The following is a 56,345-nucleotide window of genomic DNA, read 5'->3' as shown; positions in this document are numbered from 1 at the left end:
TAATTGACAAGGTACGCAAACCCAGGAAATCCATTTTGAGCAGTCCAACACTCTCCAAATGCTCCATGGAATACTGCGTTAATGCCGTACTTTCGTTCCCCTCCTGCAGCGGTACTGCATCAGTTAAGGGGCCTTTTGAGATCACCACACCAGCAGCATGTGTCGAAGCATGTCGGGGCATTCCTTCGACTTTCATCGCCATGTCGAGTAGTGCTCTAGTCTTGGGATATCCATCATACAAGGCCTTTAGTTCCGGTGTGCTCTCCAGCGCACGGGCGATACTGATGCCTAATTGACCTGGAATAAGCTTGGCGGCTTTATCGACCTCGCCGTAAGGCAGATTCATTGCCCGTCCAACGTCCCGTACGGCAGCCCTCGCCGCCAAGGTCCCAAACGTGATAATCTGCGCCACATGCTCAACGCCGTACTTATTAACAACATACGCGATAACTTCCTCACGCCGTTCGTCACTGAAATCGATATCGATATCGGGCATGGTAATCCGCTGTGGGTTGAGAAAGCGCTCGAACAAAAGATTATATTTAAGCGGATCTACATCAGTGATCCGAAGTGAATAAGCGGTAAGACTTCCTGCTGAGGAACCCCGCCCAGGCCCGGTAGCAATGCCCTGGCGGTGGCAGTAGGCAATAAAGTCCCACACAATTAGAAAATAATCGCTGAAGCCCATATTTTCGATAACGTCCAGCTCATAAGCCAGACGTTTCTCGGCATCCTGCTTCTGCTCCGGCGAAGCCCATCGCGGAGTATCACTGTAACGTTCCTCCAGCCCCTGCTGGCATAGCTCCCTCAGATAAGCGGAAGAATCCATGCCTTCCGGCAGCGGTGCATAGGCAGGCAGGATATGCTTACCAAACTCCAGCTCCAGATTGCATTTCTCCGCGATTATCAGACTATTCTCAAGTGCTTGAGGGACATGCGGAAATAAGGCCGCCATCTCCTGACCGCTTTTCATAAACAACTGGTCGGTCCCAATCTTGAAGCGTTCCTCATCATCCACCGTCTTGCCGGTTCCGATACAGATCAGCACATCCTGTACTTCCGCATCTTCCCTGGCTAGATAATGGACGTCATTGGTTGCTACCAGCGGGATGCCACAATCCGCAGACAGAGCAATCAGTTTCGGATTTACTCTTTTTTGCTCCGGCATTCCATGGTCCTGCAGCTCCAGATAAAAGTCATCCCTGAAGATTGCCTTGTAACGAAGCGCTGCCTTACGCGCCTCTTCATCACGTCCGTGCAGCAAATGCTGCGGCACTTCCCCACCCAGGCATGCACTTAGGCAGATGATTCCCTCGGAATGTGAGGTAAGGACCTCCATATCAATTCGTGGCTTATAATGCTGTCCTTCCAAATGTCCGATGGAGATCAGTTTCATCAGGTTCTTGTAGCCTGTCTCATTCTTAACAAGAAGAATTAAATGATAAATCGGTTGATCCTTGCGGCTACCCCGCTCACGCCTTGAACCTGCAGTTAAATAGGCTTCACAGCCGATGATCGGTTTGATGCCTTTCTCTTTACATGCTTTATAAAAAGGGATTGCCCCGTACATCACTCCATGATCCGTCAATGCCAGCGACTTCATGCCATATTCGTCCGCCCGGCGCACTAGATCCGTGATACGTGCCGCCCCATCCAGTAAACTGTATTCGCTGTGTACATGCAGATGCACGAAAGGGCTCATGATCCCACTTCCTTTCCTTCAAAACATAAACATAAGATGAAACTATTTTATCATATTAGGGGGGGAAGCGCCCATAGAATGGAGAGAGAGCATAGGGACAGGCAGACTTGCTAACTTCAGCCGCGTCCAGAAAGGAGCAATGACTTTATGAATCTATTTTTAAGCAAAGCTGTTCTGGATTTCTTCATCGCCTTTGGTATCGTCCTCGGTGGTGCCTTGCTCGGCGGTGTCGGCGCTGTAGTCTCTTTGCAGCCGCCTACCCAAACCATGCTCGACGTGGCTGACCGAATCAAAATTTGGGCATTGGCTGCTGCCGTCGGCGGAACAATTGATCCTATGCGAGTCATTGAGAGCAACATGCTAGGCGGAAATCTATCGCCCGCAATCAAACAAATTATGTATCTCGTATTTGCCTTTCTAGGAGCGCATATGGGTAGTGAGCTCGTCAAATGGGTATGCGGCAGGGGGTAAGATCATGAGGATGCCACCCTTTCAACGCTTTCGCCGCTTCTCTCAAATTTCGGCGGTATTCGTGCTCGGTATGGTCGTGGGAACCATAGTCTACAATGCCATTTACCACATGGGGTACAACGTATTATGGCTGAGCAATCAGGCTTTACGGGTGCAGATTGAGGAGTACGAGAAGGATATTTTGACACTCAAAAAATATAATAATACCTCCACTGTGATTCGGCAGATTAAGATCCGATCTGAAGAAGGTAAAGTGAAAGAAGGAGCGGCCTCCCTTGATCCGGTAACGATTAAAGAAATTATCAGAAAAATGAGTTCCGACCTAGAACCGATGCGCGGTCGCAGCATATTCGATATCGATACCGATAGTAAATTGGCCCGCCTGTTGCTGGATGGTAAACTATACATTGTGCGGGATAGGGAATATGCCGTAACGATTCGCACTATGCTCGTTATGGAGGGTGTTTTGCAAATATGGGTAGAAATTAATCCCTACCGACGCAGTTGAGAACAATCATGTTACAATACGGGTAGGTTGGTTTTATACACAGACATCATATCTTAAAGGAGCGGCCCCTCCATGATCATCATTATTAAGTATCTTTTGTTTATTCTGCTGGCCGTATTTTCCATCAATGCTGCCATCTTCAGCATTGCCTCCCGCCGAGCCGTTGATCCCCTTGTTAAAGGGCAGAAGCGTTCGATTATGAATGTACTGATGGGTGCTATGCTGGTCGACCTTGCGCTTATGGCCATGTTTCTTTTTCACGGCTCTACCCTTGGCATTGTTGTGGAAGCGATTTTTATCATTATCGGCCTATTTAATATTTTCTCCGGGTTGCGGAGCAACGGCTACTACAACCGAATCAAATCAGGTTCTTCAGCTAATAGAAGCTAAAAATAGACTATCCTCTACAAAAAACGAGGATAGTCTATTTTATTGAATACGATTATTGATGATCTATCGATTGCAGCATCATAACGGACTTGGCGACTAAGGTATCCATATAGGTGATCTCAATCTCAAGCTTGCAAGTACGGCGGCTACTCTCCAGAAGTCTTGGCATTACGATGACCGGTTCCTCGATCTGTACCGGACGTACAAAATACGTAGACATATTATCCAGTACATAATCATTGCCTGTAAGATCCTTTGCCGCTTTGAACGCTGAGAGAGTCATTAAGGTGGACAGAACCCCCTCCGAGATCGTTCCAAGATCGGTAGCCATTTGCGGTGTGATGAACCCATGAAAGAACAGCTTGCCCTCATCATCCCTCTCCTCCGCAAAGCCGTTCCACATGAGGTGGTCAAAGGTCTCGCCCAGTTGAGGCTGGTTGCGTACATCGCGCAGGCTTTGAAGGACTTCCTTACGGGTTAAAGAGCCAACCAGTTTACGATTGCGGTCAACGATAGGCAAAAAGTCTATACTTTCCCACATCATAATCTGAGCTGCCGAAGCTAATGAGGTCTGCAGCCCAGCAGTAATAGGATTACGAATCATAGCTTTTTCTATACTCTGATCCTCTAGCATGGACTCCACATCACGACGGCCAATGATGCCAATTACACGGTTCCATTCATCGGTTACGGGAAATCTCAGGTCTCCACTATCGAGAGATAGCTGCCGAAGCTCTTGCACAGTACTTGAGATTTTCAGCGTATTCAGGCGCGGTTTGTTCTCCACGATATCCTCAACGAGCATAATTTTCTTCTTAATCAGCCGATCAAAAATGGCCCGGTTAATCATAGAAGCCACTGTAAAGGTATCATGGCGCGATGAGATCACAGGCAGATCCAGTTGATCTGCCAGCGCTTTTACCTCACGGCTTGTCCCAAATCCGCCTGTAACAAGCACACCCGCTCCCTGCTCCAGCGCAAGCGAGTGCACATCATCACGGTTACCTACTATCAGCAGGCTGTCGGCATCAATATAACGGATCATAGCATCGACTTTCATAGCTCCAATTACATATTTATGGAGATGCTTGCTCAGACCGTTTACGCCTCCCAGCACATGCCCTTCAACGATGTCTACGACATCCCCAAAGGTAAGCTGTTCGGAAATGTTTCGCGGCTTCTTCTCCACGCGTACGGTCCCGATCCGCTCTTTTGTAATGACGATTCCCAGATTCTCGGCTTCCTTAACAGCCCTATAAGCGGTCCCTTCACTCACAGACATTTCCTTGGCCAGCTTACGGACTGAAATCTTCGTCCCTACCTTTAAACTTTCTATATGCTGCAGCAATTGCTCGTGTTTTGTTATTGCATCCACTTGCCCTTCCATCTGTAACACCCCCATACCCCCAGCTGTACTATACTGTACTTATCTTAACTGCTTTTGAGGGTATTCGCAATCGTTCGATGAACAGTGGAGGCAAGAATTTAGGACCGCTGTGTTACGCTTTCCTCTTCCTTCCATTTACCCTGCCAGCGATCCAGCTTGGCCTTGCGGACAGCTTCCAATCGCTTGGTTTTCTCCTCATCAACACCAAGTATAAAATGCAAATGTGCCGCAATAACCAGAAAAGCAAAAGCACACCAAGCAATGCCAAAACCGAATACAAAACCCGACTCCGCTCCGAGGGACAGCTTAGGCAGCGCATAGAGCAGCATCGCGAGCGCCAGTAGAAGATAGACGAAATGCTTGAACTTGTTTCTTTTTTTCATTTAAATGGACAGCTCCTTTATAAAGCAGAATCTATATATCTACTCTATGACTGCACCGTCGGAATTATGAGACAAGTCTTCGTAAAGTTCGCTGCGATTTCGGAATATACAACGTCTTAAGGGTATAAGCTTTATATGGTAAATAGAATTTTTTTGTGAGATGATGGCATCATTCTAGGGAGGCGATTTCCAAGTGACTCAAGCATTTAATCAAACCCAATATATTATTCGAAAAAAGGTATTTTCCATCTTGGGTGCAAAGCTTCATATTTATGATCATTCTGAAAATCTAGTCCTGTACTCTCAAATGAAAGCCTTCAAATTAAAAGAGGATATTTCTTTATACACCGATGAGAATATGGATAAGGAGCTTTTGCGAATTAAGGCCCGCAGTGCAATTGACTTCTCCGCTACATATGATGTCGATGATTCAATTACAGGTGAGCATGTGGGTGCCCTTCGCCGTAAAGGCCTCAAGTCCATCCTTAAGGATGAATGGGTTATTCTGGATAGACATGATTCTGAGATTGGAACCATCAAGGAAGACAGCACACTGATGGCACTGCTTCGGCGTGTTATTAATCTGATACCGCAAAGCTACAATGTTGAGTTGGATGGACATACGATAACAACCTTCAAACAAAACTTCAATCCGTTTGTAACCAAAATCAATGTCGATTTCTCCAATGATCCGAAGCTGCATTTTGACCGGCGATTGGGACTTGCCGCAGGCATACTGTTGTGCGCCGTTGAGGGTAAACAGGATTCATAAGAGGGGTTATACATGGCGACTCTTTGAAAATACTCTGAAGAGGCTTTCTGAGTGGACGCTCCGCGAACGGAACGTTGTTACAATCGCTGTTGTGTCCAGATTTTTTTCATTCCCCTTAGCGGTGAAAATCCGGAGACAAAGGCGAACGCTCACGCTTTTCCACAATCGTTCCGTTCTCTCCGCTGCATGCAGCGGGAACCATTAAAAACATAAAACTATTTTAAGAATGCGGCAGTTTTGCAATTCGATTCTTTAAAACAGGCTAAAAACAAGCCAGTCTCCCGGTTATTGGAGACTGGCTTGTTTTTGTTTGTGATCCGTGGGTGCCTGTTTCAGCAGCAGGGCACTTAACTATTGACCCTCAGCACCATACAAATGCTGGAGACTTTCGGAAATAATTTTGTTCACATCCTCAATGACCACACTGAGACGGCGCTCGGCTTCAAACAGACGGCGAATGCCAAGATTAAGATTCAGCACCTCGAACAGCTTCTCCATTTTTTGCATTTCCTCTTGCGGAGGCATCTCTCCACTCATCATCCGCTGCTGCAGCTCCATTTGACTATTACGGAAGTTTTCCAGCATACGCTTGCTTTCTGGATCGGATTCTACCACCTTCATCGCACTGGTTATATCTTCAACTTCACTGCTGCCTTTGATGGCCTTGGCTAATTCATGTGCTTTGTCATAAACATTCATGCTAATTCCTCCTAGAAGCGATTTGGTGAACATTGCTTTTTCTTTTGCAAATTTCAGGCATAACAGCGCCCTTTTAGAAACTGGGTCAATCACCAAGGGTCAGATGTCTCCATATGATAAATGATATGTAACCCTTAAGTTTATCAAATTGCCGGCATCATGCTGCCTACCGGAAGGAGATCCACGATGTCTAAGCTTAAGATCCCGGTCCAAGCGGTTCAATCGGGCATCCTGCAGGAAAATGTAGTAATGCTTGGAGACCGGACCATGAAAAGACTCAAAATTCCGGCACACGTACCGATCCATCTAGCCTTCGGTTCTTTCCGGCAGGAGGTTACTGTCATTCCGGCCCCCAAATCTGACAGCCTTCGTGTCAGCGAAGGGTTGGCACGGCGTACGGGATGGAAAGCCCGTCATACGCTGAACGTCTCTTACAGCACCGGAAGCCGTTTATTACGGCTAGGTCCGCTAATTGGAGTTCTCGTCAGCCGTGACCATTCGGATACACCCGACAGGGTATTCGGTCCCATTACTATGTTCTGCCGGGAACTGACCCATGCCTGCCGCACACAGGGCGCATATGTATATTTCTTTACACCAGAAGCTATGGAGTCCCGCAGCTCTTCCATCCAGGGCTGGGTATACGATGAAGGCTGGCGGAAGCTCAACCTTCCGATTGCCGATGTGATCAATAATCGGCTAACCTCGCGAAAAGTGGAGAATAAACCTAGCGTACAGCATTTTTTGGCCGATGTAAAATCACGGTTTGGCACTCATTTCTTCAATGAGAAATTTCTGGATAAAACAGAGGTATTCGATGCCCTGAGGCAGGATGCCACACTTCAACGGTATTTACCCGAATCCCATCTACTTAGTGGATACGCTGTATTAAAAAGGATGTGCGGTCAACATCCAGTGGTGTTCCTGAAGCCAATTCGGGGCAGTCTTGGCAAGGGGATTTTGCGCATCTCCCGTGAGGAAGGAGGCGCCTTTCGACTTCTCTCCACCACACCTCTCGGGACACGTAAGCAGAGTTACCCTAATCTGACGAAGCTGTTCCAATCCCTCACTGGGAAGATGAAAAGCACACGATATCAGATCCAACAGGGTTTGCCCCTAATGGAATTGGGAAAACGACCGGTGGACTTTCGGGCACTTGTACAAAAAAATAACACTGGCAAATGGGGCGTAACCTCCATAGTCGCCCGTACTGCCGGAAATAACCATTTCGTCTCGAATCTGGCTCGGGGCGGCAGCCTCAGTACAGTTCGTGAAGCCGTCGGTAAGAGTAGTCTTCCACCTGCCGTGAAGCAAAGTGTACATCTGGGACTTCCACGGGCGGCACTTTCCATCGCTCGCGGTATCGAAACCTACATTCCCGCGCATTTCGGTGAACTGGGCATTGATCTGGCGTTGGACCAATCTGGCCGAATTTGGCTGCTCGAAGTGAACTCCAAGCCATCCAAGAATGACAATACTCCGCTTAATGATCAAAAAATAAGGCCGTCCGTCAAGCAAATGGTCCTGTATTGCCGTTATCTAGCCGGGTTATAAGGAGGACATCATGACTGAAGCCGCACTGGGATTGCTAGGCATCATGACGTGCCGAAGAAGTGGGACTCCCCCATTTACAGAGTCAAGCTTTTACAGCCATTTATGCCGTGTTGCACCGCTTTATGATTTAAAGGTTATTGTTTTTTTCCCAGATCAAATAAATACAGCTAGTAAAACGGTAACCGGAATGAACTGGAGAAACGGGGAGTGGGTATCGTTAGAAACCGCCCTCCCGGATATTATTTATAATCGATGCTTTTACGGAAGTCAAAACGATAGAAACGAAGCCGCGGCCGCCTTAGCCGCTCTCCCCCAAGCTCTATCCTGGTCTCGTGGAGTTCCCGACAAATGGGGGGTGTATGAAATACTGAAACGGAGCCGCAGAGCAGCGGTGTTACTGCCCGAAACCTTGCTATATACCGGCCGCCGCCGACTCAGCAACATGCTGGCAGAGAGGGAATACGGCGTGTTCTTGAAGCCTTCGGCGGGAACACACGGCAAACGCACTTTGCATGCCTTGAAACAAAGAAAAGGCGGATTAAGCGTACGCGGGCGGGACGGAGAAAATGCTGTGTTTTACCACAATTTTCAAAATCAAAACGACGGTTTCGATTGGATCGACCGATTCATCGGCTCTCGCCGCTATATCATGCAACCTTATCTTCAATTGACAAACCAGAGCGGACAGCCGTTTGATGTTCGAGTCCTGATCCAGAAAAACGGCCGGGGCCTATGGGAACTCACCGGAATGGCCGTTCGCCTGGGTAACCGCGGTTCGCTTACCTCTAACCTACATGGCGGTGGGACGGCGATTCCTATACTGCCCTTCCTACAGGAGGAATACGGTTCGGCAGGTCAATATATTAAGGAACAACTTACAGAGGAAGCCGCTATTTTGCCACCTCTTTTAGAAGCAGCTTGCGGCAGGCTCGGGGAGTTAGGTCTTGATTTCGGTATTGACGGAGGCGGCAGAATTACTCTGCTGGAGGCTAATTCCAAGCCTGGTCGCACAGTCTTCCAGCGCACCGGCGATAAAAGGGCAGAACGGCACGCGCTTGAGAATCCGTTACGATATGCACGCCATCTACTGCTGACCAACCGGCGTGTTCCAACAATGTCTGGAGGCAACTCCAGTGCACCCGGGAGAATGATATCAATGGTTCCTAAGGAGGATTCATAAATGAGTCTCACTTTTTGCAATTTGCATTTCACCAAGCAGCCCCAAAGAGTGGTGTATGTTTCGGGTGCGCTAATGAAAAGCTTGAAGCTGTCCGGGAAGAAAAACATAAGGCTGCGGCTTGGGAGGGATACCATTCCAGCGCTGATTAAGCCGATCAAACGTGCGGGAAAGCATATGTTCCTTGCCTCAGGTGTGAAAACGGCTATAAAGGTACCCAAAACAGGGGGAATCTATTTACGAAATCTGCAAAATGACGAAGTACAGCTCGGGCCGCTGGTAGGCGTACTGTCAGATGGACCAGGTTCCTCTACCCAACCCTTTGGTTCCCGTACTGGCTTCATTAAGCAACTGCTGCGTGAAGGCAGCAACAAATGCTATATATTCGCGTTTATGCCGCGTGACATTAACTGGCAGCAAGAACAGGTATATGGATATTTTCTGACGGAAGGCGGGAAATTCGAGCGTAAAATGATTCCGTTGCCCGATGTTGTCTATAATCGTCTGCCCAGCCGCCGTGCGGAGACTTCACCGTATATAAGTCAGCTGCGTGAACGGTTTGCACGCAAGAAGATCCCTTTTTTCAACTGGAGCTTCTTTAATAAATCGGATATCTATCGGTTGCTGGAGAATGATAGCAGTGCGAACCGATATGTACCTGAAACGCACAGTAATCCTACATCTGATCAAATGAGAGATATGCTGGATCGGCATCATTTCGTATATTACAAACCTTCAGCAGGAAGTCTGGGCCACGGTATTTACCGGCTTACCTATTTACCGAAAAAAGGCTATTTCGCCCGTTACCGCCGGAGTGGTAAAAATGTCCTACTTCGCTTTGCCAGTTTCGACAGCCTGATGCGAATGCTGCAGTCCCGCCATGGTCGGAGCCTGCATAATTATATCGTGCAGCAAGGTATCCGTCTGATTGAAATAGACAGCTGCCCTATCGATTTCCGCTTCCATATGCATAAGAACGGCAACAACCAATGGGTTGTTGTTGGAATAGGCGCCAAGCAAGCCGGGCGCGGCAGCGTGACGACTCACCTTAAAAACGGAGGCTCGCTGCTGACACCACAACAAGCATTAGGGCGTGTATTCGGTGCCAGAGCCGATGAAGTCCTGCTTCGCGCCAAAGGAACAGCTGTCAAGCTAGCAGAATCTCTGGAGATTCAGCACAGACATTTACTCGGTGAAATCGGCTTCGATCTCGGTATCGATCAGGATGAGGATATTTGGATGTTCGAAGCCAATGCCAAACCGGGAAGATCCATCTTCCGTCACCCTTCTCTGCGTGCAGAGGGCAAGGCTTCTGTCGAGCACATTCTCGAGCATTGCCTCTATCTCAGCAAATTCCGGAGGAGGGATGAGACGTGAGCACCCGTATCCCTGACGAGAACAAACCAGTCATTGCGATTCTAACGACAAGTGATAAAGAACGGAAGTTTTGCGGAAATCGCAATAACTTCCGGGATATTATCAAGACCGGCAGGGATCTGGGATATCTTGTCTACGTAGTTACCGTCCGCGATCTGAAACTAGAATCGCGGGTGGTGGCCGGCTACATTCCACTCCCTGGCAGTAAGCTGTGGTCCAGTATAGCCGTCCCCTTGCCGCAAATTATCTATAACCGGATTCCTACCCGCGAATTGGAAGAAAGACCCGCAGTCGCACGCAAAATCGCACAATGTCTGGAGCATCCGGACATTGTGCTCTACAATCCGTATTTTTTTAACAAATGGCATTTATTTGAATGGCTCAAGGGCTCGCGTGCAACCTCTAAGCATGTGCCGCAAACGAGACGGTTGAAAAGTTCTAGAACTCTCAGCGTCATGCTGAAGAATCATAACAGTCTGTATCTGAAACCCGAGAACGGCAAGGCTGGAAAAGGCATTATGAGGCTCCAATATCTTGGCGATTCCTTGCTCCCATATCGTCTGCAAATCCAGGGCGGCAAAAGGAATCTAACCTATAAATCGGCCTCTTTGGAACGGATGTGGGCAAGGATCGGCAGGGAAAAGGCACCGGAATTGTATATCGTACAGCAGGCTATTGAGCTGACGACTCACCGGGGGCGCCCATTTGATCTACGTGTACTGCTGCAAAAGAACGGCCGGGGAAGCTGGGCAGTAACCGGTGTTGGAGCCCGCCTGGCCGGAGCGCGAAGTATCACCACCCATGTACCGAGGGGCGGCAGTATAGAAGAACCTTTCAGCATGCTGGAAGGAACATTCGGTAATGATCGGGCGGCGGCTATTCTGAAAAGTGTCCCAACCACTGCATTATTAATCGCTCGCCAAATTGAACGGGCTTGCGAATACACCCTGGGAGAAATGTCAATGGATCTCGGGGTAGATGAGAATGGGGGGTTATGGTTTTTTGAAGCCAATTCCCGTCCAATGAAATTCGATGAGCCAGCCATACGCAAGCTTTCACTGGAACGAATCTTTCAGTACAGTCAATATTTGAATCACCAAATGACCAGAAATACTGAATTAAGGAAGTGACGATGCATGCAAATCTCCTCCCTCTACGATGCAGAGTCCGGACCGTGGAACCGACAACTGGCGAGTCTGGTGCAATTTGTACGGCAGTACGGTGAACGGAGAATCACAAGCGACAGCTGCAGAAGACTAGCCCGTCTAACACCAGAGCAATTGCGCGTTCCCGGTGTATCTCTGCTCGTTGCGACCGTACGAGGACAGAATGGCCGCCAATTATCAGGCATCTGCTTCGTATCGGGATATGGCAAGGAGTCATGCCTTGTTGCCGTTCATCCGTACCATCGCAATAAACATACTGGAACTGCCTTGCTGACAGCCCAACTACAGCGTCTGGGAAGTCTGGAATGTTACGTTGCCAGCGACAACTCAGCCAGTCTTAAAATGTGTTTCAACGCGGGTCTTGTCGCCGTGTCACTAAGAAACGGACCCACCGGTAAGCCTACTCTGCTGCTTCGTTCACCGCAAATTGCTGGCTGCGACAACCTTCTGCCAGTAGATGACGAAGCACAGAGTGATAAACCCATTACTACACAAGAAGGTGAACTCCTGTGCCGGAACCCGTCTTAGGCATTCTTACATTGTATTTGAACGAGGCCAAGCAGTTGGAAGAAAAAGGTGTGTACCAAAGGATGATCACCCAAGGTAAGCGGATAGGACTCGATGTCTTTGTGTTTACACCCATGGATGTTCACAGCAGCAAGGAGCTTATTCATGCGCTTGTCTATGATCCACAGACAGGGAAATGGTCACGGAAATGGCGGCCGTTTCCCCAAATGATCTATGACCGATGCCGTATTCAGCGCAGCGCCCGGTTCCAGCAGCTGCTGCGGTTTCGTTCAAAATATAATCATATGACCTTTCTGAATCGTCCACTTCGCAATAAATGGACCATTCATCAGACCTTCTCACAGAAAAGCCGGTTTCGGCAGCACCTGCCGGAAACTCTGCTCTATCACTCCTCAGCCGATCTGCTGCGGATACTGAAGAGTAGTCCCGTCATCTATATAAAACCAGCAAGCGGAACAGGTGGACGCGGCATCTTGCGTATCGAAAAGCTTAAGGATTCACGGGGGATGTTCGATATTCAAGGTCGACGTCAGGACCGCCGTATCATTACTCCCCGTAAGGTTTCGCTTTCCCGGTTGAATTCGATTGTAAGGCAATGGTGTATTGGCGGACGTTTTCTCGTTCAACAGGGAATTCCCCTTCGCTTGCCTGGAGGACGCTTCCATGATTACCGCATGCTCATACAAAAAAACGGGCAAGGGAAATGGGAAATGACCGGAATGGCAGGCCGTATCGGGGCTGCCCGTAGTGTAACCTCCAATCTGCATGGGGGCGGCCATGCTGTACGGGCAGAGACACTGCTCAGGGATTGGCTTGGCAGTGCAGATAAAGCCGATAAGGCTATGAAGGCATCGGAGAAGCTTGGACTTGAGGCGGCAGCCTTTCTCGAAGATAGCTTCGGTGCACTCTGCGAGCTGGCTTTGGATCTCGCGATTGATCATGAGGGACGCATATACGTACTTGAGGTGAATCCAAAACCGGCACGGGAGGTATTTGCCCGTTCAGGAGATAGTGAAACCTATCGCAAAGCACTGCTCAGACCCCTCGAATATGCTCTTTGGGTCTATAAGAATAAGAACACTGCTCCTCCCGTCTCTTCTAAAACAGAAGAATAAGTCAAAGAGCCTCATTCCGCATGATGGAATGAGGCTCTTTTTACATAACAACTATATACTCCAGTATATACTCCAGATGCTTACTTCGAGTTGTCGTATAAATCCAGCAACTCTTCGAAGGAAGAAATAATAACATCCGAGCCTTTTAATTCATCCTGACGGCCAAAACCTGCATAAGCGCAGCCTATCACAGTCTGCCCATTACCTTTTCCTGCCTCTACATCCGACGAACGGTCGCCTACCATCCAGGCTTCGGTGATTCCATGATCCTTCAGTAATATGCTTAGCAGTTCTACCTTTGTTGCTGTACCTTGCCCGCCTGCACTATACAATCCGTCGAACAAATCATGCATTTTATGTACAACAACGATGCTTTGAATATAATCCTTCAAGCCGTTACTCGCTACGAATAGACGCACGCCCCGCTCCTTAAGTGCTGTCAATGTCTCAACAACTTTTGGATACAGCATTGTACCGCCTGCTTCAAGTCCCTCTATTTCGAGCTGCAAAAGCAGTTCATCCGCACGCCGATGTACAGCCTCATCTGCCTCAGGCATCACGTTCTTCCAAATCTGCTCCAGGAGCATACCTAGACTTCCCAGAATTCTTTCCTCCGGGGGAGTAGGACCTGTATACAATCCTTCCTCGCGAAGAATGTCGAACATTTTGTGATAGGCAGGCAAAAGCAGACTCTCTGTTTGAAACAATGTACCGTCCATGTCAAATATTACGGCTTCCGGTTTATTTAACTGTGGTGCACTACTCATCTGTAACCCTTCCCTTCCTGAATCGTATGCTGGGATTTCCTTCTTTAGGCAATAAGGTTGTTACATGCCCTATGATATAGAAAGCAGTGTTCATTGTCCAGATTGGGATCCCTACCCAAGTTAGATTTAACTCTGACCTTTCTTGATATGGTCCGTTTCTATAAAAAAAGGACTATTCCTTTCAGCGTATTTCTTGCCGAAGGAACAGTCCCTTATTTCTGTTTATTTACAGTCTGTCAAAGCTTGCAGTCAGTTCTTCAAGAATATCTTTGCTGATCATTTTACCCTTGAAATTAATCAAGTTTTCTGCGCTTCCGGAAAAGACACAAGTAGGCTCGTATTTTCTGAGAATGATTTTTTCCCCGTCCACAAAAATTTCTAGTGGATCTTTTATGTCAATCCCCATCGTTCTGCGTAATTCGATCGGAATAACGATACGTCCCAATTCATCAACTTTTCTTACAATACCTGTTGCTTTCATCATTATACATCCTCCCCTGAAATAACACTTATATAATCATTCATGTTAAAAGCTTACAAAGCCACTATGTAGTAGTAATGATTACGTCTTACTTGCATTTTAAAGTGCTATTTCTTTCCTGTCAATTTTTTTCTACAACTTTTGATATATATCGACAAAATATTCAATAAAGTTTAGGCGTGTTTCGACAAATTATACGATTTTCATGAAATTTTAATTTATATAGATTGAACTTAAGATTTTTAGAATAAAGGATTGGTCGCACTGCGGTGAATGTTTGGACTTCCGGCCGCTGTTGTCTACAGATTTCTTTGAATCATACCGCTCTTCGCGGTAGAAATCCGCAGACTGCCTATGCTTTCGAAGCTAGCTTTCCTACGGAAAGCTTTCGGGCGAACGCTCTCGCTCCTCCAGTTCCAAAATCCCCCTTCGTCACTCCGTTCCCTTTTCTCTAATTTTAAAGTTCAATTTATATAGTTTAAAATATGTAAAAAAACCTTCGCGTATTTTGCGAAGGTCTTTTCCATTGTTTACGTGGCCATACTGAGCGCTCTAGGTCAATTCAAATGTACTTTTACCTATGAATCCGTCCAATCCAGCTTTCGGGAGCAATTCAAATGTATTTCTACACTTGAATCCGTCCAATCCAGCTACCGGGGACAATTCAAGTGCACTTTTACACTTGGATCCGCCCATTCCAGTATCCGTTCTATGAACGAATCTCAAACAGACGGGCAATCTTACCGCTAGGAAGGGATACCGTCAGTTGCCCTTCTTCCTTGCTCCATTGCCAGTCCGTGTCCGGCTCTTGCGGATAAGCGCAGGTAATGTCCGGTTCCTGTCCCTTCAGACTCTCAAGAGGTAGAGTGATTGACTCCGCATCTCCCGCAATCCGCCATACTGCCAGATAACGGCGGTTACCGCGCTTCAGGCCGAAGCTTACCCAATCCGCCTGTGAATCCGGAAGACCCAACGGCCAGAAAGGAGTCGAATGCGGGATGTCGCTGCGGATCACTTTATAGTAATCCAACGCCTCCTTTACCAGCTCCCTGCGCCGCGGGCTAAGTTCCGCCAAATGCCCGCTCTGATGAACACGGAGCAGAAGCGCATTAATCATATTGAAGATGACTTCCTCGTCATCCCCTTCCCGCAGCGGGTAAGACCATACCGCCGACTGCTCGGGTGTAAGGGCAGCAGGTGAGGCTGCAGCAATCGCCGCATATTGCACATAATCCTCCTGATCACTCGTGGACTGTATGCTGTGACGGCTGAGCATCGCATAATCCATACGCATACCGCCGCTGGAACAGTTCTCAATAACGAGGTTAGGATACCGCACGAATATACGGTCAAGCCAAGCCAGATAAGCACGGTTATGCTCAAGCAATCCATCCCCAAAGCTATCCGCAGCCGTCTCCGTGCCGATACCCGCATTAATGTTATAATCCATTTTGATATAGCCCACACCGTATTCTTCAACCAATCTCTTGATTACACCATCGGCATGTTGTATAACCTTTGGATTGCGGTAATCCAGGTGATACCGGCTTCGATCCTTAATTCTTTTTCCGTGCCGCATAAAGAACCAGCTGTCATCTGTTTCCGTAAGCTTCGGACTATTGATACCCATAACCTCCAACTCCAGCCAGAGACCCGGAATCAGTCCTTTTTCCCGAATATAGTCGAGAACGTACTTGATACCCTCTGGAAATCGCTCCTCCGAAGGCAGCCACTGCCCAACTCCATCCCACCACTCGCCCGGTGCGTACCAGCCTGCATCTATACAGAAATATTCGCAGCCTACATCAGCCGCGGCATCAATTAACGGTAGCAGCTTCTCCGTTGTGGGGCTTCCCCAAAGACAATTCATATAATCATTGAAAATAATCCGCAGCAGCTCGTTATCCTCATTTGGACGGCGAATGGCTCTGCGATAAGCAGTAAGCTGTTCTATAGCTGTCTCGAATCCGCCCTGAACAGAGCCGACAGCCACCGGTACAGAAGTGAATTCTTCACCTGGCTGCAGTTTTTTCCACCAATGATTATCACTTTCGTTAGGTCCGCTTATCAATAGACTCAATTGGTCATATTGATCCGTCATTTCCCAGTGCCATGAACCGTTATGTTCAATCTGCCAAAAGAGGCTTGTCCCGCTCTCCTTATTGTGTAGAACCGCCATAGGGATAAGCTCCGCTGCCGACCATGAACCTGTGTTACTGCAGGCTATCCGCTTAGAACCACGGTCTGATAGATGCGACATGCCCAGCTCCGGCAAACTGTAGGTCCGCCATTGGATCTCACTCTGCCAACCGCTATGTGCCAAAGATACCTCAATCTTATCGCTCCGGTCGCTTGATCCTTCTTTATCAACACCTGTGAGGGCAAAGGAGGAGACGTATTCGACAGATACCTCTGCATCGCCTGCATTCTCAAGTACGGTCCAGCAGCGCATGATTCCAATCTCTTTATAGAATTGAAAATGCTGGACTGCACGGAGTCCGGTTATTCCGTCAACCAGATGTATGTCAAGCTTGCGCCCCAGCTCATTTGTAGAATCCGTATAATGATCAAAGGTCATTCTAAGTCCGGGATAGGAGGCCCGGTGTGTACGGCCGTGATATTCAGCGCGATCTTCTCCCGACAACTGCAGCTCCATTAACCGGAAGCCTGGCTTGTTTTTTTCGGAGATATCCACACTTAGCGGTTCTGCACCAAAATGAAGCAGACGTACGTCTTGCTCAACCGTAATTTCTAATACAAGATAAAGTCCATTTTCTGCTATATCAATGATCTTGCTCATGAATAAATCCAGCCTCCTGTCAGTTCTCGAATACATGTATTCGCTTACCTATTATAAACAAGAAAGGGGCATCCCTCCAGTAAATGAAGCTTACTGTGGAGACACCCCCGACCCTTATTATCGCTTACTGTGCAGCAGATCCAAATTGAATCCATGCTTTTTGAATTTCGGTGATTGCTTGATCTTTAGTTTTGCTGCCGCCAATATAAGCCTGCATCAATTCACCAAACTTCTGGTGGAAGGTATCCAGTGAATAGTTAACGGACAGGTCACCGGATTTTTCAGTTTTAAGAATCTCATCCATTTGCTTAGGCATGTCCAGAGCTGGAAGCGGAGCATCCTTGATCGGCGGAATAACCTTGGCTACAGTAGAGAACCAGTTCTTGCCGTACTCGGAAGTATACAACCAGTTGAAGAATTCAATGGTTTCTGCTGCAACAGCGGAATCCTTGTTAATGCGTAGCGCCTGATCGGCACCCGTGATAATCATGGATTGCTCAGCTTTTTCGCTTACAGGATAGCCCATAATTCCAAGCTGGAAGTCCGGTGTAATCTTCTTAATGGCTTCTTCATCCCATGCGCCCTTACCTGTCATGAATGCTGCCTTACCGAGTGCAAAGTCGCTGACTTCAGCATTGCTATCCCGTTCAAGCGGTTTGTCTGTTCCGTATTTAACTGTGGTATCCACAAACTTAAAGAAGTTATCATTCAATACCGGATGATCCTTGAATGTTGTTTTTCCGGCAATGAAATCAGCTACGAGTGTTTTGGCGTCAGTACCTGCATCTATAGCAGCTGCATCTACAAAGTGTTGGAAGACGTGCTTCCATACCCACCACTCTTTATAAGCGTTGGCGAAAGGAGTAATTCCTTTGGCTTCGAGCTTTGTGATTGCCTCATCCAATTGTGCAGTAGTCTTAGGAACTTCAGTAATTCCTGCATCAGCTATAAGTTTTTTATTATACATCAGCACGAACAGGTTTCCTTTTACAGGTAACCCAAGTACCTTGCCATCTTTTGAGCTCATGTTAGCACGTACAGCATCCGTCATGGCAGCTGCAAGCGGCTCATTGGTAAGATCAGCGCTATATTCAGCAAAGGTATCAATATCTCCGCCAGCCGTAGTTTGGAACACATCAGGTGTGCTTCCAGCGGCAATTTTGGATTTCAAAACGGTATTATAATCGGCTTGCATAATTTCAAGGTTAATCGAAACATTAGGTTTTACCTTTTTGTACTCAGCAATATAAGCGTTAAAAGCCTCCGTATATTCAGGTGAAGCTGTGAACATGTTGATCTTAACTTCTTTAGCAGTGCCTGCATTTCCGTTACCGGCCCCCGTATTACCTGCTGTGTTGTTCTCCGCGGCATTGTTGTTTCCTCCGCAGCCTGCAAGCAATCCGCCTACGAGCAGTAAGCTGGCAGATAGCGTCCATAACTTTTTGAACATGTTGTGTTGCCCCCTTTTCCTATACATCTTGTGGTCTTGATGTCATTCTAATGAAAAAGAGAAAGGATAAGAATGTACATAAGTGAACTTATGAGGGTAAAAAAGTGTGCTGATGAAACCGCTTCACTTTTCTCCCCCTCCCAGAACGATTCTATATTCAGTAGGTGAGCACTCGTAATAATTACGAAAGGCTTTACTGAAATAGTTCTTGTCCTTGTAGCCCAGCATCTCGGAAATATCCTGAATTTTGAGGTTTGGATCGCCAAGCAAATCCTTCGCTTTGTCCATTCTTACCTTCTGCACATACTCGTGAATGCCATAGCCATATTGCCCCTTGAACAGCTTCATCAAGTATTCTCTGCTTAGGAAATACTTATCCGTAAACAGCGATATTTTAATATTCTCAAAATAATGATTATCAATGTATGCTTTAATATTTCCCAGTACACTGGATCGATCCCCAGCCAGAACCTTGCTGATCTCAGCACTGTATCGGTCCAGTATTTCATTCAGCAGCGCTTCAAATTGCTCAAAGGAGGCAAAATCACCCAGGATTCCTAAGCCTCCAAGGCCCTTTTCTTCCTCACTCCGTAAACGTTCCAGAGGAACATTCAGTTCTGAGGCAACATCATTCAATAAAATAATGAATTCTTGAAGAGTGCGGTCTGCCTCTCCGATACTAAAGCCTTCCGAATCCCTCCACTTTTTCGTGAACTCGCTTAGAATACTTTTGGCGTGATTCATACTCCCGCTCTCTAATGCATTACGAATTAATGGCATCCGGCTTGTCAGGGATGGATTGTCTTTGGATGTGATTTTATCCGAATGATTCGCTACTATGGATCCCTTAAGCTTCAGAAGGTCAACACTATTTAACACGGTCTTAGCGGTATCATAGGACTTAGCAATATCCATAATATCTCCGTAGGGATGGCCCAGACCCGCAGCTACTACGAATCCAAATAGCTCCTTCAAGGAAGAAGCCACCTTCTTCATATGATAGAGGGTACGGTAAGCCGCATCTTCCTTATAACCGCCCTTCATCGTAAAAATGGCGATATATTCACGTTCCCCTTTAGGACTCAGGAAGCTAAAAGCCTGCAGCTGGTCATCACTGATCTCATTAATAACATTGGTTACTGCAAAATGAAGCAAATCGCTGTCTTTGTGGAAACGTTCTTTTCTAACCTGCTCCAGATTGAGTACTCTCATATGCCCTGCTACAAAATGATTCCCTGCAGTATCCGCGCCGATTAAAGGAAGAAAGGCCTCATTAGACTGGTTCTTAAAGCTTCGCTCAATGATGGAAAAGTACATTTTTTCCTTCAGCTTCGGCAGCGACATATTTAGGGTTATATTTTTATTAATAAACTCACTTTCTTTCTTACGTTTAGCCTCCAGGATGTCTATCGCTTTCTGCAGTGCAGCATTCAGATCTATCCGATTGACCGGCTTCAGCAAATAATCCACAACCTTAGAGCGAATCGCCTGCCGGGTATATTCGAAATCATTATATCCGCTAATTACTATGGTCAAAAGATCCGGGTAGTCCTGCTCCACAATCTGTAGAAATTCAGAACCATTAAGCTCAGGCATCTTCATATCCACGATGGCAAGGTCAATTTTGTGCTGACGCAGCATATCCAAACCCATGTTACCGTTCGTAGCTTCTAACAGTTGTTCTACACCCAGGCCTTGCCAATCTCCCAGAATTGTAATCGCTTCGCGTAAAGGCTCTTCATCATCGATAATTAAAACTTTATACATGGTTTATGCCTCCCCTCGGCAACAGCATGTCCATCTCTGTACCGTTCTCGTCACTTCGTATCACTAATCCAGCTTCATCCCCATATAAAAGCTTAAGTCGGGCATTCAAGTTTTTCAGCCCAATGCTTTCATTGTTTCCCTCATCCGACTCTTCACGGTCATCCCAATCCATAAGCAATGTACTCATTACCTGCTCCAGCCTTCCTTCGTTAAATCCAGGTCCATTATCGGCTACGGTAATAACAAAGAAACTTGGTGTCATCCGTGCCATAATCGTAATGGTGATTGTGCTCGATACCTTTTCCAAAGCGTGTTTGATACAATTCTCTACCAACGTTTGTATGGAGAGCTTTGGAATTTTCAACTCCATTAGATGTTCATCCCACTCATATTCAACCTGCATTCTACCTCCGAAACGGGCTTTTTGCAGGGCTAAATAGCGTTCTATATGTTTCAGCTCTTCTCTTGCATGTACAACGTCCTTGCCACTTATACAATATCTCAGCGTCATTGCCAGATTATCGACCATATCGACAATGTCATCATTGTTATTCTTTAACGCTTTGGTAGAAATGGCCTGAAGTGCATTGTATAGGAAATGAGGATTGATCTCCGCTTCCAGCGCTTTTAAAACTGCGTTTTTTTCAACAATTTTCATTTTGTAGCGCTCATTAATCAATTCATTGGTGTTCTCAACCATTTTGTTGAAGTGACGTGATAAATAGGCGATTTCATCTTTTCCCTCAACCTGGGCCGTCACATCGAAGCTCCCTGTACTGAAACGTTTCATTTGCAACGACAGATTTTTGAGCGGTTTTGTAATTTTGTTGGAGGTAAAGCTGACAAGAATAACAGAGACAATCAGGAAGATCAAACCGATAAGATAATTCAGATCTCGTGTGGTGTTAGCTGCTTCATAGATCTCTTTGTAGGGAATCGGCTTGATCAGCTTCCAACCCTCTTTTTGACTGTTGTTATAAATCACTAAATATTTCTGCTCATCGTCTGACCATGTGAACCGACCGCTGACTGTCGTTAGCTTTTTCAACAGCCCTGCTTGTTCACTTTTCGCATAAAACTTTGGATCATCTACATAAAAAGGCTGCTGATCCGGACTAACGTACATCAGATGCTGCCCGCTGCTGAACGGAATATCCTTCATTATCTCGTCCTTCACGGAGGAGTTGAAATAGAGGGACAATACAGCCTGCGGCTCCCTAGAGATAATGGAGCGGAACAATCTGTGATAGCCCATAAAGCTATTGTCCTTGTTGACAGGATAATCAACACTGCCCGACATCTGTTCCGACTCTTCTTTCACAAATGACTGATAGGAGCGGTTATTGGGACTTTCTAAGGCTTGCTGATACCACGTCAGATTATCTATCGGTGGATGCTCTACAATTCGGACTGCAATATTGTAATTCTCCTTGGTTACAGAGTAGTACTTATTTTCCTTAATGACATACAGATAAATAGCCTCCAGATCGTTACGCGAAAAGTAAATATTCTTCAAATAATCCTGTACATACATTTTCGAAGCATAGTCTGTGGATTCGTGCAAAATAGCATAGATAATTTCGTCATATGAAATCTGCGGCAGAGATAATTGTTCAATACCGTCCAGGTAGCTTTCTAAATTACGCCCGACTAATAATAAATTGTTACTGGTACTGTCAATACTATTGTTCACAGACTCCTTCTGGAGCATCCCGTAAGAAATAAAAGTCAGGGAGGTCACAACCAGAATAATAATCAGAGTAAATAGCAAAATAAGCTTGTTCACGAGCCTACGCGACACGGACTCAAACAGATTTTGAAACGGTTTCAATATCGTTTTTCTAATCATGACAGACATCCTCCCAGCTTCAGATTCAGTTCACCTTTTTACCCCTATCTGTACTCTTAAATCCATTCTTGAGTGGGGGGCACTGCTCTATAATACTCAATATAGACTAACCTGAAAGACTAGGAGTGGCAAGCATTACAACTACTACCCCAATATAAGAAGAGGTGCAACCATGTTAAAAACTTTGGGCAGAAAATGGCGTGAAAAGATGGAGTTCGGTATTTTCACTCTGCCGGTTCTCATCTGTATAGCTGTAGCATTCTACATTCCATTTGCCATGACTATTCAATACTCCATGACCAAATGGAACGGAATAGCTAAGAATCCCGTGTTCGTTGGACTTGATAATTTCAAGCAAATTTTTATGAGCGATACCAATTTTGCAGATTCGGCTTGGTTTACCATAAAGTACGCGGTTCTGTACATTATTCTCGTCAACGTGCTGGCTATTCTGCTGGCGGTTGTTCTGGATATGAAGCTGAGAACAACATCGTGGCTTAGAGCCGCATTCTTTGTCCCTTATATTCTCAGCCTTGTGATCGTCGGTTTTATCTGGAAATTCATCTTTATGCAAGGCTTCAGTTCCTTAAGTGCAAGTACAGGATGGGCAATATTCGATCTCAGCTGGCTCGGGACCCCTGAACTTGCCTTCATCTCCATCCTTGCGGTTTCGATATGGCAGTCTATCGGATTCTATCTGGTTATTTACATCGCAGGTCTGCAATCCGTACCTGAAGATCTTAAGGAAGCTGCTACCGTTGATGGTGCGGGCCCTTTTAGAAAATTCTTCAGTATCACATTGCCGCTGCTCGCTCCATCGATCACCATTTCCGTGTTCATGGCGCTGACCAATTCCATTAAGGTATTTGATGTAATTCTTTCCCTGACTGGCGGTGGACCCGGCGGTACGACATATAGTGTTGCCTACGATATTTACCGGGATACCTTCCAGAACAACCTCTACGGCTACGGTACAGCTAAAGCGCTCATTCTATTCCTAGCGGTTCTGGTCGTCACCATTATTCAGTTGTCCATCTTTAAGAGAAGAGAGGTTGAGGCCTAATGAAAACTCAGAGCAAAACAAGTCGTATCATCATAGAAGTAGTTATGGTTATCCTCTCTCTTCTATTTCTTTATCCGCTGTTCCTGACGATTATTAACTCCTTCAAAAGCTTTGGCGAGGTCATGACAGATGTAATCGCTCTACCGAAGCAATTGGTGTTCAGCAACTATTCATATGTATGGCAGTTTATCAATTATCCGAAGCTGTTCATGAATAATATGGTTATCACCACTGTTGGTTTGCTAGGTATCGTCTTCGTGTCCTCCATAGCTGCTTATAAACTGGCACGGACGAAATCTAAACTAAGTGGAATTCTTTATTTCCTGTGTATTATGCCGATGCTTATTCCTTTCCAATCGATCATGTTAACGGTGCTCCAAATCGCTAAAAGCCTTGGCTTATCCGAAAGCACATGGGGACTTGGAATCTTATACTGGGGCTTCGGAGCTCCACTGGCCGTATTTATCTACCACGGCTTCGTAAAGGGAATCCCCTTGGAAATTGACGAGAGTGCAACCATAGACGGTGCATCAGGCTTCCGCTTATTCTTCAGTGTAATCTTCCCGCTGTTGAAATCAGTAACGACAACTATCGTCATTATTGATGTAATGTGGATCTGGAATGACTTCCTGCTTCCACTGCTTATGGTAAACGGTTCACCGGATACGAAGACACTTACTCTTGCTGCCTATACCTTCGTTGGGCAATATACATCCGATTGGCAATATGCCATGACGGCTATGGTTATGGCTGTACTTCCATCCATCGTAGTGTTTATCTTCCTGCAGAAATACATTGTTAAAGGTGTAGTTGCTGGAGCGGTTAAGGGCTAATGTTATAGCACATGTAAAATAAGAGGGTATCCCGCAAGCCATATATGGCTGTTGGGATACCCTCTTTACCTATCAGTGGACGGACTATAAAGATCCCCGTCGATCTGCTTCCAGAATCGCTTCAAGAACCTCTTTTGGATGTATCGGGAATGGCATATTATGCATCGGACTGTCTTCACTGCAGCTGGCCTCCGATGCTAGCATCAGCCGGCTTTTTTCGATACCGGAGAGACCTAGCTCCTTCAATGTTACAGGCAGGCCAACCTCGCGACAGAAGTCAATTACACGATCTAGTTCCTGGTCAGATACCCCCTCCAGCATAAGCTGTGCTATCGTGGCGAACGCTACCTTCTCACCATGCAGCATCCCCCGACACTCCTCAAGCAGCGATAAGCCATTATGTATGGCATGCGCCGCGGCTAATCCTCCACTTTCAAAACCAATGCCGCTTAAGTAGATATTCGCCTCAATAATATGCTCAACAGCCGGAGAGCATTCCCCCAGCTTAACATCTAACATAGCCGCCTTACCCTCAGACAAAATAGTATCGAGACAAGCTTGGGCTAATGAGAATGCGGCGATGGAGCCCGTTCCTCCAGCGTAAGTCCGTGCACCTGAGGAACGGCAGGCCCGTGCTTCGTAGTAGGTTGATAGCGCATCTCCCATCCCTGCAGCGAGCAATCGGGCGGGAGCCTTAGCAATGATTTCAACGTCGGCAATGACTACATCGGGATTTCTTAATAACGGGAGATAGCTGTCGAAATCACCATCATCCGTATACAGCACCGCTAGAGCGCTACAAGGGGCATCCGTAGAAGCCACAGTTGGCACGATGATTACAGGAAGCGCAGCAAAGTGACTGACCGCTTTAGCCGTATCCAAAGTTTTGCCGCCCCCTATTCCAAGAATAACATCAACCGTTTGCGGATCGAAGCTTTGGATGATACGCTCCACCTGATTTCGGCTGCATTCTCCCTGAAACTCTATTAGAACGAGAGGAACAGAGTGGGTAGCAAAGCTATGCGAGATCTCTTCCTTGTATCGATTGAGAATAAAGGGATCGACGATTGCCAGAGCTCCCTTCGCACCTAGCTGTACACAATAATCCCCCAGCTTTCGTATTTCACCTGCGCCCTGGATGTATCTGGACGGAGAACACAACACTTGAGTCATATGATCGGCCTCCCTGAATTTGGTTATCCTTTTATTCTAAGGAAGACCGCTTGGTTTCCGCAGTGAAAAAAGTTTTTTTTACATATTAACGGAAACCTAATTATTCCTCACTTACTACGCCTTGGGCATCTATCTTCGCATTATAGGATAACTTGTTCAGGGTCTTTATAGTTTCTTTATTATAGATATCATCCATGAAGCTGGGCTGACCTCTTATTATTTTTACCGGGGTAATCTGTCCCGTAACTTCTGAGCCTTTAATTTCGATATTCACCAACATGGATATTAATGTTTTATCTCCACCGCGAGTGGACCGGTTAAATACAAAGTTGCCCAATGAATAGTAGATCGGCTTATGCTTATAAAATTCAACCCCCATGAGGCAATGGCTGTGAGCACCTACAATCATATCTGCACCGCTATCAATGATTTTTTTAGCCATAGTACGTGCATAGTTCTCAGGATAGTCCTTAAATTCTTGATTCCAGTGGATATAAACAACTGTAAAGTCATTCACCTTAGAGGATTTCTTGATTTCGCTTAGCATTGGTTCCATAGTATAGGCTGAAGCTGCACCCGCATGATTACTGCCGGCATACCAAGAGGAATCCGAAAGTACACGGCTGACCCCAAGCACAGCGATTTTTTTCCCTTGTATCGTCTTTACGTACGGAGCGAATGCCTGAATACTGTTCTTTCCGGCTCCGGTATGTCCAATTTTGTATGTATCCAAATGCAGTAGAGTATCAAGCATCGCCGTCTTACCATAATCGAGAATATGATTATTCGCCAGGGATACACCATCTATTCCGGCATACACCAAACCCTTTAATGTCTTAGGCTCTGAGCGAAAAACAAACGATTTATTGGACGGATTCCCACGAGTGGACACTGGGGTCTCAAGATTTGCAAAGGACATATCAGCCTTTTTTAGCATGGGAGCTACTTTCACAAAAGGATAATTGACCCCGAATTGAGCAATCTGATCTCCGACAAATCCATCTAACAGAATGTCTCCGGCAAAAATTAGATGAATAGGAGTTGAAAGTGACTCCTCCGCACTCACAGGAGTGGAAGCTGGAAAAATCCAAATAAGAATAAGTGCACATACTATTAATCTCCGCAATCTCTTTGCCCCTTTTTTTCTCGTATTCCTCCATTCTACTCTATTGAATTCAAGACTCCAAATTTTGATAGATTTATACTATATCTGTTTGACTCGGAGACGTCCCGCTTGAGGGAAATCAAAGTCTGCCCGTATGAGCCGAATCTATTGTATAAATACACTGGTTTCACTCATACCGTCCGTGCTTCACGCTTCCTACCTCAGAGATCCGCAGGTAGGTTATATTTATTTAAGCTCCGGCTCAATACGTCACCTTTTTCAAGACTGCACGGAAGCAATGACGCCCACCCCACAAGTCGGTTCTTACCGCATCTACCGGGAGATTAAAGTCCGTCTCCCCCCAGTAGACAAATCCAGACTGTAGAAGTAGTTCATTCATTTGAGAAAGATTTACGGAGGGGTAATCAAAGGTCAGGATCAGCAATCCCTCACCATTTAAAGTTCTATGGAACTCACGTAAGGCGTAAATCGTATCTTCTGACGTTAAATGCTCAAGCACAGAGATACAAAAAATAGTGTCAAAACTCTCGTCATCATAAGGTAGGTTTGTTAAATTAGCATGCGCCAGATGGAGTCTATCTGTTCTGCTATGCAGGACCTCCCTCGCGGCCTTTTCCCCAACATCTTGGATAATTCCATCCATAATTGCTTTTTCTGATAATATCCGTTCATCCGCATCGCAGGCGTAGGCCTCCTCACAGGTCTCTGCAAGGTGGAACTTCAAGGGATGTGATATACCGCAAGCGGCATCGAGAACTGTATCATGGGGGGAAATAAAGTTCATACACCACTCGTACTCATAGGGTCTGCTCCACCAGGAATCCGGCAAATCATATACCAATTTTTCTCGCCTTGCATCGGAATTCACAAAAAAACGGGAAACATAAGGATGTGTCGGCATGGCCAGGGCTCCTTTTTCGGGGAATTCGGTAGTGAGAGTATATTCAAAATTTTTTGTTTCATTCCTCACGTGGAACACAGGAAAAAGGCAGGTCGAATGTGCTTCATTCGCCTGCCCAGCCTATATTTATACTATTTATACGTTAACCTTTAGACAAATGTCGAAAGCGGCTTCGCCTCGGTACCATGAGTCTTGATTAAGAGATCCAATAATGTCGACCACTCCGGGTCTGTCGTGCACTGTTCAGGGTGTGATTCAAACCAAGCCAAGGTCTGCTTTATCCCTTCGGAAAAAGGGACCGTTGCCTGATAGTCCGGTACTAGACCTTTGATTTTACGGTTGTCGAAAACGATACTCACCGCTTGGTCGCCAATCAGTCCATCTGCTGTGCCCGGAGGTGAATTAGTTGCGATGAAATCTGTCGAAATGTGTACAATCATCGGATCTACACCAGCGGCCGCGCCAATTTTACTGTAAATCTGGTTCCAGTTCAATACCTCATCGGAGGTGATATGAATCGCCTCGCCAATCGATTCCGGGTGCCCCAGCAATCCTACAAAGGCTTTGGCAAAATCCGAGTTATGCGTTAACGTCCAAAGCGAAGTTCCGTCTCCATGGATAACAATAGGAAGTCCCTTACGGATTCGGTCTATCAACGACCATGGATGCTGCCAACTGGTTAGAGAAGCCGGAATTGCGGTATCCCCGTAGGTATGTGAAGGCCGAACGATCGTCACAGGGAACCCGGTGTTACGATGAGCTTCAAGCAACAGTTGTTCACAGGCGATCTTGTCGCGTGAATACTGCCAGTAGGGATTCGTAAGCGGGGTTTCTTCGGTTACTAAGTAATGCTGCAGCGGCTTCTGATACGCGGATGCAGAACTTATAAAGATGTATTGTTTTGTTTTATTGGCAAATAGATCTAGGTCTGTCTGCACATGGTCCGGAGTAAAAGCAATCCAGTCCACAACCACATCGAATTCATAATCCTTAAGCGCGGCGGCAGCCTCCGTCTGGTTACGAATATCGCCCAGAATGACCTTCGCTCCTTCAGGCACGAATTCATCCCGTTGTCCTCTATTAAATAAGTATAATTCTACTCCCCGTTCTACCGCCAGCTTGGACACCGCCTGACTGATCAGACCCGTCCCGCCAATGAACAATACCTTCATCTTGAACTACCCCTTTATGATTAGTTATTCACTTTTAACATAATCCCGCCAAGCATGTTTCGGCTGCCAATTCAGCAGGCTTTTGGCTTTCTCATTGCTGAGGAGCGTTTCATGACCGGTTAGCGGTTGGCGGAATTCAGTCACTTCCGGGAAACGGGCCTCCAGCAACGCCCGGCTTGATACGTCCATGCTAGTATCGTCAGCGGCAATATTCAACTGTACTGCACCCAGTCCTTCAGCCTCAACCGCCTTCTGACAGGCCTCCGCAACGTCCCTAGTATCAATATAACTCCATAAAATCCGGTCACGTTGTTCAGGATCATGAATGAACGATGGGAATTGCTCATATGCCGATGGGTCAATCACATTTCCGATCCGAAGAGAGACAATCTGCATCCCTGTTCTGCGATGGAACATATCCGCTGTCAGTTCATTGACAACTTTAGATAAACCATAGCTGTCTTGGGGCAGTTGGGGATGCTCCTCGTCCACTGGAACATACTGCGGCCCAAAACGGTTAACTGCAAATACAATTCCATAGGAAGATTCACTGGAGGCGATAACCGCTTTACGGATTCCAAGTCCAGCCGCAGCCTCTAGAATATTGTAGGTCGACATCACATTATTTTGAAAAGTGACTTCATTCGTCTTAATATGAGCAGCAGGGATAGCCGCCAAATGCACTACCGCATCTGCCCCTGCCAGTACACTATATACTTCACCTAAGTTATTCAAATCTGCGATTAGAGTATGGCCTAAGGAATCGGCAGGCTTATGCGTATCTACGTTGACAACCTCATAGCCTTGTTCTATAAAATGACGAACCACCCATTTACCAAGCATGCCGCTGCCCCCGGTAACTACAACCTTTGCCATTCTAATTCCTCCATTTATAAGTACATTAAATTTGATTAGTCTATGAAATTAGACTAAAATATCTTCAACCCGCTTCAGAACCTCTTCCGTAAGCTCGATTCCTGAGGCTTTCACATTCTCCTCAACCTGTGACGGACGACTCGCTCCGACCAGTGCACTGGAAACGTTTGGTTGTCGAAGGATCCAGGCTAAAGCAAGCTGACCTACTGTAAGGTCGAGCTCAGAAGCGACCTTCCCAAGCTGCTGTACTTTCGCTATCTTTTCTTCCGTAATTCCATTTCGCATCCAATCCAGCTTAGCCGCGCGGCTTTCCGCCGGAACATCGGTTACCGAGGCATATTTTCCGGTCAGCAAGCCCTGAGCCAGTGGGGAAAATACAACCTGACCTATCCCTTTGCGTTCACCTAGAGGAATAACTTCCTTCTCAATATATCGTTCGAACATGTTGTAGATAGGCTGATTTACAACAATCTTGTCGAGTAAATATCGGTCGGCTATAGACAATGCCTCTGTCATCTGCGCAGCTGTCCATTCACTGACACCGATATAGAACACCTTGCCCTGACGAACCAAATCATCAAGCGCACGTAATGTTTCTTCAAGAGGAGTTTCTGGATCGAAACGGTGGCAGTATAAAATATCTACATATTCCGTTCCCAACCGCTTCAAGCTTGCATGACACTGCTCAGTAATATGCTTGCGGGAGAGACCTCGGTCATTAGGCCCTTCACCCATAACCCCGAACACTTTCGTCGCAAGTACATAAGATTCACGGGAGTATGCTTTTAACGTCTCACCCAAAACCTTCTCCGCTGCACCCTTTTCATACACATTTGCTGTGTCAAAGAAATTGACACCTAGGTCGTAAGCGGTTTCAATCGCCTTAACTGCATTTTCATTTTCTACATAACCACCGTATGTCAACCAGCTGCCCAGACTAATCTCACTAACTTTAACTCCACTTTGGCCTAATCTTCTAAACTTCATTCTTTTTTCCTCCTCATTAGATAGCTTCTCTATCCTCTTACCACGGATCCCTTTTCATTCTAGAGTAGTTTGTATATAATTTAAAGAAGTGAAAAAATGTTCATTATATTATATAAAATATACTTACTATACAAGAGTATAGTGGAATAGAGCAGGAGGAGATCATGTGGAAGCAGCTAATGCGTCAAGAAATTATGTCCCGAAAGTCCCTGTTAATATTGATTGTAATGTTGAAAAAACACTCGATGTTCTCGGAGGAAAATGGGCTTTTCTAGTCCTACGAGAGTTGTTCGACGGCACCAAACGTTTTGGTGAGCTGCAACGAAATATCAAATGCATCAGTCCTCGCGCATTAACGAATACACTTCGCCATTTGGAAGATCAAGGTGTGCTTGAACGTCATGCTTTTCCGACGGTTCCCGTAACGGTAGAATATACTTTAACCCCCAAAGGTGTAGATTTGCACCAGATTTTGAAGGAAATGAAGCTTTGGGCGGCGAAGTGGACATAGGACAGCCGATCAATGAAATCTGATCGAAATCACATCCGCGCAAATTATTAACAAGAAGACTATGATGAGTTTCAGTTGGAGTACTGGTTCACCTGAGGTGAACCTTTTTGATTTGTAATCGAAAACTTGCCGCTTCATTCATCGCGCTGAACCGTATCACATGCTGGAGAATTCTCCTTGGGAGATCCACAAAAGCTGTTGGAATGGTACTTTTACATCATCAATTGTCTTATTTTAGAGGAAGTTGATAAGGAAAAGTACGGGTTACCGGATGTGGACTTCTTAATGCGATTATTGACAAACGGGAAACGCTAGTTCAATCTTTCAAATGATAGAGCCCTTTTATAACAGCCCGACCATACGTAATCCCTCAATAATGCCGTTATCGTCCACGTTCCTGGTTACATAAGTCGCCGCTGCTTTTACCTCATCCCTTGCGTTGCCCATTGCGATACCGTGTCCGACGAATCCCAACATTTCAATATCGTTAAGCCCGTCACCAAAGGCATAGACATCGCTCTTTTTCACACCAAGAATATTCATCATTTGAGCGATACCATTGGCTTTCGAGCCGTTCCCCGGCAATACATCCATACAGACCGGATGCCAGCGGATGAAGTTCAACTCCGGATACTCATTCACATACATGGCTTCAACTCTGTCCACAGGACAGAATATCATGGCTTGGTATATATCGTGATTTAGGAAATATTCAGGATCATGCTGCGGCAGGGCCAGCTTCAATGAGCCGATACTCGTCTCAATATCAACATGGCTAGCAACGTTCACCTTCATTCCATTGGGGTCCATATAAGCAATGGGATGATCATGTTTCTCTGCGAACAAGGTAAGAGACTTAAGAGAGTCCATGGCGATCGGGTTCCGGTAAATTGTTTTTCCCTTATAAACCACGCACTGCCCGTTAAGGGATACGTAGCTGTCTATCTCAAACTCTTTGCGTAAATTTTCAAACATATAAGGCGCTCTTCCCGTGGCAATTGCGACGTTGTGGCCAAGCCTTTTCAGTTCGGTAATCGCTTCTCTGGTGGATGCAGCAACCTGCATATTCTCGTCATAAATCGTTCCGTCGATGTCAAAAAAAATAGTTTTTATAGTCATAATTCTCCCATGCTCCTCGGCTATCCCCGTCTAAGGGCTTTTATCCAAAAGTGTAGCCTGTTATTGGAGAGGGCGCAAGTTATCCGGTCTCTTACCCTCAAAAAAAAAGCAGCTCCGGATTCCTGACGGAACCAGTCGCCGCTTGATGATTAATACACCCGCTTATACTCCATATCCTCTTTAACAATCTCAACCGCTTCCTTAAACCTCAGGGCATGCACAATTTCCCGTTCCCGCAAGAATTTCAAGCTGTCCTGTAAATCCACATCATCCGTCATGTCGATCAGCCACTGGTATGTAGCCCGGGCTTTTTCCTCAGCGGCAATATCCTCGTAAAGATCAGCCAATGGGTCGCCTTATGTATGATGAGGCACAACTTTATTTGCTTCAATTCCAAGTAATCATGCTAGTTGGCATGTTATAAAATCTTGCTAACTTTGCCGCCAATTGAATTGAAACTTCGGACGGTTTTTCTTCGATATCCACCATTCCTTTTTCTGTAATTCCTAACATTATCGACACATCCTTTATGCTGTACCCGCGATTCTTTCTTAACTCGCATAGTCTGCTTTTATTTATAACATTTATTTTCATCAGTATACCGCTCCCCTTAATTCGTAATGTAATATTACAAAAACTCAAAAGTACTTTTTTGGCATCACATGGTATGCTATTCATGTAAATTTATCTAAACGTTTTTGAATGGGTTCGTCTGCCAGGGCGAACCTATTCCTTATGTAGTGCAGCAAGTTTTTCAGTATGATATAATTCGATCAATCACCGATCCTTTCTATTTACCATAGGAGGTAATTATGGCACTCAGCTTAGGGGAGTGCCGGCTACGCAATCTGAGGGAAGCTAAGGGATTGAGCCAATTAGCTCTTTCTGAAGCGTTGATGCAAAGATATGGCTTGTCAATTTCTGATACATCCATATCTGCTTACGAGAGGGGCAAGAAAAAACTCAACCCTCTAGTTAGTAGAGCAATATGTCTTACTCTTGGATGTGTAGAAGCCGATCTTTATGTATTCGTTGAAGCGTAGCAGGCTGGAGTAGATTTACTACTCCCCGACAGCTCGACCCGATTGAAGGAGAGGAATGCCTTTTTGTCAACGATTTTTCACCCGACGAATATATATCTATTAAATCATCTAATTATTGTAAACTCAACAGAGTTCATTTCCCCGAAAAAATCTAGTTCTTGAAAATTTTATGCCACGTTTCGACAACATCTTGCAAAGCAACAATGTTATAATATGCAAAAAAAAATGAGTCACCATATTGGCGACTCAAGAAACTTAACATTGTATGCTTCTTTCATTATCTTGGCTTTAACTTTCGCATATCCCTTTTCTGATAAAAAGCAGCCTGCGTCGTTTTCTGTTGAAAAATACGCTTTGTTATAGCCCTTGTCCATTTCACGTATATTCGAAACGTTAATCAGAACATTGCGGTCCGCTTTAATAAAATCATACCCTGTGTCGGTTAACGATGAAAACCAATATGTTAGCGATCCAATTGTATAAAAAACTCCATCAGGCGTGTGAATCGCAATACGCTTTATCGTTTTGTCTGATTCCATAAAATTTATACTGTCGATTGCTATTGAAGTAAGTTTTTTATTGCCTTTCAACGCATCGTCCACTGTTATTGTCCTAGCTACTTCATTCATTTTCCCCACTCCAGTTTTTATTTCAACAATTCTTCTGGCGTTTCAGGCTGGTGAACATAAAATACACTTGCAGTGCTCACCAGAATAACAGCCATAAGCGATAGGAGACTAGCTGCTCCAGTCCACACCTTAAACATGTTTTTGTACTTATAGATTTTCATTTGTCTATCACCTCCTCAAATTAATCAAGCTAAACGATTGTACAAAGAACGTTAGTGTTAATGTTGGATTTGATATTAAAAAACTACTGATAATAATTATTGAAGATATTACCTTTAACAATGGATAATACTTTCTCGAAATTCTGCTTTGTTTCTCAATGCGAGAAGGTGCATAAACCAATACTAAAATTAAACTTAGAATGTTTAAGGTTAGTTGCCAGAAAGTGTTTATATTCACAAATGTTATTGCTGTGAACATAGTTGTCGTTATTAAGATACACGAAACACTTGAATTTAAATGTTTCCCACCAGACACTTGTCTGAGAACAGCGAATGAAATCAGAGCAATTGCTGCCTCTTTCGTGTTACCCGTAAATATTGAAACGAGTAAAGTAAAAAAGATTATCGAAACTGTATTAATAACTATCTCCAGTGAGAATTTCATTACAGCAACGCTTGCCTGATGATCTGGCACTTTTTCTTTAATCTTCGTTGCTATCAATAGCGCGGCCCTATCAATCATCTTCTTTTTCCTTTCTACTCGAATACGCCAGCAAAAACATTGACAAGCCCATAAACAATACAATGTTTAAGTAAAGCTCTTTGAAATAAAACAATAAAGAAACTCCTGGTAAAAAGAGAACAACCAACGTAGTTAAAACAACATCCTCCAGCTTAAATCTCAACTTTTCATAATCGTATGTGAATCCCTTACCTTTTACGTAGGAAAGCCAGCATACCGGTATGATTATTATTGATGTTATAAATTGAAGCAAGTACCCATTTGAGGCATTATTATCAATACTGCTAATTGACCCAAAATAGCCGAGAAGTATAATGGTTTGTACCAATGTAAAAATAACGAATCCTGATATGGTTGCAATCACACTAAGAACCAATGGCATTTTTACTTTTAAAGCAAAGAACAATATAAAAACAATCACTAAAACCAGCGGCGCGAAACTCGGCATATCAAGTTCATTACGCAAAAGATAACTTTGCAAATTCAGAAAAAGGATAATAAACAACGCTTCCCACACATGACGCGCCCACTTAAATCGGAATAATGTCATTATGAGGAAATATAAAGCGAATGTTTCCAAGGTTGAAAAAATCATAAACAATACTGGAGTCCACGACATAAAACAACACCGCCTGACAATTTATTCAATAGCTTAAGTATATCTATCAATGTTCAACCCGTATAGTAAATTTCGCTTTTAAATACGCCGCCAGACGATGTTTTTTACCATTTACACATCGAATTCACCCCACCCTTTTTTCCTCGGTTTTTCCTTTAACGGGCTCAAATCTTTAGCAGCAACCTGGACAAGCAAAGGCTCTCCTATATCAACCTTAGCTCCTGTAATGCTCCCCGATCCATTAAGTAGTTTGAAGGTACCGACATCAATCACTACTCCCGACCTCCCACCATGGCCGCTACCGTGACCTTCTGCGATCCGTACTTGCAGGCCCTTAGACAATTCTTCTATTTTCATGGTATCACCCTTCAAATATCCAAAGTGTTATTTATGTTAAGGCCGGGCCATGCATAGCCAAGCTCTTGGCGGATATCCGCGACGGACACGCTTCCCAGCGGTACCGTTTCGGCCCCTATCCCTTGGGCCATCATCAGGCGGTCAATAAAATGATTTGTTATAAATCTGCCGAGCCTCTTCAACAGTTTTAAAATCAAACTCTGTGTACACTGCCCCCACCACCTGCCGGATCTGATCTTCGCTCCAGCCCTTTCTCTCCAACGCCGCGATAATATATCCAAGACATGCGTTATTACTCCAGATATCCATATCCGCTTATCCTCCCTAACATTTCATTGTGTTTTACTTCCTAAACATAATATAACCTTTATTAAACATTATGTCAAATGTTTTGTTTGCCTTTCTAAATATTATCTTTTATAATTTACACATATTAATAAGAAAGGAGCATGTTTATGGGCTTCTCATTCAAACCACTATGGCGGCTGCTCGTGGACAGAGATATGTCCAAAACGGAATATCGGGTATCACTTGGTATCTCTTCGGCGACCTTGGCTAAAATGGGGAAAGGCGAATATGTATCTATGGAGGTATTGGATAAGACCTGCAATCATTTTGGAGTACCATTACATGAAGTTGTTGAACACACAAAAGACGAAACCCCGCCGGCTTAAACAGCTGACGGGGTTTTGTCATTGTATCGGCTTGGGCAAGGTAGTAATAAATCGAGCATATCCGGTTTTGTTCTTAATCAAATTCATACTCCGAAATCGGGGCAGCTTAAGCAGATCCTCCAGCTCAAAGGGAGCCAGTTCATCCTTCAATTCTGCATAATTCTTTTTATCACAGCCACTTATGAGCATATAGGAGGCATTAGCACTTCTGAGCTCTTCCCGGATATACCTTAACTGATTCAAATAGTGGCAGCTTATGATGGGTTTCGCTCCGAATTTAGCCAGGCGGCTAAGGATGCCCGTCAAAAACTTTTCAGTGTTTTGGACTTGGTAAAGCTCATCAAATACGATATTTACTTTGGTCAGTTTATTGCGGTCTGGAACCTGCTGCCCTCTCGCCTGTAATGCAAGCCAGAGCTTAGTTATCCAATAGGTCGTGTATACATCGCGTTCACCGTCTGTGCTAAACATCGTTTCCGGCATTCGGATTGTAATTAGTTGATTCTTCTGCAGTTTCTTCGCCAGGTCAATGTTCCCTACAGTGGACTTTTTAAGCATCATCTCCATATAAGTATTGGCCTTGAGTTTGTTTAACCGATCTATGACCCCGGTGATAAGATGTTCCTTCGTGCCAATCAGCTCCGGGTATGACTTCGTTACGCCGTCCTCTTTGACCTTAACCTCTTTGTATTCATCCAACTCCCGCAGGCTACCAATATACTCCGCCAGGTTTTCAACCTGGGAAGCCGGTACTATATTGATGAACTTATGTCGCACCTCATGGTCCTGTAACACACCGAACACATCTCGTATACTACCTGTAGACACAAAGACCACAAGTGCCGCACTAGTTAGATAGCGCTCCATCTTGGCGCTCAGCCTGGTATCATCAGCATTGATGCTATTGATCAAGGTCATGAGCTGCGTGGTCTGTTTTTTAGCATTATCATACTGGATAAATGGATCCGCGCTGCTGCCAACCTCATTATATCCAAGGCCTTGCATGGTCTTTATGTTGCCGCAGTCAATAGTAAGTGTTTTTGCTGGAGGGAATAATGCAGACACCTCACTGCTCAGCTCGCAGTTTTTAACGTAATCAAAGATGACTACACATTCGCCCGCCGCTATTGCATCATGACTCAAATTACCGATCAAAGTGGATTTCCCTGCCCGTGTAGGCCCAATCAATACGAGAGTGAGGTTTTTATATTCGGAATCGTTACTGAGGTAGGCCGGCTGGTCATTACCCCGGAACCTATTGTCACCTATCCGCATGACACCTTGTTGCAGATCAGCCGGGACCTCTGTTTCCTGCGTCTCAACCTTATCTATAAAATCATATCGATCCAAGAGATCACGACCGGCTAAAGCCAAGAAATTGGAACACTCTTCATCCCCCATCTTATTGACGGTTGCGCCGTGCAGTAAGTAATCTGTATACCTCGTTGTTCCGCGAAACGGTCGCGGCACCAAGCTATTATCCCCCGAAACTGTATCAAAGCTCTGCGACAGGCTCCTTGCGGTATTGCGCTGCCTAAGTACGTCTACGCTCTCACTCAGCACAACTAGTTGAGTATTAACTATGGGTGCCGTGGCCTTTCGCTCCGTTGCTTCGCTGATCCTCCCTCCACCGTTGAGCCGATGTAGGAGCCCTTCAAAAGGATTCGCTGCTGATTCCTTTCGCTCACCACCCAGCACCTCACTAACCGTTGCCGCTAAGCCTGTCAGCATAGAAACAACCATACGCAGAAGATAGCCAGTGCCCATTTTGTCACGGTCTACTGGCATTCCATGCCGCACCTTCTCTATTGTTGCCCGGTATGAACTTCTCCAGGAGAATTGTGAAGTAGGCATAAGATTAATCAGCACGCTCGCTCGGTCTCCTTCCTCCATTCCCTCGATCGTATTTAGAGAAGAGGTTAACCAGTCGTTACTGCGGCGGTCTACAGCCAAGCTCAGGGCATCCTCTTTTGCATATGACAGATAATAACGGGCAGCCCCTTCTCCGAACACTGGCAGCACCTGCACTTCTTCAATGGTCAACCCTGGCCAGACATCTCCCAGTTTCTCCCGTAGGAAAGTTAGGTGCTGCCGCGGGAGGATGAAATAAAATTCAACCTTTTGCTTTTCAATATAGATCATATAGGCCACTTTTGCTGGCAGAGAGTAGGATACGGCAGTAGGTACCGCCAACTCTTTGCCAAGCACCCGGATAACTTTCTCCTCTTCCTTCCTTACAGATGCCACTGCGTTTTTATAGAGGGAGGCAATCACCCTGGCGAGTTTATGGGTATTGTTATTCCGGATCCCGTTACTGGGCTTGAGTCGAAGATATACATATTCCGGATGGATGATCTGCAGCGCCTGACTAAACTTGATTGCCTTCATACCAATCACCCCAGTAAATATTTAATGAGCGTATACCCGACAACCAGAAGACTGGTCCAGCGCTTCCCCTTTGTCCAGCCAGCTACGTACAGCACGATAGACAGTCCTCCACCAATCAACGCGATTGAGTACGACATATCGACAACGACATCTTTCAGCCCTACGAACGCCCCAATTAGGATTTCCTTAGTAGCTTCCCGGGATTGTTCTTTTATACTCTCGATAATTGGATTCATATGATCACGCCCCCAAGTCTGCAAACATAATGTCTACTTGCTTCAACCCCCACGGCAGCGCCCAGAGCACAATGTAAACAAGGAGATAACCGAGGAAGTTCTTTTTCGATGCTTGCAGATCACCCTGTACAGCGTTCTGGATAGTATCAATTCCGCCCTTAATGATAATGACCCACTTTCCAACATTGAGTAGCTTCTTATATAACTTATCTGCAACAATATCAATCCCGGTCGCGGTCGCAGCGTGGGATGTTCCAGGTAGACCAATTAAAAGCAGCAACGTAATGCCTGCTACCTTAATAACCGTCTCCCTACGGCATAGAGCAACCTTAACCTCTTTACTCAATTTATTAATGTCTAATACAGCAGCTGCCGGTTTAATGCGGCGCCCCTGACCAAAAAATGAATTCCATTCTAAAGTCTGTGTAGACATGGTCATCCTCTCCTTTGCGGGGTGTATACAGCCGGTTTACTTGATGTCTGATTTCTTATACCTTCCGCCTTTAACCATGGCAACGCTCGGTCTGAGTCAACCAATGACGGGACAACTAAAGGCCTTTCTACAACCGATGCACATTTAGTGGTCCTAATACCTAACATCAGGCGAAGTCCGTCTCTGGATAAATTACTTACAGTTCTCTTATCTAAGTCTTTCACAGCTTCTTTAATATCTGCGTCTAGTTCTTTGCGAAGCCTGAATGTAATTGGAGCTTCCATGCTGTACACCTCCTGTAAACGTCTGTTTACTTAATGCTTATGGAGATACGTTTGTCCAAAATGTCTGTTTTTTACGCGATTTATGTATGTTTTTTTGTGCTCTTGTCCACAATAGGAATAAAAGGAGTGTGGATAAGATGTTTTTAGGATTATTTGCTGGTTTGGGTAAAGACCGAACGAAACTTGGGGCGTGGATCGATAGAAGAGGTATCAAACAGGAGTGGCTCGTTTTGAAGAGTGGATTAAACAGAAACACCGTCCGGTTGGCTTGTAATGATTGCGACCATATGCCCACTGGTAAGACAATGCAGAAAATAATAAAGGCCCTTCGAGAGGTTGATTCCTCCGTCCGGGCCGAGCAGTTCTGGGATTTGTAGACATTGTGTTTACTTATCCCTAATATATAAGCTCTTAACTTTCGCTTCCGCTTCCTCGCGGCCTGCCGCTTCGGTTCTCAGCGAAAGTTTATTTATACTATATACCTACGTGTGTATTGGGGCATTTATGCGTGTCTCTTTATGTAGCAGCTGATATAACATCATCTAATTTAATCCAATCCCAATCATCCTCTGACCATCGTACTTTTATTTGACGCATCTGCCGATCTACAGACATGACGATGCCTCGGATATCTTTATCGCACTTGGGATGATATAGCGTTAAAGTAATTGGGCTATGATTCTCAATGGATTGAGCTATAGCCTGTTCGATCTCATCTATAGCCTGTGGATCAAGTTCCGGTTTTACCCGTTGTACCTGTTCCCTCTCTTCTCGGATTATCCGCTGCTTATGCTCTGGCATCACCATCCTGCTACAATCCCATATGCTTTCTAATTTTCGAGACATAATACCCCTCCTCAGTAATACTGCCAGTAATCTAGGTTGCCTGTTTGGAACGATCTATGAGTCGCCTGATAGCGTTCTGAGGTAGTATCTTCCCTTTCCCACCCCTCAATAATTACCGCTGTCTCAATAGTCGTGTGTGGGTTCCATGAGATGTAATTTTGATCCGCTAACTCCAACAATCCCTTTCTTATCGCCACCGGAGTTCGTCCGCTTAACCTCTCCATCTCGGGCATAGTTGGTAGCCTTTTAAAGTGGCCCGAGTAATGGTACATAATCCTCAACAGCTTGCGCGGTGTGTCATCTAACATCATTCACCCCTCCAAAATAAGAACATTTGTTTGTATTATAAGCGAATATTTATTATTTATACAGAACTTTTAATCTTATCCCAACCCTTAAATGTATAAAATAATCTTACATGGTAATATGGGTTGTGAAGGTAAATAAGGGAGGTATTTCTATGATTGAAGATTCTGTATTATGTAGAGTTTATAATTTTCGCACACCTACAGGTGATGGAGGGACGATGTTCGCAGTCAACATGAATGATACAGATTACCTAATTACTGCAAAGCACATTTTTGAATCTTTGAATAATCCCAAAAAGTTAAATATCTCCGTACGTCAAAATAACAACTTCAAAAAAATGGACGTTGAAATTAGGTATCATAACCACGCCGATATAGCAGTGATGCAGAGAGTAAATGGAATATTCAAGAATTCACCGATTAATTTGAGCCTAGACGGAATGACGATGGGACAAGATACTTTCTTCTTAGGGTTCCCCTTTAATTTGTACACACCTGAAACAGAAACCGAAAATCAAAATTTCCCTGTCCCGTTTGTGAAAAAAGCTGTATTTTCATCCATTAATCGCATAGATAATGTTCGTGTCATATATTTAGATGGACATAATAATTCAGGGTTTTCTGGTGGTCCTGTAGCTTTTAAAAAACCCAATGGGAAAGAATATCAAATTTGTGGAGTAATTTCAGGTTACCTCTCACAAAACGGAGAAGTTAAATATGGAGACAAGATAGTTGGAAACTATGCTGAAAATACAGGGATTATTATTACACACAGCATAGAACACGCTATTGAACTCATGGATAAGTTTTAGTAGAGAAATATTGTTCGCCGCGATCCACCACTTCGTGTAATGTTAAGAATAAGTGACCTTTGGGGGGGGCTGGTATTTACGGAACTCATTATATAAACAAAAAAATACCCCGCCGACCAGTTAAGGTTAGTGGGGTATTTGCCGAGGCTTTCGACTGCACTCTCGGTGCTTCCGTTTCGTGTAAGAGAATAATATCATGATTGGGACATTCTGTAAATGACCCATTGGCCTATATTCACTCAATTGGGACACTATGTATATGAACTCAATAACAATTGTTAAGGATAATTTGCCCTAACATAAATATACCTCGCTGAGCGGCGAGGTATCAGGATTTCAAATACTTATTTCGGTGCTTCCGGCGGTTTCTCTGGTTTATCTCTTTCAACGTTATATTCTTCATTTATTTGATCGTATTGCGCCTTGAATTTCTTATACTCATCTAAAGATGGTTCACTATTTCCGTGTAAATATAAGAGTATGTCTTTAAGGAGAACTATTAATTTACTGACATTTCTTTTTTCTTGCGAAGATCGCTCATGATAATTCACAAATGCATCCCAGGTATTCAAACCGGTCAGTATTGCACTAAGTAGTATTGCTGAATACTTTCCAAAATCACCCAAGAAACTCCATCCAAGAACTACCGCAATAAGTGAAGTAAGTACAATAATTATAATTTTGAGTTTTGTTGATTTGTTATTAAGCTCTTCGCCTGATTTGGAACCTTCTTCAATTTCAATTGTAATAAACTCTGCTAGAGCACTTAATTTTTCCGCAACTTCCTTATTTTGATTGTTCTCGCTCAATTAACACCTACTATCTACGTAAATAACGTGTACAATTTTGAATAATTTTAGCTGTTCTTTCTGAATGAGAAGGAGTAGTTTGATTAGCTTTAACGAATGCTTTTAAATGAGTACTGGTGGTATCCCCTTCATCGTCAAGCAAATTCAGTGATGAAGGGGATTTTGACTTTAGCGCGTTTGGCAATCCCTTTATTGCCTGAAGAGTAGAGTTAGGATCTTGAATCGTCCTAACTTTGGATTCATTTGAATAAGAAAATAAAGAATAATCAATAAGAAAGTAAATTTTAATAAAAGGGATAATATCAGGTAGAAGATATTCTTTTCCACATTCTTCACATATTAATGCTTCATCACTTTCCTCATCAATATCCTCCAACAAGGTAGGATCAATGAAAATCCTAGTAGAGATGCAAGATGGATATGAACATTCAAAAAAATAAACTATATTTAATATATCTCCTGACTGTTCAAAACATGAAAAGACCCTAAGTGACTCCTCTAAAGTTACTTTATTATTATGCGAAAATTCATAAGGACTTAGGTAAGCAGTTCGATTCTTCACTCTTTCAGAAATGAAATCAGAAAAAATTCTTACCATACCTATATCAAATATTTTATTATATTCAGAATCATTGTAAATTTGCATTAATTTGCTGTAAAACATAGCGCTCTTTATCCCCCCTCCTAAAGGTCGTATTTCTATAATAATTAAGAATTATGGAATCATTTCTAGATTCCATTCTAACTAGAATAGAGTCGGGCTCCCCATTCTTGAGCCAAGGAAGGTACCAACTAAATCCCGCCTCGTAAAGTTCTCTCTCTTTAAAGATCAACTCTTTAAGATGCCAATAAATTTTGGAGCCATATATAGGGCCAGAGTCATCGGTTCTAGAGGATGCCCTAGTTGTTAAGCCTTCTCTAAACACAAATCGAAAAATCCAACCTTTTTCAAAAACCGATCCTCTTATTTTTGTGCTTATTTCTTGATACAGCACAGCTTTAATTTGTTGTATGTAATCACCTGTTATTGTTCTAAGTCTCATTGTTGTTAGAAACTCTTTAATTTTATCTTCGGTTTCCGGTGGTGTGTGAGCATTTAGAATTTGTTCGGCTTCAAGACTCAACTCTTCAAAAAGATTGAAAATACACTTTCTAGCAGCAGTTTCGTTTAATGAGTTAATATTAATGCGAAGAGGTTCAAAAAGTAATCCTGAAACAGAGGTTGCACAAAGTAAATTTTTCAATTCAGAAATTATGGCAAGTGGCTCTTTTGAAATTCTCTCAAGTTGGGATAAGTTAAACCTAAATGATACTAAATTATGTAACAAATCAATATATATTCCTGCATAGACATCCTGCTCTTCAAATTTCCTCGTTCGGATAGTGTCAATCTTTAATAACATTTTAATCCCAATTAAATGATTGTCCTCAGTATCTAATCTCAATGTTAATAAAGAACTGCCCGATTCTTCCGTTAATAACTTATCCCAATTTAATGAGCTGTTCTCGTTAAAAAATTGAGTAATTACATCAGTTGGAGTATTAAAATCATGGACGAACTCGCTCAGCCGATATACAAAATGATAGTTCATGTTGGAGTAATACAAATTTTCAAAGAGGAACTCGTCTACTACTCTGGGTGTTAAATTTCCGGTTACAAGTTCCTCGGTCATAATTTTATGAATCATTCTATAACGTGCTGCCGATGTTTTCCCCTCTTCACCAGCACGTTTATTATAATTGGGAATATCGTGTGACTTGAATAAATTATAGTATTGATACTGATAAAGGTTTTGCAACATTGGTATTGTTATCAATTATTTAACCCCCGGCTTCTACAAATATTACCATAATAATCTCTTATTATAGGAGATTTGACAACCGGAACGTCTATTCCTAACTTATAGTCTGAAAATAATTTCATTCGTCAATAAGTTTATTATCTTCGCCTTCAATACAAATAATTGATTTATACACAGTATATACGAACATACGTTCCTTTTCAATATATTACCCACCAACCGAAGCTGGTGGGCGAATTCGAAAGCGTTTGGAGATCTACTCTTTAGTCTTACCATCACGCTTATTAAAAGCCAGTTCAAAGAGCCCTGTCGCTGACAGCCCTGCAAGTCCACCAGCCCATAATCGCAACGTCAAGTCCAAATCTGTGAATGCATAGGATATTGCCCCCACAAACAAGCCCACCACAAGCCCCACCAAGGGTAGTAGATTCTTGGGAATATTAACAGTCGTCTTTACCACTTGAACTAGCGCCAGTACGAACACAGCGAGCACAGAGGCGAATGAGAGCACATTGTTTAAAACTTCGTTATTCATTAATAATTCCTCCTATTCGATCGGCATCCCTGCAGCTCGCCGCAGGTGATTTGCCCTATTGTTAAAGTAAGCCATTGCTGTTTTATCGCCTTTTATCCTAGCTCCTTGCCATCCGGATGAGAGCCACCGGAATATCAGCTCTTGAGCATTAGACTTGGGCAGTTGCTTAAATGGAGCCTTTGCGCCTGGCTGTAATGGCATACAGGCAGCCATCCGAAGGTTATCGGCTAAGTTATGGAAGTGTGTCGCTCCTACCGCATCGCCAGCCTTATGTGCCTCAAACCATGCCGGGGATACGTAATTATCGATCAGCAGCTGAGCCACAACGGCAGGCAGTTGTATAGCCGCAGGCGCGACGATAACTATAGGCTGCTCTTGCATCTCTGCAGCCACATCATAAAGTAAGTCTTTGAGCGTCTTACCTGCAGTCTTCAGCGCTTGATCGATGTCTCGCTTACGGGATGGATCCAACTGCTTATGACTTGGGATATGCAACAGTGGATTTAGTCCCCACTTGTCGCAGCAATAAGCCATGTACCAAACAAACCTCTTATACGCCTCCTCAAAGACGATCTTACCTCCATAGCAAAGTTCCACGCCCAGGGCAATGTCATTCGCGTCATCCCCAAAGAGCTTGTTGTCAGTGATTACGTTGTATAACACATGCCATGCTTTTTCGGCAGGATCCGGACCGGTTCCCGTTGGTATGATCTCCAGTATCTTTTTATCATCAATAAAAACCTGAGCAGAGGCTGATCGATCTTTGAGATTTTGAAAGTAAGTAAAATGGTTATCTGCAGACGCTCCTGGATTACCTGTATCGTGAGCAACTAAAAAGCCCGGCGTACCAGAGGTTAACCTGGTGCCGGGCCGAACGCTATGTCGCTTATCAATATAACGCCGTTCGATTGGATATTTGTCCTTGATCATTATTTACCTCCCTAAAAATTGATTAGCTACAATGACACCAATGGTGATGCCGATAATATATTTGATCATGTCCATCCAGGCTTTACGTTCTGACCCACTATCTTTGTTGGCCTGCTGAAGCAACGAGAATATTTTGCTTTCTAGGCTATCGAATTTCCCCATGATGGCGCTGAACTGGATCTCCATCTTGATCGTGGATTCCTTGATCTGCTTGATGTTCTCCTCGTGCCGGTGATCGTTCTCTTCTAGTAGCTTAAGCTTCGTATTAGCCGTGACATTCTCAGCTGCCAAACGCGTAAACTCGTGGGTCAATGTAGACAACCCCTCCTCCACATCCTCCAATCGTTGTAGTGGCACTACATCATCAGTCCCTCCTTGTTGATCTGTTCCCCCATCTGCCATCTGACCCATCTCCCTGTTCTCGATATACGAATAAAAACACGCCCCGGAGAGCGTGCCTGTGTTTAATATGGTACCTTGTCACGGGTTAGATCGTTGCCCAACTTTCTTTCCTCTCTGCGATCGTTACTGATAAACTTGCATCGCCATTTCTGCTAAAACATCCTCCACAAAATCTCCGCGCTCAACTTGCACCTCAATACGTGCATTGGCGAGGCGCAACTGTGTCTCCAGCGCAGCTATACGCTCGGCGTCCATCGGCTCTATAACTGGCTCCGGCTCTGCTCCTTGCGCTGGCTCGTCCGGCAGCTCTACCAATTCGGACTCTCCGGTCTGCGCGTTATAAACTAACTGCATCATGCACTGTACACCTCCACGATAGAACCATTAGCAACATACGCCGCAGTTAATGGTGCGTAAAATCCCACCTGAAGGGCAGTAAATGGTGTTGGGTTCTCAGTATATATTCTGCCTATTTTGTTGTCGGTACCTTGTGCCGCGGTATTGTCGTTGTACTGGGCTACGTAACTGGTCATTACTGTGCGTCGGCTACGTCTAGCGTCGAATGATATGTCCAAAACCACACCCCGGCTACCCATTCTGCCAGTAGAATAATTATTACCGCCTAGCGTGTTCGGGAATAAGTCATTCAAAAAGGGCCAGTCACTCGGGCGAATATCCCAGCCGTAGTTTTTGTCGTCCTGGCTACTAAACAGCAGGCATTTTACCGCGGCTTTTGATTGTGACCCCAGGTTGTCCAGCAAGAAACTTTTGATAATCGCTCTTTGAAAGTGAAAGCCATATGGTTTTGCACCTAGCGCCGTGATATTCACTGCAGCGCCTCCGATTGTCAATGATAACTGAAACGTGTCAGCTGTTGCGTTGACTACGTAGTGAATCGTCTGTGTTATTCCTGTAGGGTACACAGCACCGTCGGTTGACTGACCCTTATTCCAGGCTGGGAATACTATCATACCGTTTGTCAGACCATGGGCAGCTGCCGTAATGGTGCTCGTTCCGGTGTCTATTGCTGTATGTTGGATAACCGGGTTACCGTTGTAGGTGTAGGAAACCAGCAGAGTAGTACCACCACCCGAACCTGACGTACCCGGAATACCTTGTGGTCCGGGTTCACCTTGGATACCTTGTTCTCCGGGATCTCCTTTGTCGCCCTTTACACCTTGGATACCCTGAGCGCCTGTATCCCCTTTGTCTCCCTTTGGACCTGTTAACCCAGTGTCACCTTTAGGACCAGTGGCTCCTATTAATCCTTGAGGTCCTTGTATGCCTTGAGCTCCGATTTCTCCCTTATCGCCTTTAACTCCTGCTGCTCCGGTTGCCCCCTGAGGACCAGTATCACCGTGATCTCCCTTGGGACCCATAGCACCAGTCAGTCCGATTGGACCCTGTACGCCCGGAATACCTTGAGGACCCACGGGGCCTGTCTCTCCAGTATCACCTTTTGGTCCTTGTGGTCCGGTAGGCCCCGGCAATCCACTACCGCCACCGATGCCTGTACTAATAACAATCGTCGCTGGCCCCGGTCCCGGTGTTACATTGATTGGAACGTCGCTCATTGTGTCACATCCCTTGCAACGTTGATGGTCATCGTCACACTGCTAAGAGTTATCTCGCCTACAATACACTGGATATCGGTAAACAGAGTGCCAACTGGCCATTCACTGGTGTCGGATACCGTCAGTAAAAATATATCTGCATCGTCCGTTTCGGATATCGATACCTCAGACACTAGCCTACCCAAGCTATCACGCACTTGTGATCGTAGATCAGAGAGCGAAACTCCTGCCCACTGAGCTGTATATATAAAGGTGTCTCCCCGTTTTATGGTTAGGTCAGCCATCCTTGTGGCCTCCTTGTAAAAAAGATAGCCCCCGGATCGACTCCGAGGGCAAAATAAAAACGCCTCAATGGGCGCTGCTGTGAAACTATTCTTCGGTTAAGTATTCCAGGTCAGAGTCGATTAGAATTTCTTTTACTGCTGGTTTAAGTGTGCTTGGTACATCTTTATACGCCGTCTTACCCAAGATTACACGCTGTGCAAAAAACATCGCCATCATATCATCACCTCCCTCCAATTTTGACATGATCCAAATCACCACTCCGACAATCACTGATATACCATCAATGCCATTTCGGCAATGAGCTCCTCCATAAAATCAGAGCGATCCGACTGAGCTAGCACTTGTGCCTTCAGCAACGTCACTTGAATCGAAAGCGCTGGCTGAGGCGGTGTAAACTCACCAGGCGTTTCAGGGTCAGGGTAACTGAATAACAGTTCTTTCTTATTAGGGTCAATGCCTGTTAAGCGGCCTTCTATGAAGTCTTGGGCGTATGCACCGTAATCCACAGATATGACATCAACCGTATCTCTAACCCGTTCAGATAGACTCACGTATAACTCAAATTCTCTTTCTATTGTGATTTCTTCCACATCGCCGGAACGCTCTCCAGTTATTTGAACAATAGTTCCTGACGTTTTATCAAAGTATACACGTCTTCCAATTTCCATTCTTACGACCCCCTATTCGATTGCTAACCAAACCACAGATATGCCATTAACATAAGAGCCCATATTTATATACACATTTGTGTTCGTAGGTTTACTCGTGTGATAGTCCCACGGTTCAGATGAGTAACCGTCAAATTTAACCCATGTGTTATTAATCCACGCTTTAGCATATGCCCCACTTGAACCGATACTTTGGGCGAGTAAAACAGAGGGTACAAAGGTCAATCCGAGATGGATCAGACCCGACCCCCAAGCTACGGTGCCAGTAGCTGAACGTCTGCCCGCTACAGCTGTACCCGTTAAGGATATACCTGCTGCGGACGAAAATGTTTTCCCCGTTAGTACGTCGGATGCTACTGCAGTACCCGTTACAGCCGAAACTGTGCCGCCTGTAGTATATCCTGCGGGATTGTTTGAGCCACTGTACTAGGGGACTTGTTCTGCGCACCGTTATTCGGCATACTCCCCGCAATAACTCCGGAGTCTGTTCCTAATGTATATCCGGTCAATACTTGAGCAACTGCTGCTGTTCCATACTCACCTCCTTCACCCTGTAAGATAAAATTTCCAGTGGTTGAATTGTACCTGATGGTATAGATACTCCCCGCCTTCAAGCTACCACTCACCAGCGCGCCTCCATTGGACTTCAGCACCGGTTTAACGCCAAGACCGTTTACATTTATCGTTACTGCTCCTGTATTTAAAATAGCATTTTTGAACGCAACAGGTAGCCCATCAACATAAGCTGTTGCGGCAGGGTTAAGAGTGACTACTTTGGCATTTGCTGTACCTGTATCCGGTGCATAACGAACATGTGAGGTATCCACCACATGAGTATCAACAGTCTGTCCATTGCTTGCAGTCACATTCCCCCTTTTGTAAGAGGAAATAAATTATCCCATGCTGTATTTGCGCTGTTGCGTTGTGTCATTTGAAAGTTCTTATCTGCCATTATTAAACCTCCTTATACCAAAAATCGCCCGATAATGGGCTTGTTGGTGCTAGTGTTGCCATGGTTATTTTGGCCAAATTCGTAGGTTTGCTAAGTACATTCGCCCATTCCACGCTATCGGCCACAGCCGCTCCTGGTTCCCCCTGATCCCCTTTAGGACCCTGAGGGCCGGTTAATCCAATGTTCCCCTGTGCACCAGTGTCTCCCTTTGGTCCAATTGCACCGGTGTCACCCTTCACTCCTTGTAATCCTTGGAATCCTTGTGCCCCTTGTGGACCTACTTCCCCGATGTCTCCCTTCACGCCTTGGATGCCCTGCAGACCCTGAATCCCTTGAGCACCTGTCGCACCCTTGATATTGCCTCGAAGCGTCCACACTGCTGCGGCTGTTTTTTCTCGGATATCCCACGTTGATGTATTAATGTGAAAATCTCCACTGACTCCAAGGGTATTCGCGGGAACAGCTGTGCTTGAATACCATGTTTTTCCGTCAGCACCCTGCGCACCAGCCAATCCCTGTATCCCTTGTATCCCTTGTATCCCCTGCGATCCTGTGTCTCCTTTCAAACCTTGCACACCTTGTAGTCCGGTATCCCCTTTTTCACCTTTTAAGCCAATGGTTACATTTACCGTTTCAATGTATTCGACCAGTATATCCGTCCCGGTCATAACACCTACAGGAATTTCAAAGCTCGTAGCTGAAGTCTCTACCAAGGCAGCGTTCACTTGCTTCTGACCGTGCAAATACCAGAAAAGCGTATTTGTTCCTGGATTATAGCTACCCTTTGTTAAATTAAATAGGGTTTGCCCAGCTTGGACCGTAAAGATTTCCTGTTTAATCGTGATGCATTCCGGATTACTATTGCCGTGCAAAGTTCCGTCCGAAGCTATGGTTAAATTATTACCTACCTTCACGGCGCCTAAGGTTGTTATCGTAGCAATATTGGTAGGTCCCGCCGGTCCCTGGGAACCCGTATCGCCTTTGTCCCCTTTTACACCCTGAATGCCCTGATCTCCTTTAGCCCCCGCCGATCCGGTCAGTCCTGTATCTCCTTTGGGTCCCTGAACACCGGTTGCTCCAGTATCACCTTTTACGCCTTGAATGCCCTGCGGCCCGGTATCACCTTTTGGACCCTGGACACCTGGAGCGCCCGTATCTCCTTTAACACCAACAAGGCCCTGCGCACCCTGGATACCAGGATCTCCTTTAAGCCCCTGCGGCCCAACAGCACCCGTATCCCCCTTTGGCCCTTGTAGACCTTGAGGACCTGTTGCTCCGGGATCTCCCTTAGGGCCTTGTAAACCGATTGGACCTGTGTCGCCCTTGGGACCCTGCGGTCCTGCTGGGCCCTGTTCTCCTGTGCCCCCAGATTGTGACATGATCTGCGGGCGTTTTATTTCGCTCTGCAACTGACGGACTACAGTAGTGATGGTCGGGATCTCGTCACCAAACTGCACCTCTACTTTATAATCCTCTTCGTAGATTTCCCGCACTTCAGTGATGCGGGTATCCATTGAAACACCCCAATGGGCATCCCGTAGAGTAACGATGTCACCTAGGAACCAGTCCTGCTCAAAAATGAAACTACCCGTCTCCACCACAGCACCCTCAAAGGTTTGCACACGCTTATACTCCGCGAGCTTCTGTTGACCTATGGTGGTCAGCTCATCGACATCCTCTGCGCTTGAAGCATCGATGTATACCTCTCGGCGTTCAATTCCCGTGCCGGCACCAACGGCAAGCACAAGCTGATCCGCTTCCTCGCCTTTTCCCGCAGCATAACCTACATTCCTGAATTGACTATCCGAATCCACAAACTTTTGACTGGTGACATTTTCAAACTCCGTCGAGAAAATAACGGGCGGGTAAATGTCTTGCTTATCGGTGATATTCCGGCCCGTCAGTATGTCGAAAGTGACTCGTTTCGTCAGTACATTCAAACTTGTGAACCAACCCATATCGCAGAAACTCGCAATCTGACCGGTTACCCCTAGTAGTGGCTCATACCTTGTCTGCCAAGGCGTTTCTATTCCTCGGCCTTGATCTGTGGCAATATCAAAAAACGGAATCTTCCGCGCGGCGTAGATGCCGGTTGCGTAAGTTCCGTTGACAAGGTGATTATTCACATAATGCTTCATGACCGTTTCTGCCGGCCCCCGAATGCGATCATAGGTATCGGACACCGTGACACGTCGGTCCAGGATACCCCCTAGTGTCCTACCTTTTACGACAACAGTCTCGATTCCCTGCTCTGTAAGGTACAACTCCCGGCCCTCAATCATTCCGGATCGTTGGCCGTCATTATCAATCATTATGAAACAATCTTTTTGAAGAGCATCAGCATATTGTTTATTTACGGCGATGTGCAGTTCAAATTCTCCTTCACGGTAAAAACGCCGTGTAAACTGCAGGCTTTCATGGTTGTCAATTTCACCAATCCAATTGAATTCGATGTCGTAAATGCGTACGATTCCAGCCACAGCTTACACCCCCGTATGCATCCAAACATCACCCGCTATAGGGTTTGCTGGTGCTGTATCCCCTACAGCAAGCCGATTCCCGACCGTATTCTGTATGGTTGCAAACCAGCTATCCCAGGCAGACTGTATGCTGGCTAAAGAGCTGTTCCAGACATTCCACATTTCTGCTGCTGGAATGCTAATTAAGCTCGATACCAGGCCAGCGGATGTAAGGCGCTCATCGGTGATATCCGCCACAGATAGTGTAGTTGCCCCTTTTCTAACATGAATTTGAGCTAGCCCTAATTCTTTGACCGTGGCTGTAATTGTTAATGCGGGCACCACAGGGTTACTTGCTGCGATTCCTTTCTTAATGACAACCTTAATCTCTCGGGCAACCTCGTCAAATCGCAACGCGACCCGATCAATACGGTCAAGCATGGTGTCTGCTGGCGCAAGGGTTTTGATCAGCAACGAATCATTATGATACATGTACCCCCGAATCAACGCGTAGCCACTCTCAATGCTGCAGTTTAAACCTGCGTCTGTTACTACACGTAAGCCCGCATTGCCATTTTCAGTATACAAGCCGTCCGACAAAAACAATCCAAAGTACTCAGCATAGTCGGCTGCTGTATATTCCCGAATATCCGATTCCGTGGAATTAAAGAACCTGAACTTCTCCATATGTCACCCTTTCTACGCCCCGAAATATCGGTTGCGATAATTAATAGATATCGCAAACGGTTCAATTCCTTCTGGGTCGTCGCTTGTGTATTTCACAATATTATCCCCAGGCTGCAAACTCCAAAGGGAACTGTTTGGATCTATCCAGTGGAGCACATTAACTTTGGATCCGTTTGGCGCTTGGATCTCTACACGCTTATTACCGAAATGCGTGGTAATCGTGAGTTTGTCCCCACTAAGTAATACTCGGTTTACTTTGATATACCTATCAATACTATGATTAGTGATACAAGGGTTTGTGGCGGGTCCATAGATTTCAATCCTTACCGGAGTATCAACATCACCCTCATTTATCACATTTACACTCTTTGCCCCGCGGGTAGCGAATTGGTTCGGAAACCGAACCGGAAAACTCAGCCCACCAATCCATGTCGCAATAAGATCCGAAGAATCAAATTCATCCAGTAAATACGGATCCGGACAAAGGAACGAGGCGGTGAACAACTGGTTATTTGCATATCGTTCCCCCCATATAGGGCCCGATTCAGCAATACCACCAATCGTATAGGCCCTGTCATCATTTTGATAAACCAGTTGTCCCATTATTTTTGGGTTAAGAATTTGAGACAGTTGGCGACGAAGGGCATAAAGCTCATCCCTACTATTTGCCAATATCGCTCCCTGGATAGAGAGCAAACGGTCTTTAATCGCTACCCGGTACACCGTAGATCCATCCTGGAAAGGACCAGTCGTCTTCCGGACATCCGTATCCACACTTCCTATTCCATCAATATGTGAAAGAATAAAAGGTCGGAGATTCTCAAAGACAACCTTACCCCCTCGGTCATTCGTATAGCTTAATTTCTGCATTGTTCCTCCTCCCTACACAAGTGATTGTGCTGCTAAACGTGCCGCTCTAGAAATATCAGATGGGGAAGTCACCGGCGTATTAAATGTTTGGCTGACCGATACTACTGTGCCCTGTACCACTGGTGGAACAGAGTTGACCGCACCTTTAGCCTTTTGCTCAGCTGCAGCCTTTTTGGCGTCAGCAGCCTGATTAAGAACGGCCATTGCTGAATTCCTAGCGGCGTCGATCTGAGAGTTAATACCGGCAATCAAGCTGCTGATCTGATCCACTTTAACCTTGAAACCTTGGTACATCTTCTCTCCCAATGTCTGACCCGTGATATGGTAAGAGTCACCAAAATCCGTCAGTAACTTCAGAATATCCTTCTGCTGGTCTTCAATAATCATTTTCTCAGCTTCAGCCTGCAGGTTTTTGGCTTCCAATAGTTTTGCATAATGAGCCTGCGTATCTATGAGTTGTTTTTCCAGAGAAGCCTTCTGAGCCTCATAGACATTATTAATCCGGACTTGGTCCGCTTCGTAATCAGCTTCCATGAGTTCCTTCTTGTCGAGCAGTTGCTGCTTAATGGCATCGGTCTTTGCCTTTAGCTGATCTTGCAGTGTTTTCTTCTCTTCGTTAAGAACATCTTTCTTATCAGACAACTGTTCTTCCTGACGCCGCTTCTCTTGCTCAGCCAGGACCCTATTTAATTCCTTTTGAAGTTGTGCCCGATTGTAATCGTCATGCTCGTAATCAATTTTTGAAGTAAGTTGTCCAATTTTCTTGGCATCCTCAGCATCAACATCGGCTCGATTCTTCTGCTTTTGAGCATCTTCAAGGGCATCCAATTCCGCCTGAATCGCATCGATTTGAGCATTGAGCACTCTGTCCAGTGCGGCAATTTCAGCTTCTGAAGCATCCTCAGCAGCTTTTACTCGGGCTTTGTAAGCAGACTGGACAACTTCAAGTTGTGCCTTCTTCCACTCCTCATTTGCCGCCTGCGCTGCTTTAATGCTGTCTTCTTGTAATCGTTTCTCTTCGGTGTACTTTGCTTTGAGAGCATCCTGAACGCCTTTAGCGAGGTCATTGATACCATCGATTTGAGCTTTTTTCGTGTCCTCAGCGTAATCCTTTTGCAGTTGCAGTCGTTCATTTGTGGCCAATCGGATTTCCTCAGTAATTTGTCGCTCAATTCCCCTTTTCTCAGCCGCGGTATACCTATCATCAGCAAGTACTTTTGCTAGATAGGATTTATTTAAATAGATTTGATCATTATATAGTTTGTCCTTCAGCTTATAGGCTTCAGTATCGGATAAATTCTCACGAGCGACTCGATCCTCATAAGCTGCCTTTAACTGATCGCTTACATATTTAACAGCATCTGTACGGGCCTGTTTCTCGCAGCAATCTTTCTCTGAGTGACTTCAAAAATCATATCATCAATTTGTTTACGTTCTTCTGCAGAGTCGGCATATAATTTCCGAATCCGTTGTAACCGTTCAATCTCCTGCGCCTCATTTAATTTACCAAGTGTCACAGACCTGTTGTAATCATCTAGCGCTTTCTCTAAGGACGCGTCACCCATTGTCTTCTTGACTGCATAAATCCGTTCTTCGATATCCATCCGCTCGTCGCCAGTCTTCACATACTTCGATTGGATGTTTTGGAGCATCTTCAGTTCCTCCGCCACGGCGAGCTGATCAAGGGCTTTCAAGTGTTCCAACTTCTTGTAGGCTTCATCTAGTGCCGTGTTTTCGTAGGCTTTAGGGGTACTTGTCTTTGTCTTAGGGATGTCAGGGTACTTAGGTGCAATGACTGGGGTAACTCCATATCCCTCGACTTTAGTTGGATCGGGAGCTTCGACGAGAGCTTGTAAAGCAGCCGCTTCTCCGCGTAACCTCGCAAGTTCATCGTTCATTCTTTTCAATGCTGCTTCAGCCAACCCCGAACTTCCGGTTATGTGTGTAATGGCGGTTGCTATCATAATAGCGGCCTCTTGCTTAGCTATGGCTGTTTTTGTTTCTTGCTAGCCGATATTGCTTTTACTTTAATGCTTGCCCATTCTAGTGCAACCTCGCGCTCCTTAACAATGAGAAGGCCTTGAATAGCATCGCGTTTATTCCTACCGCTGAAGAAAACTGAGGAAACTGCTTGGCTAATTCTTGTTGAGCTGATGTCCAGTCTGCCGTACCTTCTTTCGCTGCCTTATATTGCTTCAGTAAGTTTTTAGACTGAAGGATTTCAGCTGCTTTTACGGCTACTGTACTTGCACTATCGCTAACTTGGGAAGCAGAAAGAATTTTTGACTTTTTAACCGCATCGTCTATCGCTTTGTTTAAATCCATCTGTACATCTCTTAGTTTTTGCGTGGTTACCGCAGCAATCTTCCCGTTCTTGTCAATAAAATCCAGAGATATTCCGAACTTATTGGCTGTCTCTTCAAGATCTTTCATGGAGATATGCAAATCGCGAGCAGCAGAATCCAATGCGCCGATGTTATTACCCATAGCAGCTGAATCGCTTTCGGCAGCTACGCTAGTTAAAGCTTCGTAATACCGGATCAGTTCATCGATGGCGGCAACCTTTTCTTGATAGACATCTATTTCATTCTCTTGAATACCCTTTTCCTAAACCCGTTGTAGATCATCTTGAGCCTTTTCTATTCTTCAGTTGCAACCCTATTGTTGTGGATAGCTACTGTAACAGCGGCGAATGCAGCAGCAACTCCTGCAAGGATGAGGATCACAGGGTTTGTAACTAGACCTATCATGGCAAGCTTTGCTGCTTCCGTAGCAGCTCCGAAAACAGCAATCAATCCCGTAAAGGTTGCGCCTAATGTTGTAATTGCCGCCACGGCCTCAGGATTATCTTTAACAAAAATGCCGATGGTATCAATAACTGGCTTAATCACACCTACCAAAACTGATAAAACAGGTATTAGTGAAGCTCCAAAATTCTGCGCAAGAACCAACGTG

General features: G+C 45.1%; 66 protein-coding genes and 1 pseudogene (1 of these 67 running past the window's edge). 17 read left to right on the top strand and 50 right to left on the bottom strand.

Translation table 11 applies throughout. The features are described 5' to 3' along the window. Positions 1–1,702: the 5' end (the start) of a DNA polymerase III subunit alpha gene (locus PWYN_RS15595; protein WP_036653945.1), read on the bottom strand. It extends 1,973 nt beyond the left edge of the window; the window shows 1,702 of its 3,675 coding nt (coding positions 1–1,702); the start codon lies at positions 1,700–1,702; its stop codon lies beyond the left edge, outside the window. Between the two features lie 147 nt (positions 1,703–1,849). Between PWYN_RS15595 and PWYN_RS15590 the strand changes: the two genes are divergently transcribed. From PWYN_RS15590 to PWYN_RS15580, 3 genes are all read left to right on the top strand, one after another. After that, a complete protein-coding gene (locus PWYN_RS15590) occupies positions 1,850–2,173 on the top strand; it encodes a YtrH family sporulation protein (RefSeq protein WP_036653943.1) in 324 nt (107 codons plus the stop codon). Between the two features lie 4 nt (positions 2,174–2,177). Next, positions 2,178–2,681, top strand: a complete 504-nt coding sequence (locus PWYN_RS15585; RefSeq protein ID WP_036653941.1) for a sporulation membrane protein YtrI — start codon at positions 2,178–2,180, stop codon at positions 2,679–2,681. Between the two features lie 72 nt (positions 2,682–2,753). Continuing rightward, positions 2,754–3,071 carry a YtpI family protein gene (locus tag PWYN_RS15580; protein WP_036653940.1) on the top strand — a complete coding sequence of 106 codons (318 nt, stop codon included), beginning with the start codon at positions 2,754–2,756 and terminating at the stop codon, positions 3,069–3,071. A gap of 52 nt (positions 3,072–3,123) precedes the next feature. On the opposite strand, the gene PWYN_RS15575 is transcribed toward PWYN_RS15580, so the two are convergent. Both PWYN_RS15575 and PWYN_RS15570 read right to left on the bottom strand, forming a co-directional pair. Beyond that, entirely contained in the window at positions 3,124–4,458 is a 1,335-nt protein-coding gene (locus PWYN_RS15575; protein WP_036653939.1) for a DRTGG domain-containing protein, read from the bottom strand. 98 nt (positions 4,459–4,556) lie between these two features. Then, the gene (locus tag PWYN_RS15570) at positions 4,557–4,841 is read right to left on the bottom strand and encodes a hypothetical protein (protein ID WP_036653938.1); all 285 of its coding nucleotides are present in this window, start codon (positions 4,839–4,841) and stop codon (positions 4,557–4,559) included. A gap of 193 nt (positions 4,842–5,034) precedes the next feature. Between PWYN_RS15570 and PWYN_RS15565 the strand changes: the two genes are divergently transcribed. Further along, positions 5,035–5,613, top strand: a complete 579-nt coding sequence (locus PWYN_RS15565; RefSeq protein WP_036653937.1) for an LURP-one-related family protein — start codon at positions 5,035–5,037, stop codon at positions 5,611–5,613. A gap of 351 nt (positions 5,614–5,964) precedes the next feature. Here the strand turns inward: PWYN_RS15565 and PWYN_RS15560 are convergent, their stop codons facing one another. Beyond that, positions 5,965–6,312, bottom strand: coding sequence for a YlbF/YmcA family competence regulator (locus PWYN_RS15560; protein WP_036653936.1), 348 nt, complete (start codon positions 6,310–6,312; stop codon positions 5,965–5,967). 186 nt (positions 6,313–6,498) lie between these two features. Here PWYN_RS15560 and PWYN_RS15555 point away from each other — a divergent pair, with 186 nt between their 5' ends. The 6 genes from PWYN_RS15555 to PWYN_RS15530 are packed head-to-tail and all read left to right on the top strand — an operon-like array spanning position 6,499 to position 13,229. Then, on the top strand, positions 6,499–7,866 hold the full coding sequence (locus tag PWYN_RS15555) for a YheC/YheD family endospore coat-associated protein (protein WP_036653935.1): 1,368 nt from the start codon (positions 6,499–6,501) through the stop codon (positions 7,864–7,866). A gap of 10 nt (positions 7,867–7,876) precedes the next feature. Continuing rightward, positions 7,877–9,046, top strand: coding sequence for a YheC/YheD family endospore coat-associated protein (locus PWYN_RS15550; protein WP_052088025.1), 1,170 nt, complete (start codon positions 7,877–7,879; stop codon positions 9,044–9,046). Beyond that, positions 9,047–10,420, top strand: coding sequence for a YheC/YheD family endospore coat-associated protein (locus PWYN_RS15545; RefSeq protein WP_036653933.1), 1,374 nt, complete (start codon positions 9,047–9,049; stop codon positions 10,418–10,420). Continuing rightward, entirely contained in the window at positions 10,417–11,550 is a 1,134-nt protein-coding gene (locus tag PWYN_RS15540) for a YheC/YheD family endospore coat-associated protein (RefSeq protein WP_036653932.1), read from the top strand. The genes PWYN_RS15545 and PWYN_RS15540 overlap by 4 nt, the downstream gene beginning before the upstream one ends. Before the next feature lie 6 nt (positions 11,551–11,556). Then, positions 11,557–12,114 (top strand): GNAT family N-acetyltransferase family protein, encoded by a 558-nt coding sequence (locus PWYN_RS15535; protein ID WP_052088024.1) that lies wholly within the window; start codon positions 11,557–11,559, stop codon positions 12,112–12,114. Further along, on the top strand, positions 12,096–13,229 hold the full coding sequence (locus PWYN_RS15530; RefSeq protein ID WP_036653931.1) for a YheC/YheD family endospore coat-associated protein: 1,134 nt from the start codon (positions 12,096–12,098) through the stop codon (positions 13,227–13,229). The genes PWYN_RS15535 and PWYN_RS15530 overlap by 19 nt, the downstream gene beginning before the upstream one ends. A gap of 80 nt (positions 13,230–13,309) precedes the next feature. On the opposite strand, the gene PWYN_RS15525 is transcribed toward PWYN_RS15530, so the two are convergent. From PWYN_RS15525 to PWYN_RS15500, 6 genes are all read right to left on the bottom strand, one after another. Beyond that, on the bottom strand, positions 13,310–13,996 hold the full coding sequence (locus PWYN_RS15525) for an HAD family hydrolase (protein ID WP_036653930.1): 687 nt from the start codon (positions 13,994–13,996) through the stop codon (positions 13,310–13,312). A gap of 226 nt (positions 13,997–14,222) precedes the next feature. Further along, on the bottom strand, positions 14,223–14,480 hold the full coding sequence (locus PWYN_RS15520) for an AbrB/MazE/SpoVT family DNA-binding domain-containing protein (RefSeq protein ID WP_036653928.1): 258 nt from the start codon (positions 14,478–14,480) through the stop codon (positions 14,223–14,225). 706 nt (positions 14,481–15,186) lie between these two features. Beyond that, positions 15,187–17,277 (bottom strand): glycoside hydrolase family 36 protein, encoded by a 2,091-nt coding sequence (locus tag PWYN_RS15515; RefSeq protein ID WP_036653927.1) that lies wholly within the window; start codon positions 17,275–17,277, stop codon positions 15,187–15,189. Positions 17,278–17,401: 124 nt separating this feature from the next. Next, entirely contained in the window at positions 17,402–18,727 is a 1,326-nt protein-coding gene (locus PWYN_RS15510) for a type 2 periplasmic-binding domain-containing protein (protein ID WP_036653926.1), read from the bottom strand. A 123-nt stretch (positions 18,728–18,850) separates the two neighbouring features. Then, on the bottom strand, positions 18,851–20,494 hold the full coding sequence (locus PWYN_RS15505; RefSeq protein ID WP_036653925.1) for a response regulator transcription factor: 1,644 nt from the start codon (positions 20,492–20,494) through the stop codon (positions 18,851–18,853). Then, positions 20,487–22,343: a sensor histidine kinase gene (locus tag PWYN_RS15500; protein ID WP_036653924.1), complete on the bottom strand. Its 1,857-nt coding sequence runs from the start codon at positions 22,341–22,343 to the stop codon at positions 20,487–20,489. Before PWYN_RS15500 ends, PWYN_RS15505 begins: the two co-directional genes overlap by 8 nt. Positions 22,344–22,515: 172 nt before the next feature. Here PWYN_RS15500 and PWYN_RS15495 point away from each other — a divergent pair, with 172 nt between their 5' ends. After that, positions 22,516–23,406 carry a carbohydrate ABC transporter permease gene (locus PWYN_RS15495; RefSeq protein WP_036653921.1) on the top strand — a complete coding sequence of 297 codons (891 nt, stop codon included), beginning with the start codon at positions 22,516–22,518 and terminating at the stop codon, positions 23,404–23,406. Next, a complete protein-coding gene (locus PWYN_RS15490; protein WP_036653920.1) occupies positions 23,406–24,239 on the top strand; it encodes a carbohydrate ABC transporter permease in 834 nt (277 codons plus the stop codon). Before PWYN_RS15495 ends, PWYN_RS15490 begins: the two co-directional genes overlap by 1 nt. A gap of 84 nt (positions 24,240–24,323) precedes the next feature. Here PWYN_RS15490 and PWYN_RS15485 read toward each other — a convergent pair whose 3' ends face one another. The 6 genes from PWYN_RS15485 to PWYN_RS15460 form a co-directional block, all read right to left on the bottom strand. After that, the gene (locus tag PWYN_RS15485) at positions 24,324–25,412 is read right to left on the bottom strand and encodes a glycerol dehydrogenase (protein WP_036653919.1); all 1,089 of its coding nucleotides are present in this window, start codon (positions 25,410–25,412) and stop codon (positions 24,324–24,326) included. Positions 25,413–25,512: 100 nt separating this feature from the next. Continuing rightward, positions 25,513–26,538: a CapA family protein gene (locus PWYN_RS15480; RefSeq protein ID WP_036653918.1), complete on the bottom strand. Its 1,026-nt coding sequence runs from the start codon at positions 26,536–26,538 to the stop codon at positions 25,513–25,515. A 241-nt stretch (positions 26,539–26,779) separates the two neighbouring features. After that, on the bottom strand, positions 26,780–27,439 hold the full coding sequence (locus PWYN_RS15475; RefSeq protein WP_036653917.1) for a class I SAM-dependent methyltransferase: 660 nt from the start codon (positions 27,437–27,439) through the stop codon (positions 26,780–26,782). A 149-nt stretch (positions 27,440–27,588) separates the two neighbouring features. After that, on the bottom strand, positions 27,589–28,611 hold the full coding sequence (locus PWYN_RS15470) for an SDR family oxidoreductase (RefSeq protein ID WP_036653916.1): 1,023 nt from the start codon (positions 28,609–28,611) through the stop codon (positions 27,589–27,591). A 24-nt stretch (positions 28,612–28,635) separates the two neighbouring features. Then, entirely contained in the window at positions 28,636–29,487 is an 852-nt protein-coding gene (locus PWYN_RS15465) for an NAD-dependent epimerase/dehydratase family protein (RefSeq protein ID WP_036653915.1), read from the bottom strand. A gap of 48 nt (positions 29,488–29,535) precedes the next feature. Beyond that, on the bottom strand, positions 29,536–30,474 hold the full coding sequence (locus tag PWYN_RS15460) for an aldo/keto reductase family protein (RefSeq protein ID WP_036653914.1): 939 nt from the start codon (positions 30,472–30,474) through the stop codon (positions 29,536–29,538). 166 nt (positions 30,475–30,640) lie between these two features. On the opposite strand from PWYN_RS15460, the gene PWYN_RS15455 reads away from it, so the two are divergent. Further along, the gene (locus PWYN_RS15455) at positions 30,641–30,985 is read left to right on the top strand and encodes a winged helix-turn-helix transcriptional regulator (protein WP_036653913.1); all 345 of its coding nucleotides are present in this window, start codon (positions 30,641–30,643) and stop codon (positions 30,983–30,985) included. A 342-nt stretch (positions 30,986–31,327) separates the two neighbouring features. Here PWYN_RS15455 and PWYN_RS15450 read toward each other — a convergent pair whose 3' ends face one another. The 3 genes and pseudogenes from PWYN_RS15450 to PWYN_RS30450 all read right to left on the bottom strand — a co-directional run bounded on the left by PWYN_RS15450 (position 31,328) and on the right by PWYN_RS30450 (position 32,698). After that, positions 31,328–32,104 (bottom strand): Cof-type HAD-IIB family hydrolase, encoded by a 777-nt coding sequence (locus tag PWYN_RS15450; protein ID WP_036653912.1) that lies wholly within the window; start codon positions 32,102–32,104, stop codon positions 31,328–31,330. A gap of 149 nt (positions 32,105–32,253) precedes the next feature. Beyond that, positions 32,254–32,460 (bottom strand): annotated as a pseudogene (locus PWYN_RS15445) (manganese catalase family protein); the annotation flags it as partial. Positions 32,461–32,491: 31 nt separating this feature from the next. Then, positions 32,492–32,698, bottom strand: a complete 207-nt coding sequence (locus PWYN_RS30450) for a helix-turn-helix transcriptional regulator (RefSeq protein ID WP_036653911.1) — start codon at positions 32,696–32,698, stop codon at positions 32,492–32,494. Between the two features lie 218 nt (positions 32,699–32,916). Between PWYN_RS30450 and PWYN_RS15435 the strand changes: the two genes are divergently transcribed. After that, positions 32,917–33,147: a helix-turn-helix domain-containing protein gene (locus PWYN_RS15435; RefSeq protein ID WP_036653910.1), complete on the top strand. Its 231-nt coding sequence runs from the start codon at positions 32,917–32,919 to the stop codon at positions 33,145–33,147. Between the two features lie 230 nt (positions 33,148–33,377). Here PWYN_RS15435 and PWYN_RS15430 read toward each other — a convergent pair whose 3' ends face one another. From PWYN_RS15430 to PWYN_RS29620, 6 genes are all read right to left on the bottom strand, one after another. Next, positions 33,378–33,776: a LytTR family transcriptional regulator DNA-binding domain-containing protein gene (locus PWYN_RS15430; protein ID WP_036653909.1), complete on the bottom strand. Its 399-nt coding sequence runs from the start codon at positions 33,774–33,776 to the stop codon at positions 33,378–33,380. A 17-nt stretch (positions 33,777–33,793) separates the two neighbouring features. Continuing rightward, positions 33,794–33,937 (bottom strand): cyclic lactone autoinducer peptide, encoded by a 144-nt coding sequence (locus tag PWYN_RS28730; RefSeq protein WP_084146753.1) that lies wholly within the window; start codon positions 33,935–33,937, stop codon positions 33,794–33,796. Positions 33,938–33,944: 7 nt separating this feature from the next. Next, complete coding sequence (locus tag PWYN_RS15425; protein ID WP_036653908.1) at positions 33,945–34,460, bottom strand: accessory gene regulator ArgB-like protein; 516 nt, start codon at positions 34,458–34,460, stop codon at positions 33,945–33,947. Then, positions 34,453–35,079: a hypothetical protein gene (locus tag PWYN_RS15420; protein WP_052088023.1), complete on the bottom strand. Its 627-nt coding sequence runs from the start codon at positions 35,077–35,079 to the stop codon at positions 34,453–34,455. The genes PWYN_RS15425 and PWYN_RS15420 overlap by 8 nt, the downstream gene beginning before the upstream one ends. A 111-nt stretch (positions 35,080–35,190) precedes the next feature. Further along, positions 35,191–35,436, bottom strand: a complete 246-nt coding sequence (locus PWYN_RS15415) for a hypothetical protein (RefSeq protein WP_036653907.1) — start codon at positions 35,434–35,436, stop codon at positions 35,191–35,193. Between the two features lie 141 nt (positions 35,437–35,577). Beyond that, positions 35,578–35,745, bottom strand: coding sequence for a hypothetical protein (locus tag PWYN_RS29620; RefSeq protein ID WP_169744123.1), 168 nt, complete (start codon positions 35,743–35,745; stop codon positions 35,578–35,580). A gap of 146 nt (positions 35,746–35,891) precedes the next feature. Between PWYN_RS29620 and PWYN_RS15410 the strand changes: the two genes are divergently transcribed. After that, on the top strand, positions 35,892–36,110 hold the full coding sequence (locus tag PWYN_RS15410; protein WP_036653906.1) for a helix-turn-helix domain-containing protein: 219 nt from the start codon (positions 35,892–35,894) through the stop codon (positions 36,108–36,110). A gap of 18 nt (positions 36,111–36,128) precedes the next feature. Here the strand turns inward: PWYN_RS15410 and PWYN_RS15405 are convergent, their stop codons facing one another. The 4 genes from PWYN_RS15405 to PWYN_RS15390 are packed head-to-tail and all read right to left on the bottom strand — an operon-like array spanning position 36,129 to position 39,451. Beyond that, positions 36,129–38,498: a hypothetical protein gene (locus PWYN_RS15405; protein ID WP_036653905.1), complete on the bottom strand. Its 2,370-nt coding sequence runs from the start codon at positions 38,496–38,498 to the stop codon at positions 36,129–36,131. Positions 38,499–38,503: 5 nt separating this feature from the next. Beyond that, positions 38,504–38,734, bottom strand: a complete 231-nt coding sequence (locus PWYN_RS15400) for a hypothetical protein (protein ID WP_036653904.1) — start codon at positions 38,732–38,734, stop codon at positions 38,504–38,506. Positions 38,735–38,738: 4 nt separating this feature from the next. Further along, the gene (locus tag PWYN_RS15395) at positions 38,739–39,167 is read right to left on the bottom strand and encodes a hypothetical protein (protein ID WP_036653902.1); all 429 of its coding nucleotides are present in this window, start codon (positions 39,165–39,167) and stop codon (positions 38,739–38,741) included. A gap of 2 nt (positions 39,168–39,169) precedes the next feature. Continuing rightward, complete coding sequence (locus PWYN_RS15390; RefSeq protein ID WP_036653901.1) at positions 39,170–39,451, bottom strand: hypothetical protein; 282 nt, start codon at positions 39,449–39,451, stop codon at positions 39,170–39,172. Positions 39,452–39,588: 137 nt separating this feature from the next. On the opposite strand from PWYN_RS15390, the gene PWYN_RS15385 reads away from it, so the two are divergent. Continuing rightward, positions 39,589–39,828 carry a hypothetical protein gene (locus PWYN_RS15385; RefSeq protein WP_036653900.1) on the top strand — a complete coding sequence of 80 codons (240 nt, stop codon included), beginning with the start codon at positions 39,589–39,591 and terminating at the stop codon, positions 39,826–39,828. A 139-nt stretch (positions 39,829–39,967) separates the two neighbouring features. Here PWYN_RS15385 and PWYN_RS15380 read toward each other — a convergent pair whose 3' ends face one another. Next, the gene (locus tag PWYN_RS15380; RefSeq protein ID WP_036653898.1) at positions 39,968–40,297 is read right to left on the bottom strand and encodes a YolD-like family protein; all 330 of its coding nucleotides are present in this window, start codon (positions 40,295–40,297) and stop codon (positions 39,968–39,970) included. 11 nt (positions 40,298–40,308) lie between these two features. Then, entirely contained in the window at positions 40,309–40,608 is a 300-nt protein-coding gene (locus PWYN_RS15375; protein ID WP_157261192.1) for a hypothetical protein, read from the bottom strand. A 149-nt stretch (positions 40,609–40,757) separates the two neighbouring features. Here PWYN_RS15375 and PWYN_RS15370 point away from each other — a divergent pair, with 149 nt between their 5' ends. Continuing rightward, positions 40,758–41,417 carry a serine protease family protein gene (locus PWYN_RS15370; protein ID WP_036653897.1) on the top strand — a complete coding sequence of 220 codons (660 nt, stop codon included), beginning with the start codon at positions 40,758–40,760 and terminating at the stop codon, positions 41,415–41,417. Between the two features lie 344 nt (positions 41,418–41,761). Here PWYN_RS15370 and PWYN_RS15365 read toward each other — a convergent pair whose 3' ends face one another. The 19 genes from PWYN_RS15365 to PWYN_RS29615 form a co-directional block, all read right to left on the bottom strand. Continuing rightward, positions 41,762–42,226 carry a hypothetical protein gene (locus PWYN_RS15365; protein ID WP_036648044.1) on the bottom strand — a complete coding sequence of 155 codons (465 nt, stop codon included), beginning with the start codon at positions 42,224–42,226 and terminating at the stop codon, positions 41,762–41,764. Between the two features lie 10 nt (positions 42,227–42,236). Further along, positions 42,237–42,890, bottom strand: a complete 654-nt coding sequence (locus tag PWYN_RS15360; RefSeq protein ID WP_036648046.1) for a hypothetical protein — start codon at positions 42,888–42,890, stop codon at positions 42,237–42,239. Then, positions 42,856–44,043, bottom strand: a complete 1,188-nt coding sequence (locus PWYN_RS15355; RefSeq protein ID WP_036648048.1) for a hypothetical protein — start codon at positions 44,041–44,043, stop codon at positions 42,856–42,858. Before PWYN_RS15355 ends, PWYN_RS15360 begins: the two co-directional genes overlap by 35 nt. Before the next feature lie 241 nt (positions 44,044–44,284). After that, positions 44,285–44,563, bottom strand: coding sequence for a holin (locus tag PWYN_RS15350; RefSeq protein WP_036648050.1), 279 nt, complete (start codon positions 44,561–44,563; stop codon positions 44,285–44,287). Between the two features lie 12 nt (positions 44,564–44,575). Next, on the bottom strand, positions 44,576–45,493 hold the full coding sequence (locus PWYN_RS15345) for a peptidoglycan recognition protein family protein (protein ID WP_036648052.1): 918 nt from the start codon (positions 45,491–45,493) through the stop codon (positions 44,576–44,578). A 3-nt stretch (positions 45,494–45,496) separates the two neighbouring features. Next, positions 45,497–45,895, bottom strand: a complete 399-nt coding sequence (locus PWYN_RS15340) for a hypothetical protein (RefSeq protein WP_036648054.1) — start codon at positions 45,893–45,895, stop codon at positions 45,497–45,499. Between the two features lie 123 nt (positions 45,896–46,018). Further along, the gene (locus PWYN_RS15335) at positions 46,019–46,252 is read right to left on the bottom strand and encodes a hypothetical protein (protein WP_036648056.1); all 234 of its coding nucleotides are present in this window, start codon (positions 46,250–46,252) and stop codon (positions 46,019–46,021) included. Next, positions 46,249–47,469, bottom strand: coding sequence for a collagen-like domain-containing protein (locus PWYN_RS15330; RefSeq protein ID WP_036653896.1), 1,221 nt, complete (start codon positions 47,467–47,469; stop codon positions 46,249–46,251). The genes PWYN_RS15335 and PWYN_RS15330 overlap by 4 nt, the downstream gene beginning before the upstream one ends. Next, positions 47,466–47,753 (bottom strand): hypothetical protein, encoded by a 288-nt coding sequence (locus tag PWYN_RS15325; protein ID WP_036648058.1) that lies wholly within the window; start codon positions 47,751–47,753, stop codon positions 47,466–47,468. Before PWYN_RS15325 ends, PWYN_RS15330 begins: the two co-directional genes overlap by 4 nt. 85 nt (positions 47,754–47,838) lie before the next feature. Next, complete coding sequence (locus PWYN_RS15320) at positions 47,839–47,997, bottom strand: CD1375 family protein (protein WP_157261068.1); 159 nt, start codon at positions 47,995–47,997, stop codon at positions 47,839–47,841. Positions 47,998–48,020: 23 nt separating this feature from the next. Then, positions 48,021–48,422: a hypothetical protein gene (locus PWYN_RS15315; RefSeq protein ID WP_036648064.1), complete on the bottom strand. Its 402-nt coding sequence runs from the start codon at positions 48,420–48,422 to the stop codon at positions 48,021–48,023. 368 nt (positions 48,423–48,790) lie between these two features. Next, a complete protein-coding gene (locus tag PWYN_RS15310) occupies positions 48,791–49,288 on the bottom strand; it encodes a hypothetical protein (protein WP_052088021.1) in 498 nt (165 codons plus the stop codon). An 88-nt stretch (positions 49,289–49,376) separates the two neighbouring features. Next, a complete protein-coding gene (locus PWYN_RS28180) occupies positions 49,377–51,854 on the bottom strand; it encodes a Gp37-like protein (protein ID WP_052087697.1) in 2,478 nt (825 codons plus the stop codon). 3 nt (positions 51,855–51,857) lie between these two features. Continuing rightward, positions 51,858–52,520, bottom strand: a complete 663-nt coding sequence (locus tag PWYN_RS15290) for a hypothetical protein (RefSeq protein ID WP_052087698.1) — start codon at positions 52,518–52,520, stop codon at positions 51,858–51,860. Between the two features lie 12 nt (positions 52,521–52,532). Next, positions 52,533–53,390, bottom strand: coding sequence for a phage tail family protein (locus PWYN_RS15285; RefSeq protein ID WP_036648066.1), 858 nt, complete (start codon positions 53,388–53,390; stop codon positions 52,533–52,535). Between the two features lie 12 nt (positions 53,391–53,402). Beyond that, a complete protein-coding gene (locus PWYN_RS15280; protein ID WP_036653893.1) occupies positions 53,403–54,533 on the bottom strand; it encodes a hypothetical protein in 1,131 nt (376 codons plus the stop codon). Positions 54,534–54,733: 200 nt separating this feature from the next. Next, positions 54,734–55,354, bottom strand: coding sequence for a hypothetical protein (locus PWYN_RS15275; protein ID WP_036653891.1), 621 nt, complete (start codon positions 55,352–55,354; stop codon positions 54,734–54,736). Between the two features lie 79 nt (positions 55,355–55,433). After that, on the bottom strand, positions 55,434–55,877 hold the full coding sequence (locus PWYN_RS15270; protein WP_036653890.1) for a hypothetical protein: 444 nt from the start codon (positions 55,875–55,877) through the stop codon (positions 55,434–55,436). A 152-nt stretch (positions 55,878–56,029) separates the two neighbouring features. Continuing rightward, on the bottom strand, positions 56,030–56,345 hold a 316-nt coding region (locus PWYN_RS29615), incomplete at its 5' end, for a hypothetical protein (RefSeq protein WP_036653889.1).

Origin of the sequence: Paenibacillus wynnii, assembly GCF_000757885.1 — a bacterium.
Taxonomy (GTDB): domain Bacteria; phylum Bacillota; class Bacilli; order Paenibacillales; family Paenibacillaceae; genus Paenibacillus_AQ; species Paenibacillus_AQ wynnii.
The sequence above is the reverse complement of the archived record's forward strand: the minus strand, read 5'-3'. Positions and strand labels throughout refer to the sequence as shown.

Excerpts from the sequence above, each read along its gene's own strand:
- PWYN_RS15590 (WP_036653943.1), top strand. The coding sequence starts at position 1,850 with ATGAATCTATTTTTAAGCAAAGCTGTTCTGGATTTCTTCATCGCCTTT.
- PWYN_RS15585 (WP_036653941.1), top strand. The coding sequence starts at position 2,178 with ATGAGGATGCCACCCTTTCAACGCTTTCGCCGCTTCTCTCAAATTTCG.
- PWYN_RS15580 (WP_036653940.1), top strand. The coding sequence starts at position 2,754 with ATGATCATCATTATTAAGTATCTTTTGTTTATTCTGCTGGCCGTATTT.
- PWYN_RS15575 (WP_036653939.1), bottom strand. The coding sequence starts at position 4,458 with ATGGAAGGGCAAGTGGATGCAATAACAAAACACGAGCAATTGCTGCAG.
- PWYN_RS15570 (WP_036653938.1), bottom strand. The coding sequence starts at position 4,841 with ATGAAAAAAAGAAACAAGTTCAAGCATTTCGTCTATCTTCTACTGGCG.
- PWYN_RS15560 (WP_036653936.1), bottom strand. The coding sequence starts at position 6,312 with ATGAATGTTTATGACAAAGCACATGAATTAGCCAAGGCCATCAAAGGC.
- PWYN_RS15555 (WP_036653935.1), top strand. The coding sequence starts at position 6,499 with ATGTCTAAGCTTAAGATCCCGGTCCAAGCGGTTCAATCGGGCATCCTG.
- PWYN_RS15550 (WP_052088025.1), top strand. The coding sequence starts at position 7,877 with ATGACTGAAGCCGCACTGGGATTGCTAGGCATCATGACGTGCCGAAGA.
- PWYN_RS15545 (WP_036653933.1), top strand. The coding sequence starts at position 9,047 with ATGAGTCTCACTTTTTGCAATTTGCATTTCACCAAGCAGCCCCAAAGA.
- PWYN_RS15535 (WP_052088024.1), top strand. The coding sequence starts at position 11,557 with ATGCAAATCTCCTCCCTCTACGATGCAGAGTCCGGACCGTGGAACCGA.
- PWYN_RS15525 (WP_036653930.1), bottom strand. The coding sequence starts at position 13,996 with ATGAGTAGTGCACCACAGTTAAATAAACCGGAAGCCGTAATATTTGAC.
- PWYN_RS15520 (WP_036653928.1), bottom strand. The coding sequence starts at position 14,480 with ATGATGAAAGCAACAGGTATTGTAAGAAAAGTTGATGAATTGGGACGT.
- PWYN_RS15515 (WP_036653927.1), bottom strand. The coding sequence starts at position 17,277 with ATGAGCAAGATCATTGATATAGCAGAAAATGGACTTTATCTTGTATTA.
- PWYN_RS15510 (WP_036653926.1), bottom strand. The coding sequence starts at position 18,727 with ATGTTCAAAAAGTTATGGACGCTATCTGCCAGCTTACTGCTCGTAGGC.
- PWYN_RS15505 (WP_036653925.1), bottom strand. The coding sequence starts at position 20,494 with ATGTATAAAGTTTTAATTATCGATGATGAAGAGCCTTTACGCGAAGCG.
- PWYN_RS15500 (WP_036653924.1), bottom strand. The coding sequence starts at position 22,343 with ATGATTAGAAAAACGATATTGAAACCGTTTCAAAATCTGTTTGAGTCC.
- PWYN_RS15495 (WP_036653921.1), top strand. The coding sequence starts at position 22,516 with ATGTTAAAAACTTTGGGCAGAAAATGGCGTGAAAAGATGGAGTTCGGT.
- PWYN_RS15490 (WP_036653920.1), top strand. The coding sequence starts at position 23,406 with ATGAAAACTCAGAGCAAAACAAGTCGTATCATCATAGAAGTAGTTATG.
- PWYN_RS15485 (WP_036653919.1), bottom strand. The coding sequence starts at position 25,412 with ATGACTCAAGTGTTGTGTTCTCCGTCCAGATACATCCAGGGCGCAGGT.
- PWYN_RS15475 (WP_036653917.1), bottom strand. The coding sequence starts at position 27,439 with ATGCCGACACATCCTTATGTTTCCCGTTTTTTTGTGAATTCCGATGCA.
- PWYN_RS15470 (WP_036653916.1), bottom strand. The coding sequence starts at position 28,611 with ATGAAGGTATTGTTCATTGGCGGGACGGGTCTGATCAGTCAGGCGGTG.
- PWYN_RS15465 (WP_036653915.1), bottom strand. The coding sequence starts at position 29,487 with ATGGCAAAGGTTGTAGTTACCGGGGGCAGCGGCATGCTTGGTAAATGG.
- PWYN_RS15460 (WP_036653914.1), bottom strand. The coding sequence starts at position 30,474 with ATGAAGTTTAGAAGATTAGGCCAAAGTGGAGTTAAAGTTAGTGAGATT.
- PWYN_RS15450 (WP_036653912.1), bottom strand. The coding sequence starts at position 32,104 with ATGACTATAAAAACTATTTTTTTTGACATCGACGGAACGATTTATGAC.
- PWYN_RS30450 (WP_036653911.1), bottom strand. The coding sequence starts at position 32,698 with ATGAAAATAAATGTTATAAATAAAAGCAGACTATGCGAGTTAAGAAAG.
- PWYN_RS15435 (WP_036653910.1), top strand. The coding sequence starts at position 32,917 with ATGGCACTCAGCTTAGGGGAGTGCCGGCTACGCAATCTGAGGGAAGCT.
- PWYN_RS15430 (WP_036653909.1), bottom strand. The coding sequence starts at position 33,776 with ATGAATGAAGTAGCTAGGACAATAACAGTGGACGATGCGTTGAAAGGC.
- PWYN_RS28730 (WP_084146753.1), bottom strand. The coding sequence starts at position 33,937 with ATGAAAATCTATAAGTACAAAAACATGTTTAAGGTGTGGACTGGAGCA.
- PWYN_RS15425 (WP_036653908.1), bottom strand. The coding sequence starts at position 34,460 with ATGATTGATAGGGCCGCGCTATTGATAGCAACGAAGATTAAAGAAAAA.
- PWYN_RS15420 (WP_052088023.1), bottom strand. The coding sequence starts at position 35,079 with ATGTCGTGGACTCCAGTATTGTTTATGATTTTTTCAACCTTGGAAACA.
- PWYN_RS15415 (WP_036653907.1), bottom strand. The coding sequence starts at position 35,436 with ATGAAAATAGAAGAATTGTCTAAGGGCCTGCAAGTACGGATCGCAGAA.
- PWYN_RS29620 (WP_169744123.1), bottom strand. The coding sequence starts at position 35,745 with ATGGATATCTGGAGTAATAACGCATGTCTTGGATATATTATCGCGGCG.
- PWYN_RS15410 (WP_036653906.1), top strand. The coding sequence starts at position 35,892 with ATGGGCTTCTCATTCAAACCACTATGGCGGCTGCTCGTGGACAGAGAT.
- PWYN_RS15405 (WP_036653905.1), bottom strand. The coding sequence starts at position 38,498 with ATGAAGGCAATCAAGTTTAGTCAGGCGCTGCAGATCATCCATCCGGAA.
- PWYN_RS15400 (WP_036653904.1), bottom strand. The coding sequence starts at position 38,734 with ATGAATCCAATTATCGAGAGTATAAAAGAACAATCCCGGGAAGCTACT.
- PWYN_RS15395 (WP_036653902.1), bottom strand. The coding sequence starts at position 39,167 with ATGTCTACACAGACTTTAGAATGGAATTCATTTTTTGGTCAGGGGCGC.
- PWYN_RS15390 (WP_036653901.1), bottom strand. The coding sequence starts at position 39,451 with ATGGAAGCTCCAATTACATTCAGGCTTCGCAAAGAACTAGACGCAGAT.
- PWYN_RS15385 (WP_036653900.1), top strand. The coding sequence starts at position 39,589 with ATGTTTTTAGGATTATTTGCTGGTTTGGGTAAAGACCGAACGAAACTT.
- PWYN_RS15380 (WP_036653898.1), bottom strand. The coding sequence starts at position 40,297 with ATGTCTCGAAAATTAGAAAGCATATGGGATTGTAGCAGGATGGTGATG.
- PWYN_RS15375 (WP_157261192.1), bottom strand. The coding sequence starts at position 40,608 with ATGATGTTAGATGACACACCGCGCAAGCTGTTGAGGATTATGTACCAT.
- PWYN_RS15370 (WP_036653897.1), top strand. The coding sequence starts at position 40,758 with ATGATTGAAGATTCTGTATTATGTAGAGTTTATAATTTTCGCACACCT.
- PWYN_RS15360 (WP_036648046.1), bottom strand. The coding sequence starts at position 42,890 with ATGTTTTACAGCAAATTAATGCAAATTTACAATGATTCTGAATATAAT.
- PWYN_RS15350 (WP_036648050.1), bottom strand. The coding sequence starts at position 44,563 with ATGAATAACGAAGTTTTAAACAATGTGCTCTCATTCGCCTCTGTGCTC.
- PWYN_RS15345 (WP_036648052.1), bottom strand. The coding sequence starts at position 45,493 with ATGATCAAGGACAAATATCCAATCGAACGGCGTTATATTGATAAGCGA.
- PWYN_RS15340 (WP_036648054.1), bottom strand. The coding sequence starts at position 45,895 with ATGGCAGATGGGGGAACAGATCAACAAGGAGGGACTGATGATGTAGTG.
- PWYN_RS15335 (WP_036648056.1), bottom strand. The coding sequence starts at position 46,252 with ATGATGCAGTTAGTTTATAACGCGCAGACCGGAGAGTCCGAATTGGTA.
- PWYN_RS15330 (WP_036653896.1), bottom strand. The coding sequence starts at position 47,469 with ATGAGCGACGTTCCAATCAATGTAACACCGGGACCGGGGCCAGCGACG.
- PWYN_RS15325 (WP_036648058.1), bottom strand. The coding sequence starts at position 47,753 with ATGGCTGACCTAACCATAAAACGGGGAGACACCTTTATATATACAGCT.
- PWYN_RS15320 (WP_157261068.1), bottom strand. The coding sequence starts at position 47,997 with ATGTCAAAATTGGAGGGAGGTGATGATATGATGGCGATGTTTTTTGCA.
- PWYN_RS15315 (WP_036648064.1), bottom strand. The coding sequence starts at position 48,422 with ATGGAAATTGGAAGACGTGTATACTTTGATAAAACGTCAGGAACTATT.
- PWYN_RS15290 (WP_052087698.1), bottom strand. The coding sequence starts at position 52,520 with ATGGAGAAGTTCAGGTTCTTTAATTCCACGGAATCGGATATTCGGGAA.
- PWYN_RS15285 (WP_036648066.1), bottom strand. The coding sequence starts at position 53,390 with ATGCAGAAATTAAGCTATACGAATGACCGAGGGGGTAAGGTTGTCTTT.
- PWYN_RS15275 (WP_036653891.1), bottom strand. The coding sequence starts at position 55,354 with ATGATAGCAACCGCCATTACACACATAACCGGAAGTTCGGGGTTGGCT.
- PWYN_RS15270 (WP_036653890.1), bottom strand. The coding sequence starts at position 55,877 with ATGGGTAATAACATCGGCGCATTGGATTCTGCTGCTCGCGATTTGCAT.